This window comes from Chlorogloeopsis sp. ULAP01 (assembly GCF_030381805.1).
In the GTDB taxonomy this organism is placed as follows: Bacteria; Cyanobacteriota; Cyanobacteriia; order Cyanobacteriales; family Nostocaceae; genus Chlorogloeopsis.
In genome coordinates this window covers 1-57,671 of record NZ_JAUDRH010000008.1, presented here as the reverse complement: position 1 = coordinate 57,671, position 57,671 = coordinate 1, and the positions used below count along the sequence as shown (strand labels likewise).

Sequence of the window (57,671 nt, the reverse complement as noted above, 5' to 3'; positions counted from 1 at the left end):
CAAAGTTTTTCAGGACTTCTGGTTGCGTAGGAATGGGATCGTACAAAGGCAAATTTTGAGAAGCGGCATATAAAGCTTGATAAGTTTTTTCATCTCTGTTCAACCGGGCGGTTTCTGTAGCTAATTGAATTGCCCAAGCAAGATTATTTTGCAAACAGAATGCTCCACCTTCATAAGCCCAATCAGCATATAAATCGTAGCCAATCATCGCCGGACAAATTGTTTTTAGGGCTGATGGTTTGGCAGCGGCGGCATATAGTTGAGTCATGCCTTGATAAGAAAAGCCATACATCCCGACTGTGCCATTACTGCCAGGTAAATTGGCAGCCCAATTGACTGTATCTTCACCATCAGCAATTTCGTGGGCAAATAGTTTGAATTCGCCTCCAGAAGTACCGCGCCCGCGTACATCTTGAATCACGACAATATAACCGTGAGATGCGTACCAAGTTGGATGAGCGTAGACAACACTAGAAGCGATCGCCCTGCCATAGGGTTGTCGCATCAACAATACGGGAAATTTTTCATCGGCTTCGGGGCGGTAAATATCTGCATCCAAGCGTACTCCGTCGCGAGTGTACATGGACGTGGTTTGTTTGGGAAGGATTTTGAGCATGGGTATGATGGAAAGATTAATAATTCGACCACAGATGGACACAGATGGACACAGATGAATTAGATAGAATTAATTACGCGGAAGATTATTGGCTGTGCGTATACCGTAAGTAATGTTTTGGGTGCTGGATTTTTGGAAAAGGTGTATGAAAATGCTTTGGCTCATGAATTACGAAAGGCACGGTTCTAGGTAAAACAACAATACAAAATACAAATACTATATGATGGCATTGTGGTGGGAGAATATTTTGTTGACTTGCTGGTAGAAGAATGCGTACTGGTGGGACTTAAAGCGGTTAGAGCTTTAGATGATGATAATTTTGCTCAGTGTTTGAGCTACCTAAAAGCCTCTCAGCTTAGAGTATGTTTGCTCATGAACTTCGGCAATCCTAAAGTAGAAATTAAGAGGTTTATGCGATAAATTAAACCATATATATACACAGATATATCGAGCAAATTACAAATATATCTGTGTTTATCTGTGTTCATCTGTGGTCGAAAATTATTTCATCTTACCTAATCTGTGATTTATCTGTAGTTGTCAACATCTTCAACATGGCATCAAGGCATCTAACCTACCAAGCACCGCCATATCTTCTGCATCTAATTCTACAGGTGTGCCACTACGAATTAACTCAGCAAAATCTTCATTGGGAACCATAATAGTTAAAGTATACAAACGTCCCGAACCAGTATTTTCAATTACATGAGTACCTGTGGCAGGGACTAATAAGCTATCTCCGGCTTTTATCGGCATACTTTTGCCATCACAGCTTGCTCTGCCTTCTCCTTTGAGAACAAAAAACATTTCTACCGCTAATTGATGACGGTTTGGAGGTGTTTTGCCACCAATATCAAAAATTTCTACACAACACGTCAAAGAAGTATTAGCAATTGCTGGATCGAACACTATCGCCAAGCGATTTGTATCATGGGGACTGATGCGATACGCTTGGTAATCTTTGGGAGATTTGACAACAGGAATAACACAAGAATTTATCATATGTTTTTAGTCATTGGTTATTTGTCATTAGTCATTGATCATTAGTTATTAGTTATTAGTCATTAACCACTAACTACTGTACGGGTGGGTTTTGCTGATAATCTTGCCGTTCAAACTGATAACTTATCTTCTAAACCCGCACGGCAGTCGCTACAACCGGGGGAACCCCGGCAACGCGCTGCCTCCCCTACTAACCATTAATTGCCTTTAAAATAGCTTCTGAATGTGTAACAAATCCAAAACACTGCTTGACGTTATATAAAGTTGCTAACCAACAATACTCAGGAGAAGTTGTGGCAGTACAATCTTGGACTAGTATGCAGTCGTATCCTAAAAAGTTAGCATCTTGTAAAGTAGCCATGACACATTGATCGGCATTGACACCAGCAAAAAATAGTGTTGTTCTGCCTATGTTCCTCAGGATACTGTCTAAGGGAGTATCCCAAAAACCGCTCATGCGGTATTTATCGACGCGAATATCCTCTGGTAGTTGTTTTAGCTCGTCTATTACTGCTGCTGCCCAACTACCAGCCATTAGTACCTGAGCACCATTACTAGGTAGCGGATCGCCCAATCCGACGCCTTCGCCTGTGGGGTTGTAGACGTGACGTAACCCTGCATTAATATTGAGTAAGTCAGGGCGATTACCCCAATTTAACCAAATTACGGGAACACCAACTACCCGCAGTTCTGGTAGTAAGTTTTGTAAAGGTTTTATCGGTTGACGTGCCGGGGTAACATCTACACCAATATGCGCTAACCAGCCATCAGGGTGGCAAAAATCGTTTTGCATATCGATGACGAGAATGGCAGCTTTTGCTAAATCAAGGCGCAGGGATTTGGTTTCTGTTGATAAGATAACGGGTTGTGGGTTTAAGGGAGGACGAGTAATATCTGCGATCGCCTGATTGACTGCCCAAGCATTTGGTGGAACTCCTAATTGCCGAAGAGGTAAATTCATACATTGCAACACTCAACACCATGCTTTACTTTTTAGCGTGAATTTCTTCTGTAACGTGTCATTACTTAATTAAGGTTAAAATTGTGAGCTTTACAATTAAGAATGTTTTAATTCCTGTTGAGGATAGTTACGCCACTGTTGATGTACAGGTTGTAAACGGCACTATTACTGCCATTGCACCGAATCTTGATATTGTAGGCAGCCAAATTAACGGTGAAAATAAACTACTACTGCCGGGATTTTTCAACGCCCATACCCACTCATCGGAAATGTGGCAACGGGGGATAATGTCAATGTTGCCCCTAGAATTATGGCTGGCAGAACTTTACGATTTTGCACCTCTAGATCTAGAGAAAGTTTACCTAAGTGCTTTGGGAACGGCAGTAGAAACTCTACTTTCTGGCGGCACAAGCGTCGTAGATCATCTAGTGTTGATTCCCGGCAAAGAGTTGGAAACCATCGCTACAGCAGTTCGTGCTTACCAAGAAGTTGGTGTTCGTGCTTTTGTTGCACCCCTAATTCAAGACGAATCTTTAACTGCTGGCATTCCTTCGGGGGAAACTCAACAAAACCATGAGCCTTATTTTCGCCCGACTCAAGCCACGCTGGCAGTGATTGAAGAGGCGGTAAAGCAATTTCATCGTCCAGAGGAGGGTATTAGTATTTTAGTGGCTCCTACGGGGATTCAACTCTGTTCTGATGCTTTATTTACGGGATGTATTGAGTTAAGCGAAAAGTATAATCTTTGCCGTCATTCCCACTTGTTGGAAACTAAAGCCCAAGAAAAGCTCGCCCAAGAAAAATACGGTTGCACTGCTGTTACCCATCTCAAACGTATCGGTTTTTTAGACTATCGCACCACCCTAGCCCATTGCGTTCACTTGAGCGATCGCGACATTTCCATCCTTAGTGAAACTCAATCTACTGTCGTTCACAACCCCTTAAGCAACCTGCGTTTGGGCAGTGGCATTGCCCCAATTTTAAAATATCGTCAGGCTGGAGTAAACGTGACTTTTGGCTGTGACGGTGCCTCTAGCAACGACTCTCAAGATTTACTAGAAGCAATCAAAATTGGTTCTATCTTACACAACATCACTGACTTAGATTATCAGCACTGGATTACACCCCGACAGGCGGTAGAAATGGCGTCTTTAGGCGGTGCCAAAGGATTGAATATGGCTGATCAACTTGGTTGCCTCAGCGTTGGTAAAAAAGCTGATTTGGTAATGTATGACCTCACCAACTTATCATTGCTACCGCGTACAGATCCAATTGGTTTACTAGTTTTAGGGCGTCCTAGTAATGTAGTTGATAGCGCATGGGTAAATGGCAAACCAATTGTTGTTGATGGGAAAGTCACAACAATTGATGTTGATAATTTGCGGCAAGAATTATTTAACCACAGTCAATGGCATACTCAGCGCCTGTCTCCAACCGTTGCCCAAATTCAACCCCATTATCGTTCTGTGATGGGTTTGTGATTAAAGAGCGATCGCATGATTGTAGTGGAGGCGATCGCTGTGTATTTTCATTAATTTACTCTAGTAAACTTGTAAAGAGTTGCATTTTATGCAGGGTTGAGGAGCAGACAGAGGCTGGGTTGCTCCCTTTTTGCTTCCTAAGTCTACTCCCGCGTACGGGTATCTTCCCAAACACGCCTTCCAAGGTTGGAGAGATTGGACGGATTCGTACAACTGTCAATTGCTGCCCCTGTATTTCCGTTCGGTGTATTTGTAAGACGATTTGAAAGTCCATTGTTTGGACCGCCGTTGTACCAGTGCCATACGATACGCCCTATTTTTCGTGGCACAGCAACGTTGTACATGGAATTCATTGCAGAAGTCACATCAATTCCATTATTTGTAACACCGAACTCTCCGATGATTAATGGTACGTTTTGAGACAGCACCCGGTCTACATAATTTGCCAGTTTAGCGTCTCCAAAATTCCACAAGTCCCATATATGGATGCTAAAGACTATGTTCTTATAGCCCTTGCCATCAAAATTAAGGATGTTTGCTGCGTCAGAGAGAATCGCACTGTTTTCGGTTGGTACGAAGGATGCATTCCAGGTATTGCCTTCCTGCCCCCACGCGATTCCATCGACGACAATCACATTTTTTGCTCCCGCGTCATCGCGAATTGCTTTGATGACTGCCTGGTTTACACCGAGCCATTTGCTGCGATCCTCAGCGTCATAGGTATTATCTCCCGGCTCGTTCATCACATTAAACCACACATAGGGATTATCTTTGTATCTGTTGGCAAGATCTCTGTGCCAGTTGATTAGCGCCGTCAGATCTTCCCCTTCGTAGAATCTCCCAGTCCTGTCATGGGCCTCGAACATAACCACAATCCCACGGCTTGTAAATTCCCGTACAATTTTATTGATGTCATTATTGCTTGTATACTGACGCCATGGCGTTTCCCCCAAGAATAGCAAGCTGTTGACTCGCACGAGGTTGAAATTCCAACATGAGCTTCCGATCGCATTAACATCTCGCGTTATGTCAATAGGCCATACCCAGTTAGGCCCTTGTACGTTTACTCCTTTGATAACAAATTCTTTACCTTCTGGATCGTAAATTTTGCTACCTACAGTTTTGAAATGCATCTGTGCCAAAGCCCGCCCATCTCCAATGGCTATCAGCGATAAAAGCGATGCAACTTGTGCTACCTGAAAGCAAAACAAAGCAACTTTTGACTTAAATCTTGAAATGTTCACGACATTTATCCTCCATGCAAGGCATCCAGCCGTGAGATTTCTCCCGAAAGATATGTGCGGTGAATCAAGAGCGCCCGGCACTTTTTCGGTTCCGCTTTCGCTCCCATACAAAGTTGCGCTGATAGCAGATTTGAATTGGCTTCAGCGTAGGTATTTATAGGGACGCAAAGCTCGCTGCCACTACAGTGCAGTGGAACCAACAATCTTTATAGTCGTGAAATTCCTTTAGTACTACTAGTGCCCAGAAGTAAACCCAGAGTAAGAATCACTTCTGAGCGTCTGCTGTCCTAATTATTACCAAAGAATTGCAACTTGATATTGAGTCGGGAGAAACTGTAGAGCCAGATGCCTTTTTTAGTGTTTCTTAAAAAAAAGGCATATTCTTCACCCGCCCCCATATGCTAAAATACCGCAAATAGGGGTTGAGTCGTGAGGCAGCATTAGACTTCAACAGTTTGGTTTTTACAACGGCCAAGTCTTTTCAAAACCAATACTGAGCTACTAACGACTCACCTAATTTTTTCACTGCACAAATCTACTCCTTTGATAAATCTCACCTCCTGAGTCTGTGAGTGAATAAAATTTGACTACGTATTTACAGTGGTTAAGTTAACACCTTTGGACTGTTTTTCAAAGTCATATGCAACCTAATGATGAGTTAGGAGAGATTGTAGAGCCAGATACCTTTTTAGGGTAAAGCGGTTTTTAAATAATGCTTGAAGGTGCGATCGCATTTCCAAAGGATAGGTTTTTGATTTAAAGAGCGATCGCATGATTGTAGTGGAGGCGATCGCGGTGTATTTTTTACTCAACCCAAGCCCAAATGCAGTTTCAATGCAGCATCAACTAATACCATCAACTCTTCGCTGAAACTACCTACAACATCACCAGTAATTCGTTGTTTGGAAATTGTTCTCACCTGCTGTGCTTGCACTTTTGAAGGCTTGGGTAAACCGCTATCATCTAGATTGAGCAAGACCTCGAAAGGATAAACACGGTTAACATTAGAAGTCAGTAGTAAAATTGTCACCGTAGTAGCAGCACGATTATTCGCATCATTACTGACTATTAGCACTGGATAACGTTTATCCATTGCAGAACCTACCGCAGGGCTGAGATCTGCGTAGTAAATATCACCACGTTTCATTTATCAATCCATCTGCAACTGTTACATCCCAATCGCTGTCAATCTCAGCAGATGCTTGACGGTAAGCTTCTTCTAGTTCTCGATTTCGCAACAATTCTAATGCTTCTTCGATGACTTGCGAACGAGATTTACATCTTTTACTTAGCTTGTAATTTTCAATAAACTCCACTAATGATGGTGGTAAGGAAATGGATAGTTTTTCGACCTTCATATTCCTACCATATAGTAGTAATAAAATTCTCACTTGTATAATAGCTTATACCATTTCTATTTTTTGATAATACAAATACGTCGGTAAAACGCCCATCTGTACGTCCCTACAAGAAGTCAAATGTGTATCAGGATTTTTGTGAAACACTATTTAGTAAAGACGTAAAGCCCAAATCCTCACCCAGTTATATTAGACACTTCTCTCCTTAAGATTGAGATGAGGTTCTCAGATCAGGCAAAGTTTAGAGAAAATTTGAGTTAATTTTTGCAAGCGGATGCATTAACAATACAAGTCTATGTATTAACATTGCAGGTCGATGCATTAATATTGCAGGCTGATGCATTAACAATACAAGTCGATGTATTAACATTGCAGGTCGATGCATTAACAATACAAGTCGATGCATTAACATTGCAGGTCGATGCATTAACAATACAAGTCTATGTATTAACATTGCAAGCCAAAACCTCGTAGAGATGCGATATATCGCGTCTCTACACCCGGATTCATACCGCGATTCAGCAACGCTGCAAAACAGTTAATCACGGGAAAATCCCACAACCAAACATGAAAAATTTTTTTCTGTTGTCTAGCCTCTAGTTCCGTTCCCTGTCCCCTTCTTTCAACACAGCACTAATTGACGAGTTCCAAAATCATCCCCGTCGCCAAATTTTGATATTTCCGCCATTATCTCCAGCAGCAAGCCAACCTCCATCGGGACTAAAGGCAACAGAACTGACGCAGTCGAAATGATTGAGGGTGTAAATTTCTCTACCTGTTGCCACTTCCCATAGTTTGATAGTTTGGTCGAAACTACCACTAGCTAAAATTTGTCCATCACTACTGAAGGTGACGGAGCTAATATAAGAGGAATGACCAGTAAGAGTGCGAAGTTCTCTACCTGTTGCAACTTCCCACAGTTTGATAGTGTAGTCATCACTATAACTACCACTAGCTAAAATTCGCCCATCGCTACTAAATGTGACAGAATTAACAACTGAGGAATGACCAGTCAGGGTGCGAATTTCTCTACCTGTTTGCACATCCCACAGTTTGATAGTGCCGTCGTCTCTACCAACAACCAAAATTTGTCCATCGCTATTGAAGGCAAGGGAACTCCCTGAGTCCAAAAAATGAGCGCTGAGAGTGCGAATTTCTTTACCTGTTGCCACTTCCCACACTTTTATAGTGTTTTCTGTTTCTTCACTACCAATAGCCAGAATCTGCCCATCGCTACTGAAGGCGACGGAATAAACAGAATAGGAATGACTAGTGAGGGTGCGAATTTCTCTACCTGTTGCTACTTCCCACAGTTTGATAGTTTTGTCCCAACTACCAGTAGCAAGAATTTGCCCATCACCACTGAAGGCGACGGATTGAACACAGCCGAAATGACCAGTAAAGCTGCGGATTTCTTTGCCTGTTGCTACTTCCCACAGTTTAATAGTGTTGTCCCATCTATTACTAACTAAAGTTCGTCCATTACTACTAAAGGTGATGGAGTTAACGTGTTGGGAATGACCAGTTAGAGTACGAATTTCTCTACCTGTTGCTATTTCCCACAGCTTTATAGTTTCGTTTTCACTACCACTAGCCAGCATTTGCCCATTATGACTGAAGGCGATGGAATTAATGCGGCTGGAATTGCCAGTGAGGGTACGAATTTCTCTAACTTTTATCTTTTGCAGCCAGTTAGTTGTCAGTTCCCACAATTTAATGGTTCCGTCCCAACTACCACTAGCGAGCATTCGCCCATCATTACTGAAGGCGATGGAATTAACGTTTTGGGAATGACCAGTTAGAGTAAAAATTTCTCTACCTGTTGATACTTCCCACAGTTTTATAGCATGGTCATGACCACTACTAGCTATAATTTGCCCATCACTACTGAAGGCAAAAGCACAACGCCATTCGGTATCATCATAGATGGTGCTAATTTTTTTACCTGTTGTCAGTTTCCATAGGTCGATATTCCCATAAAATGGCAGACGACTAGCTAAAATTTGCCCATCATTACTAAAGAATAGAACGAAATCAATTAAGTCGTTATTACCAGTGAGGGTGCGAATTTCTCTACCTGTATGTATATCCCATAATTTAATAGTTTTGTCATCACTACCACTGGCTAGAGTTAGCCCATCGCTACTAAATGTAACAGAGTTAACATCTGAGGAATGACCTGTGAGAGTGCGAATGTCTTTACCTGTTGCGACTTCCCACAGTTTGATGTTGTTGTCATCACCACCACTAGCCAGAATTTGCCCATCACTACTAAAGGCTACAGATTTAACTGAGTAGGAATCAACCGTTAGGGTGCGGATAAGTTGACCTGTACTTAGTGATAACAAGTGAATAATCCTACCTGCAACACTTGCTATAATACCTCCCTTGGGACTAAGGGCTGTTGTTCCAGAAATCCCCAAAATATTGTGAATGCATTCCCAAGATGGGGGTGTGTAGGGAGGAGATGTTACTGGTTGTGTTGGTGGTATGGGACTTGCACCCAACAAATGCAACCATTCCTGCACTGACTGAGGACGAAATTTGTAATTTAGCGCCATCCCTTTCATAATTGCCTTATTCACCCTATCGCTAACGCTGGAATTCAAATCTTTTGGTGGTTGTAGGGTAAAGTTTTGCAGTCTGGCGGGTGCTGGCATGGGTAACTGTCCAGTCAGCAAAGAATACAGTGTTGCAGCTAAGGCGTAAACATCAATATATTCTCCTCGTTCGGCATCGGGGACATACTGCTCAGGGGGCGCATAACCAGGGGTAAGATTTTGTGTATGTTGTTGGACTCCACCGGGAATAAATTGTCTGGCAATACCAAAGTCAATTAGTACTGCTTCTTGTTTCCCCGTGCGTATCATGATATTGCTCGGCTTTAAATCCCGATGCAGCAAACCTTTTTCGTGAACTACAGTCAATGCGTTGCCAATTTGCCGAATGTATAGTAGTGCGTCTGTTTCTGGTAAAGCGCCTACTGTAGTTATTTGCTCACTTAAATCCTCACCTTCAATGTATTCCATCGCCATACATGGCAAATTCACCTCATCAAAGACGTTTTCTACCTGCACTATATGAGGATGGCGACACAAAGCCAGTCGCAATGCTTCATCCCGGAAGTCTTGGCGTAATTTGTCTTGCTTGGTTATCCAGGCGGGATGATTTAGGATTTGTTCTCTGAGGGTTTTAATTACTCGCAATTCACCACGTTTGTTTTTGGCGAGGTAAGTAATCCCAATTCCCCCTTCGCCAAGCTTTCTTTCGATAAAATAGCGATCGCCAAACAACGACTGTCCTGGATTCCACACCATAAGTAATAATCTTGAGATTGTGGTGTTTATTTTTGGATAGTAACAGACAGTCGTTTAGCAACCAATAAATTAGCTTGAAAATAGGGTTGGGGGAACTCTTAACAGGGAGATGCTTAAACTTTCAGGCTCCTACAAACTGAATCGGAGCTATGTAGAGATTGCCAAAAGTCGAGAATTTGTTCTGCGACAAGCTTTGGATGGAAGAAGTGGAAAAAATGACGTCCTTTTTGACATTCCCAAAGGCGATCGCCCTCCATCAAAAACGGTTGCCATCCTTGCAGGGCGTCGGGTTCTACAATGATATCGTCTCGGCTACCACAAACCATTAAGGGTACAGGAACTGGAGAGGGAGGCACACTTAAGCGTTTAAATAAAGAATGAGGTGAGAGCGAGCAATCTAAGTCTTGCTCCAACAGCCTCTCTAGACGCTGAATGGTTTGTTCATTCTGATAGCCAAATAGGTTATACACCATTGTATTGAGAATCTTTTGCCGACTCAAGTAGGGGCAATGGCTATAGTAATGAGCTTGCCAGTCAGTAGCTGCATCAGCACCCACAGCTAATAGAGTTAAAGATTTAACTTTTTCTGGATATTGACGAGTATATAGTAGCCCTAATAATCCTCCCGTACTATGTCCAATCAGATGCACAGGTTGATTGCTAGATTGCAGATAATCATGTAACAGTTGGATCGCAACATCTAAGGAACTTGCTTCATCTTGAGTTTGAGTATATTCCCACCGGGCAATAGATACATGATGTGATAATTCACATAATAGTGGTTGAGCAAAGCACAATAGACTAGAGCTTGTATTTAACCAAATTACGTCTGGATGTTGAGACATTATATTTTTCCTGCAAGTAATTAGAGTTGCGATTTTGTGAAAGCTGCTAAAAGGTTATTGATAAAGTAATTCTTGAGTAGTTAAGTAGGGGAGGTAAAAAAACGGTCAGATGTTCTGCCCACCGAACTTCAGAGCCTCGCGGAGCGAGGAGCTAACGCACTTCGGCGGTAGACGCAAAGCGGCTTCTGTTAAGTAGCCGCCGCTCTGAGTTCTCGTTTAATTACCCTTGTGTTACGGCTATGCAAGAATTTGAGATTTTAAGAGGATGAGAATTAGCCGTAACGCACCACAATTACGCGGTGCATTACGCGTTGCTTTAACGCACCCTACGAATCATTAATACTAACGGCTAACAGCTAACGATGATTATTTAATAACTCATCAATTAACGATTGACAATTAACTATTAACCATTAACTATTAACTACAAACCAAATTCTTTTTTCAGTTGAGCCACCCAGGCTTTAATACGCTCGTCAGTTAAGTCAGATTGATTATCTTCATCAAGAGCTAAACCGACAAATTTACCATTCTTCAATGCTTTGGATTCGTTGAAATCATAGCCATCTTTAGACCAATATCCAACTGTAGTGCCACCAAGTTCGGTAATTTTCTCTTCCAAAATACCCATTGCATCTTGAAAGTTGTCGGCATAGCCAACTTGGTCACCTGTCCCAAAATAAGCTACTTTTTTACCATTAAAATCAATGTTATCTAGCTCTGGAAAATAACCTTCCCAGTCGCTTTGTAGTTCGCCAATATTCCAGGTAGGACATCCAATAATTAGATATTGATAGTCTTCAAAATCACTATCGTCTACATCTATGATGTTATGCAATGTCACTACATTTTCACCACCAAATTCTTTCTGAATTATCTCTGCTACAGATTCTGTTTTACCTGTAGTAGTTCCAAAAAATAGACCAATCTGTGACATATTTTGCTCCAATTGAATGTTTAATTCATCTTTGTAAAGACGTAGGATTCTACGCCTTCACATAACTAAATCAAGTTCGTAGCGAAGCGCACTCAGGCGATCGCACCAAACACAGCAAGACTAGTCAATAGCAAATAAGCAAAGATTGCTCCACCAATGCCACCAATCAAAAAGCCCTCAGTAAATTGACTCCATCCTTCCGTAGAATTAATAGCTTGTGGCACGCTGGGAACTGTTGCCACCGTTGCTGGTGGTAGATTTTCTAACTGTCTTTCAAAGCTAGTAGTGCCGTAAATCGAAAAACCAATGGTGACGATGACAATTAAACTGCCTGTGGCAATTAAACCAACCAAGTTACCCACATCAGAATTGCGTAATGAGGCTAATGTAGCAAAAGGCCCAACCAACCAGTAACCATGAGCCATGCCAATTTCCAATCCCCGTGCCAGAGGAGATATACCAGGGCGATAAATTGGCAAATATTTCAGAAACTTCAGCGTCAAATCTTCTGAATTGACTGCACTTGCCTGATTACCCATTGGGCGATTTACTTGCGGTGACTGAACCATGTCGCCATTTTTAAAATCAAATCCGGCTTCAATAGCACGGGCGCGCAGTGCGTGCCAAATATGACCTAACAGGAATATCAGCGCTAAAACAAAATGGAAAGTGACTAACCAACCACGAACGGAAACTACACCATCAGAAGTTGCGATCGCGTTAACTGGGCCATAGAAAACTTCCGGATAGACGGTGTTATTTTTTAACGCAAAGTATGCTGCCAAGAAGCCCATGTATGCAACAGCACCAATGCTGTAAGACAGATATGCTTCCCCTGAGTAAATCAAAACTCGGCGCGCCCAGGCAAATGGTTTAGTCAAAATGTGGAAAATGCCACCGCCAATTAACATTAAACCAACCCAGATATGACCGCCGACAACATCTTCCAGGTTATCTACGGCTGCCATTCCATCTGCTCCCCAAACGCCAAATAGGTAGCCAAAGATGCGGAATGGGTTGAGCGTTGGATGATTGATTACCCTAACATCTCCACCGCCAGCTAACCAAGGATCAAACACCCCACCCCAAAACATCGCCTTAGCAACCAGAAGCCAAGCACCCAAACCTAAAATTGTCAGGTGAATGCCCAAGATTGTTGTCATCTTGTCTTTGTCTTTCCAGTCATAGCCAAAAAAGCCAGCCAAGGTAGGATTATCTTCTAGCACCTCTGGCCCCAATAGGGAGTGGTAAATACCACCCGCTGCTAGAATAACCGAGGGTATCAGATGCAAAACGCTGATCACAAAGTAGGGATAGGTGCTAATAACTTGCCCACCAGCACCGACACCAAAACCGAGAGTTGCTAGATGAGGCAGTAAGATTAATCCTTGCTCATACATCGGCAGATTGGGATTGAAGCGCGATAGCTCAAACAGCGTCATTCCCCCAGCCCATAACAAAATCAATCCAGCATGGGCAACATGAGCGCCCAACAATTTGCCAGATAGATTGGTGAGACGAAAGTTACCAGCCCACCAACCAACATCAGGTATTTGTTGCTTGTATGGGCTATCTGTGATTACTGCTGTCATTTTTGGTACTCCTTGAGAATAGTTTGCAGTTTTTTTGGGGTTGTACTTGAAGGAGTTTGCAAATCATTAGCATTAAAAGTATTTCAGCTAATAGGTTGGGGAATTACTGCCTCTTGACTCACCCTACCTTTGCGAAAATCGAACCCACGCGCCCGTAAGGCGTGCCAAATATGACCTTGGAGAAAGAAGAAAGCTAACCAAAAGTGGGCATTAGCTAACCAAGTTCGGGAAGTTACAAGGTCAGGATCGGGTGATGAAAAGTACGGCACGATATTCTGTCTCACCACCAGCGCCGGGCCATAAAAAACTTCGGGATAAACAGTGGTGTTGACTGAGACGAAAAGAGTGGCGATAAAGCCCATTAGTGCCAAAGCACCCAGACTATAGGAGAGGTAAGCTTCTCCTGACCAAACAAATAGTGGATGCGTCCAAGCAAAAGGCTTAGTCAAAATGTGGAAAAATCCACCGAAAATCAACATTGCCCCCACCCAAATGTGACCACCAACCACATCTTCAAGGTTGTCAACGCCAGCAATCCAGAATTTACCAATCCCGCCAAATAAATAGCCAAAGATGACAGCTGGGTTTAGTGTCGGATTTGTAATTATCCGCACATCTTCAACATTTGGATCGTATAAACCACCGAAGTACATTGCTTTGGCGACTAGCAAGAATGCACCACAACCCAGTAAAAATAGGTGAATACCAAGAATTGTGGTCATTTTGCCCGTATCTTTCCAGTCGTAGCCAAAGAAAGGAAATCTGCCTTCTAGGGTTTCTGGAGCGCGTAGGGAGTGAAAAATGCCTCCAAAGCCTAGAAAGGCTGAGGAAATCAGATGCAAAGCTCCGATGACGAAATAAGGATAAGTATCGACAACTGCACCAGAAGCACCTACACCCCAACCTTCAGCAGCTAGGTGAGGTAGTAAGATTAAGCCTTGCTCGTACATGGGTGCGGCTGGATTAAAATGGGCTAGCTCAAATAAAGTCATAGCTCCTGCCCAAAAAACGATCAAGCCAGCATGAGCAACGTGAGCGCCTAGTAATTTACCCGATAAGTTAGTAAGCCTGGCATTGCCAGCCCACCAAGGCGAGTCGGCAAGGTCTTGTTCTACCGACAGAGGACTTGTAGAGATTGTCATTATACACCTGCCTCAAATAGTTGAGAATAATATTCAACAACTCTAGAAAAGAGCTTACACTAAAAACTAAATAATTGAAATATAATCTCATTAATTTATTGAGAGAAAATGAAAAACCCCTTCTAGACAAAGCACAGAAGGGGTTGGTGGCTGGAATCTTAGGTTACTTTACGAGGCAACTTCTGCTAAAAGTTCTTCAACACCTACAATTTCCGGATCACCAAGAATTTCTTCCTTGGTATGGAAAGTGAAGTAACGCTGATCTCCTTGTATGTTCCATGTCTGTTGCAGTAACGAATGCGGATATGTGCCGTGATGGAGTTGGGAAAGTATAGGCGGCCATTTTTGGCTAAGTTTGTTACATTCACCAACATAAAGTTTTAAATTACCAATATGCGCGATCGCGTAGATGCCAGAACTCATAATCGTTTATCAATAATCATTACTATCCGTTCGTTGCTAGCTGTGCAAGAGCGAAAGGTAATTATGTCTTGCACAGCTAGCTGCGAATCTAGCACATAAAGAAAATGAGGCAATTGCTATCTCTGCTAACTAGATGCTACCTAAATCCTTACGGATAAACTAATGATTTTGCCTGGTTCTGTTGAAAAGTATCAAAAACTAACTGATAGTGTTCCCAGAACTGTAAACGGTGCTTGAGGAAAAATTAGATAGCCATTGGTGTCATAGTATCTGGTATTAAAGATGTTTTTGAAGTTGATTGCTGCTTGCCAATTATCGCGTCGATAGGCAATTGCCGCATCAGTTCTCACATAGGAAGGAATGGTGAAAGGATCGCTTTGGTTGGCAATGCGATCGCCGACATAAAATAATCCTGCACTCAATGCTAAACCTTGTAAACTTCCTTTTTGAAATTCGTAAGTCGTCCACAAACTTGCACCATTATAGGCTGCATTTTCTAATCTTGTACCTGTGGGAATGCTATTATCTTCACTAACAAATGCATCGTTGAGATAGCCAGAAGCAATTATTTTCCAACCTGGTGTAATTTCTCCAACTATATCCAGTTCAATTCCTCGGCTTTTCACTTCTCCAACTGCAATTGAAAAATTATCGTCGTTGGGGTCTACGGTGGCTACGTTAGTTTTGGTAATATCGTAAGCAGCCAAAGTTGTAGAAAGCTTACCGTCAAATAATTCTGCTTTGACACCGATTTCATATTGTGTACCCCGTGTCGGCTCTAAGGGTTCGCCGTCGGCGGTAGCATTATTATTATTAGGTACAAAAGAAGTACTATAACTGGCATACAAAGAAATCGGTTTGATTAGCTGGTAAACTATGCCAACTCTTGGAGAAAAAGCCTCGTCATAGAACTTGGATGTTTCTGATGGGCTGTCATTGACAATATCAGGAATAAAGGTACTTTTGAAGTTGACAAAATCATATCTACCACCTAATAGTAATTTAAAATTTGGTATTAATGCGATTTGGTCTTGCAAATAAACCCCGATAGTATCTGTTTGCGATTCATATTCTTCTACACTTTCAAAAAAATCCGGACGTGGAAAACCATAAACAGGATTAAAAATATCCAAAGATGGAAAATTAGTTGTTTGCGATTGAGCATAGTTAAACGTATTTCTGCTCAAATCTAGACCTAAAACTAACTGATGCTCGATAGAACCTGTTTTAAATTTACTAATTAAATCGGTTTGCAATGTTAAGTCTTTGCTGGGACGAGCGGGACTAATAACATAATCTCGTAGTAAAGAACGACCATCTGCTTCAAAGTCATCACTAGGATTAACATATTCTGCATCTGGGGATAGTAATTGATAGGTGAAATTACTTTTTAATTGGAGATTCTGATTAAAGTTGTGGTCTAGTAACAGATTTAAGCGATGTCCTTCATATTTGAATCTATCATTTTTATCACCCAAATTTCGACTAATGGGTAAATCGAAGAGAAAATCTTGTGGTCGTAAACCACGGTCAAATGCTCTGTCGGTATTCACATATTCATATTCCACCCCTACCGTCGTCGCATCACCAAAATTAAATGTAAGAGCCGGGGTTATAGAAAATACTTCACTATCAATAAAATCGCGAAAACTTCCTGCACTTTCATAGGCAACGTTCAAACGATATAACAAGCTTTTATCTGGTGTAAGTGGCCCGGAAATATCAATTGCTGGACGGAAATAATCATAACTACCTGCTGTAAACTCTGCTGCATAATAGGGATTAATCAAGGGTTTTTTCGTGACAAGATTAACAATACCACCTGGTTCAAATTGTCCGTATAAAACTGAAGCTGGCCCCTTGAGAACTTCTACTTGTTCAATATTACTACCATCAATGAAGAAGTTTTGGGTTTTTGTACCATTGCGTAAAAGATTGTAGTCAGTAAAACCTCGGATAGTAAAGACATCATAAGAACCGCTAAATTCTGTCCGAGGTGATACACTAGAAACGTTACGCACTGCATCAGAAATACGAGTAATTCTTTGTTCTTGAATTACCTCTTTTGGTACTATTTGAATAGATTGAGGAATATCCCGTAAAGGTGTATCTGTTCTCGTTGCGCTTGATGTTTCAGGTACAAGATAACTGTCTTGCTCGCCGGTGACAACTAATTCAATTGGTTCTTGCTCTTCTACATTTTCTGCTTGGGGGCTTTCGCTGGGTTGAGGTTCACTTTCTGGTTGTGGTTGGGTTGCAGTTGTTGCAGATGTTACCTCAAAAATTAAACCTTCATCATCATCAAATAATTCCACTTTGGGTAAGGTTGTCTCACCAGCTACAGTTAATGTAATACTATTTGCATCGCTATTTTTCACTTCTACAGCAGTAATTCCAGTCAGGGGTTTTTCTTGTCGAAATGTATTACTTTTTTCTAAACGCAATTGAGCATTTTTAATATCGATAATTACATTATTTCCTTCATTGCGGCTGACTGTTTGGAGTTTTTCTCCTTTTTGAGTGTCGAGAATTATATCAATTCCATTTTGGGATTCTTGAATACGAATTCCTGTAATGATAATGGGAGATTGAGAAGGATTTGATGATTGAACAAGCCATTCTTCAATGGTTTTTGCAAATTGGATAAATTCACTCTTATTCAATATTTTTGATGCAGAGTTATTTTGGGTAATCTCAGCGTTTACAGAAGTTGTAAAAATGACTGAAAATGCACTCATAATCAAGCACAAGTATTGGAGTTTGTACTGCATAATTTCCTTTTTTATTTGCGTTAGTTGAAATAATTTTGATGGTGAGTAAAAGATTAACTTTGAATTAATTAGTCTCCATGAAGTAATTTCACGTTTTCAACATCATGGTCTGGCAAAATATCTTCGATATTTCGCAGGAGAGGGATAGCGTAACTAACCAAGCAAATCAACACGACAATGAAGGAAAATAGAGCAAATTGTAATGCCATTCCACTGCCAGGTTCGGAACCAAAGATATTACTCAATACGGGAGTGAAAAAATTAGGTGATTGCATGGCAGGTTCAAAGACAAAATCTGATAAAGGCCCAGCAATCAAAAGTCCCAGAGGTGAAATGATTCCAGTAATAAAGGAACTAGCTGCAAATACTCTTCCTTGGAAAGACAGTGGTACTTTTGACATCCAAATTGCATCTTCGCAACTGTTAGCAGTAGGTTTGAACAGTCCCGCAGCGAAAAAAGCCACCATCCACATCCAAGGAGTACGAAGCAATCCCAACAACATTTCCAAACTAAAGATAATTGCTCTCCCCCATAACAAACCTCTAATTCGTCGTTTTGGCCCTCCCCAAACACCCAATCCAATTGCACCAATTAATCCACCTAGTGTTAATGCCGAAGAAACATAACCTAGAACTTTTGTGTCGCTATTCGTTCGAGCTAAAACTACAGGTTCTAGTAATGCTGCATTGTCAAAGAAAATATAACTGAATGTGAAAACTTGCAATATTAATAGACTGGGATGTTGGAGCAAATAGCGGAATCCAAAAGTCAATTCTTGCCAAATTTTGTGTAAAGAAATTATTGCTGTTATGCTTTCTGTGCTTTCTTTTTGTTCGGGTATCGGTTGGGGAACAGGAACAATTATTAGTGAAGCGATCGCAATCATAAATGTGATTAAATCGAAGATTAAAATACCCGATAAACCAATCATGGGATATAGTACTCCAGCTAAAGCAGGAGCAAAAACACCAGAACCAAAATCTTTAATCGAACCCATTGCTCCAACTCGCACATAATCTTGTTTTTGAACCATTAATGCTGTTGAAGCAAAAAAAGCCAATCCTTGAATATCACTAAATAATCCACTAATTGCTCCTATTAAAAAAAGATGCCAAATCGCTAAATGATTAGTTAGTAGTAGAGTTAGAATTAAAATTGTCGAACAACCTGCGATCGCATCTCCCAGCATCATTAAATATTTGCGATTTGCGCGATCGACTAATACACCAGCAAAAATAGAGGCGCCTAAAACGGGTACTTCTCGAAAAAAGGCAAGCAAAGAAATAGCAGTTGCTTCTCCTGTATGTTGCCAAATCCAAATCAGCAAAGCAAAGTGACTAATCTGTGAACCAATTAGGGATGCAACTTGACCAATCCAGATAATTGTATAGTTGTGTAAGCGCTGATTCTGGGGTGAAATCACAATTAGTTTTTGATATATAGAGTAGAAAAGAAAACAGAAACCGTATAAATCTCAAGGTGTAATTATTATGTATTTTGAATTTATTCGTTAACTAAATACTTAAACAAATCGTCGAGAATGCGATTTGCTCCACCAACATTGCGTTGAGCCACCCAAACCATATAGTTGACTGTATAAACTCGATTATTTTTGACAGCATCTAATTTTGACCATAATGGGTGTTGCTGAAGTTGTGAAAGAGTTGAATCTAATTGCTTAGTTTCAGGTTTAGTATTAACTGCAAAAATTACATCTCCATCAATCAAATCGAGTCGTTCAATCGAAATATTGATCCCCCAGTTATCATTAGTTATTGTTGGTGCTAATGTTGTCTGTGCAGGAGGGCGCTTTAATCCTGCTTCTGCAATTATTGCACCCATAAATGAATTACTTAGGTAAATATGGGCTGGCTTTCCCGCACCATAACGAATTGTGGAGACAAGAGAAACTGTTTTCGTTTTGAGACAATGGTGCATTCGCTGCCGAAATTCTTTTATCCTTGCGTTATATGCTTGCAAAATTGCTTCTGCTTCCTGAGTTTTATTTAAAGCCAGAGCATATAATCGTAAATCTTCTTTCCATTCTTTTTCGTTACCTGGAGCCAGAATTGTCGGTGCAATTTGGGTTAATTGTTTATAAATACCACTACTATATTCCAGCCCAATAATTAAATCGGGATTCAAACGAGCAATTTCTTCGAGATTGGGTTGGCTATTATTACCAATACTAATAATTCCCTGAGTCATCTCTTCTGGTAGGGAAAGTTCGCTAAAATCAGGAGCTGCTATTGGCTTTATACCCAACGCCAAAACTCCATCTAGGGGATTGGTATCAAGGACAATAATCCGTTGGGGATGGTGTGGAACGCAAGTTTTATCCACTGCATGTTGAATCATACGACAATTAGCGATGAGGGCTGAATTTGGGAAAGATTGACGACAAGCAGAGATAAGGGAAATTGCGATCGCAGCCACCAAATAGTAAATAATATGTTTGATTTTGTAATTTGAGCCAAACATTTTGAATTGAAATTTTGAGTTTATTTTTTCTAATCCTCAGCTAACCTCTTTCTCATATCTCATATGAGCAATGCGTTCATCTGGTTTAAATAGAGGGCAGTTACTACACTTGATATGTACTGGAGGTATCAAAGTCAGTAAACAGTATGTTTTACGGATGATTATTTCATCTGATAAGTCTGGTTCGTGCAATTTTTCCCGATATATTAAGTTGTAGATAGAATTGGGTTTACCAAAAATAATCGAACTATCGGAACGCTCAAATAAAACTGTATAATCTACCTGGATTGCTTATTGATTTGCGTATCCATCTAATTCCTCGAATATTCCATAAGCAGTATTAACCGCATTCCCCCAAAGTGTTTTTTGAGATACCTTAGTTAAGCTATGTAGACGATTAATAATTGCTAAAAAATGATTTTGAAATAAACCAGTAAATACAGCTTGATGTAAATCATTCACATTATTTACTAATTTAGCTGGATAATTATCAGGAATTGGTATTGGACATTGCTGTGGATAAATTACAGTCTTACTGTTTTTCATAATTTTGTTTATTGTTGGATTAAAGACTTAAATAAATCATCAATAACTCTATTAGCAGCCAGAATATTGCGAGACCTCCAGGTATTATGATCGACAATATATGTATGGTTTTGCTGCACCACCTTTAATTGTTTCCATAAAGGACTTTGTTGAAGTTTTTTCAAGATTCTATTTGCGTTATCATCACCATTAGAAAATAGAAAAAGTACATCTCCATCTATCCAATTAATCATCTCTTCACTAATTCCAATTTGATATTCGTGTTCTGGCGCAATATCTTGTTTTGGTGGACGACTCAACCCAAAATCCTCTAAAATTGAGCCAGAAAAAGAATTTTTCAGATCAGAAGTAATCAACGAGGAGCCTTCTCCCCAAAGATAAGCAAGGGAAACTTGGAAGTTTTCTAACTTACTTCCCATCGCTGTCTTAAATTTTTGAATTCGCTGGTTATAATCTGCCAATAATTTTTTTGCTACTTGAGCTTTATTTAATACTTCAGCTATTAATAGTAAGTGTTTTTCCCAACTTCCCGCCTGATCAAATGGAATTAATATTGTTGGGGCAATCTGTGATAGGGTATCGTAGTTAGATGAGTAGTCAAAACCCAAAATCAAGTCAGGTTTAGCTAACATAATTTTTTCGATGCTCGGTTGCTCTTGAGTACCAATAGATTGCAATTTCGACGGGAATTTATCAATATCAATTTTTCCTTGCAAAAATACGGGAATTTCAATTCCAGAGGCTGTGTAATCAAAAACCGCTCCCACTGGTTCAACACCAAGCGCGATCGCATTGGCTAGAACAACATCATCTAATACAACAACTCGCTGTGGATTCAGGGGAACACAGCTTTCTCCCATTGCATATTTAATGGTTTTACATTCAGAAGTAATAAATGAAGAAGAACTTACAGCAAGCTGAGAAAATTTATTATTACATCCATAGACTAATCCACAGGTAATGACTACTAAAAAAAATAACTTCAGCCAGCGCTCTAAACCCCATAACCTTAATCTCACGCCATTTCCTAGATAATTAATAAAATTCCTTCTCTAGTTCATCCAACTTCTCTACAGCTAGAAATTCTAGCTATATGTGAGAATCTTTAGCAGAAAGTTTATAGCAAATTACAACTCTTTGGAAGATTCTTCGCTTCTTCCAAACGGAATTTTTCTTATTCGAGACGGAATTTCTAAACTACTTTGCGACGACTTGCAGCCAAATATGTACCGGGATTGGTGCCAAACTTCTTGCGAAAAGCTGTATGGAAGGAAGTGGAACTGACATAACCAACAGCACGAGCAACTTCTTGAACACTCATTGTTTGTGCTTCCAGTAACTGTCTGGCTCGATGCATCCGATAATCGTGAAGATAACCAAAAACCGTTGTTCCAAACACTTGGCGAAATCCTCGCTTTAAAGTGCAGTCATTCATCCCTACTTTTCGGGCTAATTCTAACAGCGAAGGGGGGTGTTGGGCATTTTGAAGTAAAATATCCTTGGCTTGGTGAATGCGATCAATGTCATCCAATTGCAGCTTAACTGGCAATTTTGATTTTTGCGGTTCCGCCGTTACTAAATCGAGGTACAGTGCCAAAATTTCTAAAGATTTACTCTCTAAATAAAGCTGCTTTGTCAAACCTTGGTACGGACAATTGAGAATTTGCTCCAAGACAAGTTGCATAGTTGGAGTCGTGTTTTGCAGCAATGAAAAAGGTACACTTTCGTCACCATTTAGCATCCGTTGCAAATCAAGCGGTAACAAATCAAAGCGATTCTCCTCAACAGAGGCTGTGCCAACGCCCACCAAAGCTTTGAAAAACTCCGGCTCAAGATGAATATCAACTTCCAATCGGCGCTCGCCAGCAATATCTAAACTTTCGCCAGCAGGCATAAACAGCCCAGCAACATAATGCTTTCCAGGAGTTACGTAAGAGTTATTACAAAACTTAAAAGTGGATGACAGATTAAAAACCCACTCCAAACAATCTTCTTGATATGATTGCCTATCTACTGTAATTACATCTTCATTAAAAATATAGTTATGAAGGGTTAAATGAATACCATTACGCAGTCCAATATTTCGTTTATAACCCTGAGCGAGTTGGGTAGGGCATGGCATAATTTCATCTGAATTGTCCGATAAGTCTGCGCTTTGCGTATGCTGCCAACTTTCTTCCCAAAGCTCGCTCCAATTTGCAGATGAAAGGATAATAGTCATTCTTTAAAGTTATTTTGATTAAATTTGGATTTGAGATTTTAAACTAGTTGTAATAGATGAAAAATTATATCATTAAATGATTTAAAAATTAAATGCAACCAATTATAGATACTATCGATAAACTTTAAGTATCCAATATTAAGCCTGTATAATTTATACCTTATTGACAGACGCGATCGCTTGTTGGGGAGAAAAGCCAACACAAGCTGTTCAGAGTTTTTCTCCCTACCTAGAGCACCTCAACCACTTGGGCGTTTGCGAAATAATCCTGTCATACTCAAACCAGTAATTAACAATCCCAATAATCCCAAACCACTCAAAAGCGGATAGATTGCTTGTAAATGGAAGATTTGTAAAGTATGAATATTGAGAATAAATGTAGCTAATTCAATTTGGTGCAACCATTCATCAGCGATAGTGTAGCCCATACCTGTGAGCGCAGAAAGAAACAAAGGCAGACATAAAGCGATCGCTATCTGGCGATGGTAGCGCCGAAATGTACGATTCATAAGAAAATTCCTTAATTTTGATGCTCTAATTTATCAGGATCAGTGATTTATCTTTAATTGATGATTACTATTTCTGGCTCTCAAATTACTACAAAAATTTACGAAAATTCTAATTTACTAATCTACCGAGGATATCGAGAGTTAGATTGTCTCCCAGTAGCTCTCAAAGTTCTCAGACAGGATTCTCCTACCCCACCAAACTAGTACGGTATAAGCAAGAATATAAATCACTCATGGATTAAATTTAGAAGGATTGTTAAAGCTTACAGTCTAGAAAAAAACCGCAATAGTTTAGTTATAGTTTTTGAAGATTTTGGTGGCGAGTCTTTACGAAAATTGATGACTGTTTAACAAAAAGTACAAAGCCTTACATTTATATAATATATAAATTAGTTCTGATTTCACTTTTAACGGACTAAGCACTGGATAGAAACTATAAATTTTAGACAAATATTGAATATCCATATTCTTTTACATATCTAAAAAAACATTAAAACTTAGAAAATGATGTGAATTTATTATCAATAATCATCTATAGTTAATGAATTAATTACTATATCTAACTTCAAAAACTGTTAAATTTTTAAATTATATTATATAAAATCTTCAATAATTGATGTTCATTACTTTCTTCTAAGGAGTTTTTATGCTATTTTTTCTAAAGCTTTTCTTATAAATTTCTTATATTATAGTTATTTTTTGTAACTAAACTTCAAACTTGTGGATTTTATAATTTTTACCATGCTGTTATTAACTGACAGATTTTGCAAAGTCACAATTACTATCTAAAAAAACCAAATCTAGGATCAGAAATTTAACAAGTTTAGCTTTAACAACAGTGATTAAATAATCAATATGACGTGTCGTTTAATCCTCAAAATAAATCAGCCATTTGGGGCAGTTATTACTGCTATTTTTGTCGCATTACTAATTATCATTACTCCCTTATGTAGTTTTTCTCAAACTCCTTCCGAATTACCTATAAACGGAGTACCTGTTGAGCTAGGGAATAAAACACTATTTTTCATTCAAGACAAGTTATTTTCACCTTCTATTGAGCGGCGTGCAAAAGTAATCTCATCCAGTATTCAGCAATTAGCAGATTATGATGCTATTCCCACTGATGCGTTGAAAACTAGGGAAGTTGAATCTGAAGCAGTCACAATCATTCATGCTCAAAGTATTCCCATTATGTCTGTTTCAGATGCGGATGCTAAAGCTGTTAAGCAAACTCGACAAGCACTTGCCAATCAATACTTACAAATTATCAAAAATGCAATTGATGAGTATCGAGAAAAACGCAGTGCTAGCTACTTAACTCGTGCTGGAGTTTTAGCAGTAGCCAGTACAATTTTATTAACTGCAATCTTGCTGGTTTTATGGAACATTATGCCTCAATTCTATCATTGGTTAGATGTCCAGCAAGACAGATTGATTCCTAATCTTCGCGTCCAAAATCTTGAACTGTTATCGTCTCAACAAATTTCTGCGCTAGTGCAAGGTTTTACGAAAATCATTCACTTTGCTGTTGTATTAAGTCTGCTCTACTTTTATCTGTCTTTTGTCTTGAGTCTATTTCCTCAGACAAGTCAATTAGGAGCAAGTTTGTTTTTTCATCTTCAAAATACGTTGACAGCAGTTTGGAATGGATTTTTAGCATATATACCAAAATTGCTGACTATAGGTTTAATTGCCTTGTTAACTCACTATATTCTGGGCTTTTTAAAATTTATTTTTGCCAATATTGAACGAGGCACACTCTCCATCCAAGGGTTTTATCCAGAATGGGCAAGACCAACTTACCACCTATTGAGCTTTATTGTGATCGCTTTTGTGATCGCTATTGTCTTTCCTTACTTGCCTGGTTCCAATTCTCCAGCTTTTCAAGCTATTTCTATTGTAATTGGAGCGTTGATTTCACTTGGTTCTTCAGGTGCGATCGCAAATGCTGTTGCAGGCTTTTCGTTAGTTTACACCCGTGCATTTCAAGTTGGCGATCGCATCGAGATTGGTGATTTAATGGGCTTCGTGGAGGAAAAACAACTGCTGGTGACTCGGATTCGTACTTTGAACAATGTGTTGGTGTCTATTCCCAACTCTACTCTATTATCAAGTAACATTATTAACTACAATACGCTCCTCAAAGACCAGCAAACCCCAATAATTGTCCACACAACAGTTTCTTTAGGCTACGACACACCTTGGCGTTATGCCCATGAAACTCTAATTGCAGCAGCTGTTGCAACTACTGATATTCTGTCTCAACCTCCTCCTTTTGTCTGGCAAACTGCATTGAATGATTTCTATATCAGCTACGAACTTAAAGCTTACACAAACGATCCAACCAAAATAGAATCAATTTATTCAGAATTACACCAAAATATTCAAGATAAGTGTAACGAAGCAAACATCGAAATTTGCTCACCCCATTACTCTGCCATTCGTGACGGAAATCAAACTACTATCCCCAGTGAGTATCTATCTGGTGACTATGCTGCTCCTGGCTTTCGAGTCAATTCACCCTCAACGAATTCTCAATCTTCGCCGACGGATTGAGTCTTTGATTAGAACGATTCGATACAAACGCTACCACAATTGACTTATACTCGCTCTAGCAGTTTCTACTGCTAAATTTGTGAAAAAACCAGTCTTACTTGAGCGATCGCTTCTTGCAGTCGTTATCATTCCTGTTGGGTAGACTATGAATCAGCTATTCAATTTAGTCTGGTAATTACAACTATTGCCCGCAATATGGAATTACTGATATCTTGCACCTCACCCGTAACCCGCCAGAGAATTAATTCTCTAGCTAATAGCACAAGTCAGTTAAAACTGACTCAAAGACTGTTCAAGTCAGATTTATCTGACTTCATCTCTTATACTATTTCACGAAAAGGCTGATATGGATCTACCCCACCGCCTACGGCACCTCCCCTTACTAAGGGGAGGTTGGGAGGGGTTGAATATGAATCACTCAAAAAGTGAAATGGTATTAGCCTTTAAAATTTATTTCTTAAGAGGTTAGCCATTTTCATTGCAACTATTAAAGATTGCTTAATTCCAAATAAAATCAATCTAAGCATTAGTGGTATCTTCATGAATGATCCTATTTTTGCTCCCCAACCACCCAATATTCAAGTTGAACTTGCCAAAGAACGTAACCGGGCTGCTGCTGAACGTACTCTCATGGCATGGATTCGTACTAACCTTTCCCTAATTGGCTTTGGCTTTGGTATTGATAGAGTGGTAGCTGCTATTCAGAACTTTCAAGCAGTTCAAGATCTCAATCCAGTGCATCTTTCTCGTATTTTAGGACTTGCTTTCATTGCTTTGGGTACATATGCAATGGTTTTTGCAGCAATAGAACATCAGCAAGAACTTCATCGCATTCAGCGCCAAGAAGAATATTTCTACATTCCCCGCCGTTCTCTAGGATTGACGGTGGCGATCGCACTCGTTTGCATTGGCATGTTTGCCTTTGTCGGGATTTTGGTAAAGGCAATATTTTAACCATCTAAAGGCTCACCATGAATACTAGCCCTTCTCCAAAACCGACTATCACTACTACTGAATTGGCGAAACAGCGTAATCGCGCTGCTGCTGAACGGACGTTGACAAGCTGGATTCAGAATTGCTTATCTCTAATTGCTTTTGGGATTGCATTTGATCGTATTTTTGCAGCACTGAATCAAACGTTTCCTAAGCAAAATACCCAAATTAATTCACAATGGACTAGTATTATTGGCTTGAGCGCGATCGCCTTCGGTATTTTTTTACTAGTGCTAGCCATTGTTGGATACTTAATTAACGTAAAATCACTAAATCAAGAAGATTATTTGTATAGAAAATATCGCTTATTCTATCCACTGACGATCCTTGTTGGTTCAGTGATTATATTGGGTTTGCTAGCATTCTTTGCTATTTACTTTGTTATTTCTATGACTTAGCTTATATTTCCAAATGCAACTTGCCAAAAATATTATCTAATTTCCTAACCTATTTGCGGAATTTGGTTTCTAGTTTTTGTAATACCTACTTGGCGATCGCAACTCGAATTAATAGCGGTAGCCTAATTCTCAATTTTATAAAAATTTAGAATAGGAGTCACAAATATGGTTACACAACAACTACAAAAAATAAATGGTGTTGATATCAATAGTATACATGAATTGGTCAATAGCGTTTCCCAAGATCCTGCTAAAGGAATTTTAAAATTTCAAATATCTACTACTTGGATAGATGGCCCTAGATCCTCTACAAAAATAGAAGGATGGGAATTTGGGGGACAAAAATTAGTGAAGAACTTCACTATTAATATTGATGAACCGAAGGAGTTATTCGGAACTAATACTGCACCCAATCCTCAAGAAATGTTGATGGCAGCGTTTAATGCTTGCGTATTAGCCACCTATGTTTCTCTATGTTCTCTGCAAGGTATAAAACTAGAAAAACTCGAAATTGCAACCGAAGGGGAATTAGACTTGCGTGGTTTCTTCCGTCTTGATGAAACTGTTAAACCTGGTTACGAAAAGCTTAACTACACCATACATATTAAAGGTGACGCAACTCCAGAGCAGTTTCAAGAAATTCATCAAGCAGTAATGGCAGTCTCTCCTAATTTCTGGAACATGGCTAATCAAATCAAGATACAGCCACAATTACAAGTTTTGTAGGGTGTATTGTCGTGTAGTGCAACGCACCCTTCGGGCTACAGCAGTCGCTTGCGGAACTGTCTGTTGGAAACCCTACCAAGAGCGCTGCCTCACCATCCTTAATTTTCGGTGCGTTAGGATTTTCGTCCATAACGCACCCTACCAAGGCTACACCACAAGATTCATATTTATAAGAAAATTTATGCTCGCATACAACTACACATACGAATCTACGCTTAAAGATGCTTATAAAGTTAATTGGCGTGTGGAAGATTTGATTGGCAACGATAAACGCCTTGATTTTACTAAACCTTTTCTACCAGATGCATTGGCTGGTGTTAAAGCAATAACGTGCCTTAACCAACAAGAAAAACTGATTCTCAATCAAATTCGAGGAAACAGCTATTTACATCTATTTGGAGTTGTAGAAGAATTTATCCTTCCTTTGGTAATCGATCATGTTCAACAGACAGGATATGAAGATATGCAAGCAACACAAGCGTTCTTGCATTTTGCTGAAGAGGAGAGCAAACACATCCGTCTGTTTAGAAGATTTGCTGAGGAATTTGAACTCGGATTTGGGACTAAATGTAATTGTATCGGCCCTGCCAAAGAAATTGCTGAGGCTGTTCTCAAACACAGTCAGTTGGGTGTTGCTCTAGTAACGTTACACATTGAATGGATGACACAACATCATTATCTAGACAGTGTGAGAAATAATCAAGCTGAAGCTCTCGATCCGCAATTCTGTAGCTTGCTCAGACACCACTGGATGGAGGAAGCACAACACGCCAGACTCGACACCCTCATGGTAAAACATATTGCTCAAGAGCTTGACTTCAAGGGTATTGAGACAGGAATTAATGATTATGTGGCGATAGTTAATCTGCTTGATGGCGGATTAAAAGCACAAGTTCAATTAGATATTGAGAGTCTGTCTCTAGCTACCGGAAGAATCCTCAACAAGCCAGAAAGACAACAAATTCAAGCAGCGCAAGAAAAATTCTATCGATGGACATTTATCGGTTCAGGAATGACTCACCCAAATTTTGTTCAGGTAGTAGGTGAATTGAGTAAGTCGGGACAGATGATGATTGCACAGATAGCACAAGAAGCGTCTACTCTGTAACCCTAATGTTTGCATCTCATACCATTTCACTTTTTGAGTGATTCATATTCAACCCCTCCCAACCTCCCCTTAGTAAGGTGAGGTGCCGTAGGCGGTGGGGTACATCCATATCAGCCTTTTCGTGAAATAGTATCACATAATAATTACACCAAACTTAGTATGCCTTGCCGCCAATCTTAAAAAGTGCTTACTTTACTTCTGCCGTCAGAAACTTGAAGGGTTCGGCAGGTTTGAACTGCGCTGCTGTATTACCGGCAAAGACAGCACCATTTGTCAGCGTTAGCTTCTTCGTCGGCTTCCCTTCGGCAAAATCCATGTCGGATAGGTTTACCCAGAATACATTCGGGCTGCGAGTGGATTCAAAGAAATAGCGCTTGTTTTTGTGATCTGATACCGTGCGCCAGAGCGTTGAGGAAATGTTAGGTTGTCCGGGAATCGAAATACCTAACGGCACCGACGCATTGCGAATCACAGAAAAGGCAGCCGCGATCGCTTCATTAATATTGGACGTTTTTGGGATCGCGTTGATATAGAACGAAGCGCGGACAAATCTATCTGCTGCACGATTGGTGCCTGGCAGCATAGTGGTTCCGCCAATCTGCTCCCAGTACTTATTGAGGGCAATCTGTTGATCGTACACTGGTGAGTTGGTCATGACCTGATACTCACGACTATGATGGATGTTGAGCTTGCCGCCAACGTATTCAAAAATAGCCGAGTCGCCCGTGGCATCGGAAATCGACAAATGTAACTGTCCGGGTTTACCATCCGGTGTCATCGTCGGAACTACATAGAAAGGTTCCTTGCGCAAATCCTTCACCGCCTCTGCAACAGTGGCATAATTGTCAAGCACGTACTGCGTCCATGCAGAAACCGACAGGGGTTTGCGCTTGTCATTGGCTGTGGGTTTGACGTACTCTGATTCAGCTAGATAGAGTAGGTTTGCCACTAATCCTTTCTCATTCATGCCATCGGCTGTACCAGCGTCGAAGCCAGCTGCCACTACACTGCCATATTTAGAAGTCCAGCGAATCGAGTTTGCTCCAGCGGCACCATCACGCTTCATGCCGCGCGGGAAAGCCCAGAGGTTTGTACCCATGTCGCTTGCCCAATCCATGCTGCGTGCGGTAACTATTGTACTTTGCGGGCCGAGATAGACAACTCGCGTGCAGGCGTGCAACGCTTCCATTGGCATCAGCCCAGCTATCAGAGTAACCAGAGCGCCACAAAGTACTTGGCCGATCGTGATTTTCTTCATTGTGGGTTCACCATTGACCGTATGTGGGATGAGCGACGAAATTTTATATTGGAATTAAACTTTTCGTCACCACCCAATAGGTATAAAATTGGTGGTTAAAGCGATCGCTCTCAAATTTCTTTGGATCAAGATAAGATTATTTTTTTGCGGGTGAGATTCTATCAACTCGCTGATTGAGTCCACGCAGTTGTTCGTTCAATTCTCTCTGCCGTTGGATTAAAACTTCAAAATCTTTTTTCGTCGCCAAGTTCTCTCGATGCGGGGGAAGAAGTTTATCCACTTGATTTAAGCAAGCATTTAGTCCCGCAGCAAATTCATAGCGAGTAACCGGGCGGGAGCCGCGATATGTACCATCAGAATATCCAGACAGGCAACCTGTTTGAAGAGTAGCATCACCCTCGTTATTTGGTGTTTGTGACAGTGTTCTTGCTGGATAGAAAATTGTTGCCAGCGCTAAAGTGGTTACCAGAGCGGCAGAATTGATGTAGGTTGGGAGCAGTGTAAATTTGGACATTGTTGGAGAACTGCCAAGCCATTTATTTTTACCATAGCTTAATCAATATCCCACTTTGTTTGTGTTGCCCCAGATTTATAGTCATTCCGCTCAGAACTGAAGTTCTAGGCTAATAGTCTTAAGTCCACTCAAGTGGACTGAAATTTTTCAGGACTTACGCAAAAATCGCCCACAAGCTTAATTTATCGTAGACGCGAAGCGGTGAGCCAGTCCGGTGGTGAACCAGCACTGCGGGAGGGTTTCCCTCCGCAGGTGACTGGTGAAAGGGTTCCCCGGCATAAAGGAGCCAGCGCGTTGGGCGGCTTTGCCGACTTGTAGACGCCCGTCAGGGCGGCTTCCCGGAGGGTAGCGACTGGCGTCGTGAACTGGCGAACCCGAAGGGTACCGCTAAGTCGCCAAGAACGCCAAGAAATCGTAGAGTCTGCGTAATACCAAATTGGCACGCGGGAGTCTTATTTAAAATTTCTAGAATCGTCTATTAGTCAATGGTTTTAATCCAAAATCAAAAATCCACGCATTGGTATAAGTCCTATTTTTGTTGAGTCTACTTCAGTAGACTTTAGCTGTAAGCCAGAGAATTGATTCTCTGGCGCTATAGCAACGAAGCGAGAGATTTATAAAGATGTCGGTAATGAGAAGACTTCTAGTCTGAGGGCAATCTTTTAACGGATAATATAAAAAGCGCTTCACAGTTCTTAAAGATTTATATTGTCTAACACAATGGCAAGAGATTTACGCGGATTTATTAAACTTCTGGAAGAAAAGGGGCAATTGCGGCGAATTACAGCATCCGTCGATCCAAATTTAGAAATTGCCGAAATTTCTAACCGAATGCTGCAAAAAGGTGGCCCGGCCTTACTATTTGAAAATGTCAAAGGTTCATCTATACCTATGGCAATTAACCTGATGGGAACGGTGGAGAGGATCTGCTGGGCGATGAATATGCAGCATCCCCAGGAGTTGGAGGAACTAGGGAAGAAGTTGGCGCTGCTCCAGCAACCAAAACCACCAAAGAAAATTTCCCAGGCGATTGATTTTGGTAAGGTGCTGTTTGACGTGCTGAAAGCGAAACCAGGGCGGGATTTTTTCCCTGCTTGTCAGCAAGTGGTGATTCAAGGTGAAGATTTAGATTTGAATAAGTTGCCTTTGATACGACCATATCATGGTGATGCTGGCAAGATTATCACGCTAGGTTTAGTAATTACAAAGGATTGCGAGACAGGAACGCCAAATGTAGGTGTGTATCGCTTACAACTACAATCTCAAAATACGATGACTGTTCACTGGTTATCGGTGCGGGGTGGAGCAAGGCATTTACGTAAAGCAGCCGAACGTGGCAAAAAATTAGAAGTAGCGATCGCCCTCGGTGTAGATCCTTTAATTATCATGGCTGCGGCGACACCAATTCCGGTAGATTTATCAGAATGGCTATTTGCTGGACTTTATGGTGGTTCCGGCGTGCAGCTAGCAAAGTGCAAAACCGTAGATTTAGAAGTTCCGGCAGACTCAGAAATCGTTCTCGAAGGAACAATTACCCCAACAGAAGTATTGCCAGACGGGCCATTTGGCGACCATATGGGATATTACGGCGGTGTAGAAGATTCGCCCTTGATTCGCTTTCACTGCATCACACAGCGCAAAGATCCGATTTATTTAACCACATTTAGCGGACGCCCACCCAAAGAAGAAGCAATGATGGCGATCGCTCTCAATCGGATCTACACTCCCATTTTGCGACAACAAGTTTCAGAAATCGTCGATTTCTTCTTGCCAATGGAAGCTTTGAGTTATAAAGCAGCAATTATCTCTATTGATAAAGCCTATCCAGGGCAAGCGCGACGGGCGGCTTTGGCATTTTGGAGTGCATTACCGCAGTTTACCTACACCAAGTTTGTGATTGTAGTAGACAAAGATATTAATATCAGAGATCCGCGTCAAGTAGTGTGGGCAATTAGTTCTAAAGTCGATCCCACACGGGACGTATTTATTCTGCCAAACACCCCCTTTGATAGTTTAGATTTTGCCAGTGAGAAAATTGGTTTGGGCGGACGGATGGGAATTGATGCCACCACCAAGATTCCACCAGAAACCGAACATGAATGGGGTGCGCCCTTAGAGTCAGATCCGCAAGTAGCACAGATGGTTGAGAAAAGATGGGCGGAATATGGATTAGCTGATTTGCAGTTAGGAGAAGTCGATCCGAATTTGTTTGGGTATGATGTGAGGTAAAATCAGACACCAGCCTTAGCGCTGGTGTCAAAAATAATGGAGAAGTTTTGTGACAAATCGAGCATCCAAGCTATTAGTGGGATTGATATTTAGTTGTGTAAGTGTGCTTGTTAATACTGGCATAGGTGATGGCAGTGTCTTAGCAAAAACAATCAAACAACAAAAGTGCAATGTTTACGCCTACATTATTCATCAAGATCCGCAAGGGTTAAAGGTGCGGAGTGGTGCAAGCCCTACTCACAAAATTTTGGGAAAAATACCCACCTATGAGACAGTCCAAATCATCGCTATTTTGGGAAAATGGGTGCAAATCACTAATGCAAGTGGGGGTTTTAAAGGAACGGGATGGATTTATTTGCCAACCTTAGGCGTATCAGCGCGGGGTTATGGTACTGAAGGCGTGGATCTTTACGCTAGTAGCGATCGCAAAAGCAAGAAATTGGGAAGAGTTCCGGCAAATGTTAATGTCAAATTGTTAGGCTGTCGGGGACAATGGGCGCACGTAGAGTATCGAGGTATCAAGGGTTGGTTGGCAAGGGAGGATCAATGTGGTGCTGCGCTGACTAGTTGTTCCTAAAATACCACTCTTACCTCTAAACCCTTTGCGCTAACTCTGCGCCCCTTTGCGTTTAAAAACGCTACGATTTTACGCAAAGCAGGTAAGAGAAGTAGGAACATAAGCATTAGTTACTACTATCGAAATTCTTTCTCCTAGCAATAAACGTCAGGGCAAAGGACGACAGATGTATGAGGAAAAGCGCGAACAAGTATTAGGAAGTCGCATGAACTTAGTTGAAATTGATTTGCTACGGAAAGGCGAACCAATGCCGTTTTTTGATAATGGAATTGTCAGTCATTATCGGATTTTAGTTTGTCGAGGCGATAAGCGTCCCTATGCTGATTTGTATGCTTTCAATTTACAAGACGTAATTCCAAACTTTCCTCTACCTTTGCGTTCTGGGGATAATGAACCAGTTATAGTGTTGCAGACATTATTAAATGAAGTATATGACGTATCTGGTTATGATTTGGTGGTAGATTACAGTCAAGAGGCAGTGCCAGCGTTGTCAGAACAAGATGCGGTTTGGGCTGATGCACTGTTGCGGGAGAAGAGGTTGAGGTAGTTGAATCGATAAAATTAGATTTAAGATTCAGTATACTCTGAAAGCTCTCTTGATGCTAGATTTACCCAAGTCTGCTGCTGCCAAAATTAAAGGAATTGCTGATAAAGATTCAAAACCTGACAACAGAAATTTAGCACAATCTTTATTGGAGAAAATAAAAAGCTGATTCATGTCTATTTTCCCTAACCATCAAATTCCAACAAATCAAAGCGATTGAATAATTCTGGCGCGATCGCACTTCTCTTCAACTCCTCAAAACTCTGGCATAATCAGACTTTTACTACCCACAAATCTGATGTAAATCCTGCTAATCTCTAACGACGAGTATGACAAAATAACTCTATGAAAAAGGTTATTAGCGAGAAGATATTAAGTAGGTGAACATGATTAAATATAAAATGGCAACTTCTATAAAGCAGATGGAAAAAATCTTTTACCTTCTGCCTTATACTTATCGCAACAACGCAGATTAATCACCCCTTGTGCCATGTCCCTTGCTAGAGATTTTGAGATTCCAGACGATATCGGCGAAGATATTATCATTCCACCCACAGACTTATTGAGTGATGAACCGCCTTTGGAAAGTGATTTGCACCGACAGCAAATGCAGCTGTTGATAGACTCCTTGGAGTGCTTTTGGCAAAACCGCAATAATTTCTACGCTAGCGGTAATTTAACAATCTATTATAATCAAGACCAACTTAAATCGCGGGACTTCCGAGGGTCAGATTTTTTTGTAGTGCTGGGAACTGAACGCAAACCGCGCAAAAGCTGGGTAGTTTGGGGAGAAGGAGGCAAAACTCCGAATGTGATTGTGGAAATACTCTCTGAGAGTACTGCTGATGTAGATAAGGGATTAAAAAAGCAAATTTATCAAGATGTTCTTCAGCACACCAGATTATTTCTGGTTTGATCCAGAAACGTTAGAATTTAATGGGTTCGATATAGTTGATGGACAATACCAACAGTTGGAACCATTACCCCAAGGATGTTGTGGAGTCAGCAGTTGCAGTTGTACTTGGGTATCCACGAATCTAAGCTGCGTTTGTTTGCCGCAGAGGGACAAATTCTTCCTACACCTTTAGAAGTGGCAGAATTTGAACGCCAACAGAAAGAATTAGCCCAACAACGCGCTGATGTTTTGGCTGCACAACTAAGAGCTTTGGGAATAGAACCAGATGTTTAAATGCAACAAAATTATAAAGAATTGTGATTGTCTAAGAAGAATTGTGTTTCTGTGAGATTTGGACTTATTTATATTAATACACTAGATACAACTAGAAACTATTTCCATCGTTCGTGCATCAAGCACGAGGAGGTCCCAAAATGGTTCACACTTACGAGGTGTTTGTTGATATTAAAGAGTTTGCTGACCAGGTAAGCAATACATTTCAACGCGGGACGACACGTTACGAAATCGACGCAGAGACAAAAGAAAAAGCCGATGGTATGGCATTTATCCAGGCTAAAAGTGACCATCCACGAGGCACTGAATATGATGTTAGGGTAACAAGGCTCCTCAGATAAAGCAAAAACTTAATTTATCTTGGGCTACTTAGCGGTATTAGCAAATAGAGAGCGTTTTTTTGCGGTACTCTAAGAAATAGGCAAAAATAATAGTTGAAGCTTGATTTTAGGTATCAATAATTTGTTCTTGAGGCTATCAATTAAAGTTATATCTGCGTGATAGCCAGAATGCTATATATCGGCTTTGTAGTTTTCAATCACTATTATCAAAAGCATTACACTACACTTCACCACACTGCGATCGCGGTGTGGTTTTATATTTGCAATCTGAAGTTAAATTAATTTGATATATTGATAAAATCACCTGGTCATAAAGATTCGCAGAAATATAAATGGACTGGATTAACATACTGCGATCGCTTCAATCTGACTTCATCAAAAGGTTAACATCAGGTTGTCTGCTGCATTGTGAAATAGAAAGTCAGTATAGTGAATTAACAATAATTTCTGGAGAAAGATTAAGAGTACTACGAGAATTTTGCTGGCAGATGGCTGAAAAATATAAACGTGTTTTGCCAGTGCGTGATGTTTTTCTCAACTATCTAAAAGGAAAATTGGGAGAAGAAGTTGTTAAGGAACGCCTAGCTGATTTGATTACGGAAGTAGATTATGAAAAACGATTGGGTGGAGATGGCAAAATTGATTTCACGCTAACTGCTGATTCATCAATTGGCATAGAGGTTAAATCTCGTTATGGTAGCATTGATAGGGTCAGATGGTCAATTAGCTCAGAAGAAGTTGAAAAAAATGCAGTTGTAGTCTGTATTTTAATTCAAGAAGAGGTGAATGAAGCACAACCGGAATATCATTTTCTTGGCTGGTTTTCTTCCCACTCAAATGATTAAGCTCAAGACTGGTAGAATCTCATTTGGGATAGAGCAATTGCTTTATGGTGGTGGTTTACAGTGTTATCTCGAACAGTTACAATCTTCTATAAATTACAATCTATATAAAGAAAAAAATCTTTTTACTGATAAATATAAAATTAGACAAGATCTGGTCTCTAAATCACCTCTTAAAAATTTCATAAAATCTTCCTCTTATTTAATTGCAAATGAATATTTACGTTATCAGGGTGAAGATTTAAATCAGATTTATACAAAATTGGGTGATGAATGCTGCGACAAAGGACAGTATGAGGCAGCAATTAGTCATTACAACGAAGCATTGCAACTTAACCCTAATCATGCCGAGACATATTACAAACGTGGATTGGCACGTTATCAGTTAGGAGACTACGAAGGAGCAATTCCTGACTATACTCAGGCAATCATGATTAATCCTAATTATATGAAAGCTTATAACGAAAGCGCATTGGCACGCTACCAGCTAGGAGATTATGAAGGAGCGATCGCCGATTACACGCAAGCAATTAGAATTAATCCTAATAGCGCTGATGTATATAGAAACCGTGCTGATGTGCGTTATTTTATCGGAGATCATCAAGGAGCGATTGAGGATTACACTCAAGCAAGAAGAATTTATCCCCATGATGATTCTACAAATTCCCAAAATCATAACTTTCATGCTCCCATAGCAAACCATAGCAAATTATCAAGGAGTAGTTGAAGTTTTTGATGAAACTGAGATTCTTGGCAATGACGGCGATGCTTATAAAAAGCGTGGTAATTTTCGCGCTCACTTGGGAGACTACGAAGGAGCGATCGCTGATTACACCCAAGCAATAAATATTAACTACAAAGATGCTGATGCTTATTTCAATCGTGGCAATGCTCGCTACGATGCAGGAGATGATGAGGGAGCGATCACCGATTACACACAGGCAATAAATATTAACTACAAAGATGCTGATGCTTATTTCAATCGCGGCAATGCTCTTTATAATTTAGGAAATAAACAAGCAGCGATTGAGAATTTTCAGCAAGCAGCAGAAATTTATCGTCGAGAAGGGAATTTAGCAGGACAAAAAAAGCACGCGAAATAATTTTAGATTTAGAAATTGAAGAATCATTAGATGTTTTAAAATTTTAAAGACTTATCATGTAGGCTGACGCAAAGAGATGTTAATGATAAGTAGAGAGGTGCCATGGCACCTCTCTACAGATTCAAAAAATACTAAGTAGAACAAGGTAAATAATTAAAGGTTTGTAGTAAGGACTTTAGTCCTTACTACGAGCTGGATGCCAACATTTTTACATTACTTCACATAGTTTAGTTTTTTTCAAGTCGTTCTAGTTAGCAATGGCAATTTGGTATGAGAAGTCGAGGATCTGACAGGGTAATTTTACAATTATCGAATTCACAACTTGTAATAACTTGGGTGACAAAATGACACAAGACGATCGCTACACACTTGCCACTGGAGAATTAGGCGCGTATCGGCTGGAAATTCTAAATAGAATTCATATGCTCCATACTGAATTCCTCCTTGGAAGAGTCGGATTAAGGCAAGGAATGCAGGTAGCTGATATTGGTTGCGGCACTGGAAATGTCTCCAACTGGTTTGCTCGGCAAGTTGGTTCTAGTGGTTTAGTATTCGGCGTAGATAGTAGCTCTGCACAGTTACAACAGGCACGCCGCAATGCAGAAGCTCTCGGTTTGAATAACATCAAATTATTTGAAGCCAGTGCCTACAAAACTGGATTACCTAATAACTCTTTTGATTTAGTTTACTGCCGTTTCTTGCTAATGCACCTAAATCGTCCGGCTGATGCAGTTAATGAAATGCGATCGCTTCTGAAACCAAATGGAGTGCTTGTGTGCGAAGAAGCAGACTTCAGTTGTGTTTTCTGCGATCCGCCTTCTCCTGCTTATGATCACTGTTTCAAGCTTTTTTTAAGCATCAGCGATATTCGCCATCAGAACTTTCGTATGGGAGTTAGGCTATACCGAATTTTTCAAGAAGTTGGGTTGACTGTATCAGAAGTCAATATGTATCAACCCACCGTTATATCTGGGGATAACAAGCGTTTAGTTGATTTGTTACTGTCAGAGGCAGCTGATGCTTTGCTCGAAGCTGGGCTGACAACACGGGAGGAGATTGACAAGATGCTTACCGAAATTAGAATGTTAGCTGCTGATGAAAACACAGTATTTGGTATCCCTCGCGTCACACAGATTTGGGCGCGGAAATCACAGTTGTAGTTAACGTCTTTGTAATAATCGCATCCCAACTGCACCAATCGCCAATCCTACACCATGCGCCCAGTAGTTAACGCTATGCGGGTTGACACCACCAGGAATATTTAAACTACCAATGCCATAAGATAACTGTTGTACAAACCACCAAAATAGATAGTAAATTGCTGGTATCTGAATAGGTATAAATATAACGAGGAGTGGCAACACAGTGTCAATTTTCACTTTGGGAAACTTGAAGATATAAGCACCTAAAATTGATGCGATCGCGCCATTTGCTCCAATCAGTGGTACTGTCAAGCTAGGATTAACAAGAATTTGGATTACCTGTGTGAGAATGCCACCAATTAAGTAAAGTCCTAAAAATTTGAGTTGTCCGAGGATATTGTTTAAGTTTTTGCCAAAAACCCATAAAAATATCAGATTTGCTAAAATTTGGCTAAAACTACCGTGGAGAAACATTGCTGATAGCAGTGAATGAAAACGTGAGAGTACAAATAATCCAGCAGCGAAGTTACCAGCTTTTACATATGCGATCGGCTCACTTATCTGTGCTGGAATCAAACCCCAACTGTTAATTAAATTTTCTAATTCACCACTAATTTCTAGCTTCAGTTCCCATAAAAATAAAGCAATGTTAATACCAACGAGGCAGTAAACAGTAATTGGTTTTCTACGTGTAAAAATAAAAATGTTATCGCTAATAGGAATCATTGGAATTAGTCAATAGTCATCTGTCATTTGTCATTTGTTAGTAGGTGAGCCAGCGCGCCCTAGCGGCTTCCCGGAGGGTAGCCGCTAGCTAACGCAACGCCTGACGGCGAACGCGTCTAGTGCCGACTTGTAGCACAGCCGCGTGCGGGTTTTTTGGGTATCTTGAGGTTAAAACCGACAATCTATCTTCTAAACCTGCCCGTACAGTGTTTAATAGTTAATTGTCTCCCCGGCTCCCACTCTTTCTCTCCCCCACTCTCTCCTTGAACTGTGGCAAGATCGGAATCAGATTGTAATCTATTCAACTAGAAAAACCAGATGCTGGGAAACATACTTGTTGGACGATACCAAATTCTTAAGCACTTGGGAGGAGGAGGATTTGGTGAAACTTATGTTGCATGTGACACTCAATTACCTGGTAATCCTCAATGTGTTGTGAAGAAGCTTAAACTCCAAACAACAGATCCAGTCGCATTGCAAACAGCCAGACGTTTATTTGATACGGAAGCTCAAGTTCTGTATAAATTAGGGACGCATGAGCAAATCCCCCAGCTTTTGGCATTCTTTGAAGAAAAGGAAGAATTTTATCTTGTCCAGGAATTCATTGAAGGTCATGATCTTAGTCAAGAGATAACACCAGGTAAAACTTTTAGTCAAGACCAAGTAATATCTCTTCTGCAAGAAATTTTGCAAATCTTAGATTTTGTTCATCGACAAAAGGTAATCCACCGCGATGTTAACCCCTATAACTTACTTAGACGCAAGCAGGATGGCAAGTTATTTTTAATTGATTTTGGTGCAGTTAAAGAAATTACAACCCAGGTAGTTAGCCTCAATGGTAAAACCAAATTTACTGTTGCGATCGGTACTCCTGGGTATATTCCTGGCGAACAAGCTCAAGGCAATCCTAAATACAGCAGTGACATCTATGCAGTCGGGATCATTGGCATTCAAGCTCTCACTGGTTTATCTCCCGAACAACTAGAAAAAGATACGGAGACAAATGAAATTATTTGGCAAAATCAAGCCCAAGTCAGCCATGAACTTGCAAATTTTATAGATAAAATGGTGCGCTATGACTTTCGCCAACGCTACCCTTCGGCAACGGAAGCTTTACAAGCTTTGAAAGATTTGCGTAACCCCATTTCTCAAACACTTACATTACATACTCGCCCATTCAATCAAAATCTAAACCAAATTAAGAAACGCAAAAAAAATATATTTATCAAAATTTTGACAACAGGATTTTTAGTGGGATTAGTTACAGCAGGAATTATATACGCTATTTATACTATCAATTCTGTCAACTCTACAGAATTATATAAGCAAGCAAATACATTTTATGATTTACAGCGCTATCAAGATGCTTTATTAACTTATGAAAAAGCAGTTAAAATTAGACCAGATTATGCCGAAGCTTGGAATGGGCAAGGCAAAGCACTATTTAAGTTGAAAGAATATAAAGCTGCACTGACTGCTTATGACAAAGCTATTCAACTTCAGCCAAATTATTTAGAAGCTTGGATAGGTAGGGGTTTTGTCTTAAAGAATTTACAGCGTAACCAAGAAGCAATCGCCTCTTTTGATAAAGCTTTGGAATTCGATCATAAATCTCCACAAGTCTGGAATGCGAAAGGAGAAGTTTTCAGTAATTTAAAGCAATATGATGAAGCAATTCAAGCTTATGAGGAAGCAATTAATTTGAATAAAGAAAACGACGAAGCTTGGTATAATAAGGCTTTAGCACTTCATAATTTAAAAAGATACGAAGATGCAATCGCTGCATACGACAAAGTTTTAGAAATTAAACCCAGCTATGCAGAAGCATGGTACAACCGGGGCAATGCCTTGGTAAATTTGCGACGCTATCAAGATGCATTTATAGCTTATGAAAAAGCGGTACAATCCCAGCCGACTTATACTCAAGCAGGGTTATCTAGGAGCAATATCCTAATAAATTTACAACGCTACCCTGAAGCTTTGGAATCATTTAACCAAGTAATTAAATATAGTCCTAACAACTTTGAAGCATGGTATGGTAGGGGTTGGTCACTACATCAAATGCAACGCTATGAGGAAGCTATTGAGTCTTATAGTCAGGCGATTGAATTAAAACGCAATGACTATCTTGTATGGTATAACCGAGGAAACTCACTCTATAATTTACAAAAATACGAAGAAGCGATCGCCTCATACAACCGAGCAGCACGCTACAAACCAAATCACCATGAAAGTTGGTTTTCTAAAGGTAATGCCTTATTGAATTTACAACGCTACCCTGAAGCGATCGCCTCTTATAATCAAGCAATTAAACTCAAGCCAGACTATCAACAAGCAATCCAAGCACGCGATCACGCCCAAAGTCTATTGCCACGCGAAAAACAAAATACATTTATTCTGCCAAAACCTATACGTTAGCCATAGCAAAAGAAGGTGCTGCGACACAACACCTTCCTTCTTTGATATGAAACCTACCCCTTCTGCGCTGTTAATAAGCATCCTCAACCTCTAGTTGAGCCACTGTCACAGCATTAAAAGCAAAAGCTGCAACTAAGGGAATCGGACATTTCAGCCAATAGGTGACAAAAGCCGCAATCATGGTTGCTATTACTGCGGTGAACGACCAATAACGCTCTTCTACAGTTAATCCCTTTTCTGCTTTAATTACTCTGAGAACTTGCATGGGAATCGGCTCCGGCATTACCGCCCCTGGAGGAAAAGCCCAGTAACTATTACAGCGCTCAATAAATAAATCTGTCCAACCATTTTCCTGGCACCATTCTTCTATCCATGCATCACAATAATGTTTCATATTCATGTTGCCAATTCGATTTAGAAGGTTCCGCATATTTTTTTGAGGGTGAATTAATGTAAATCTGCTCGTTTGAAATCTAGAAATTTAGGGTTAATTGTTAAGCTTTGTTAAGGTGAAAATATATCTGTGAATAACTCTTGAATAGCCTTTTTCTTATTTAACAGACTAACAGCATTTTGATTATTCTCGCAGCGAATGAAAATAAACTTTACTTAGGAGATATTAGATAAATATTTTGCAACAAATTAGAGAGTCAATACTCTCAAACCTCTTAGGGCAAACATGGAAAATACAGATGCAACAAAGTTTATGTGAACGGTTAAAGGTTCGGATTACCGTAAATTGGAAGCATTATCTAAGGATAAGTAGACTATAGAAAAATAAAAATAAATATTTCTTTACTTTTTACCAGGCAATAACTTCAACATATTTGATGTTTTCAAATAAATGTGAAATACGCCTCATGTAATGCTGCTAATCTGCTGTGCATTGTTAAGCAAAATTCAAAAGATTGTCCTATCTAGTTCTTGGGAATCAGTATTTTATGTTTAATTATATCTATTTACATAACCTTAGGCATAATTGCTCCGTTGCACTCTACTTTTAACCGCTTATTAAATAAATATACAGATACACTCAAGCAAGTTTAACCCTGCTATAGAAGGATATTTTAGAGAAACAGAGCAAAGGCTTTGGTGCGTTACTAGCCTATTAATCAATGTTTTTAATCCAAAATCATGCCACTTGCACTCAACGCGCTTAACCCGCAAGGGCGCGCTGGCTCACCACCGCACTGGCTCACCACCGCACTGGCTCCGCAAGGGCGCAGTGGCTCCAAAATCCACGCATTGGTATAAGTCTTCTATCTCTAATCTCCATCTCCATATGTCATGGGAAAACCCGCAAGTTTCTACAAGAAGCTCACAGGTTCATCCTAAAGTGAGGGTATTGTTAGTTTAATACCACATCAAAAGACTTTAGTATAGTTTTTGACAAAAAATTTATAGTAGCGATCGCAACTATCTCAAATCAACAATGATCTTTTGTTTGTTCTGTTAGTTCTGGTACTGGATCGTAACCACCAGGATGAAACGGATGGCAGCGTGAGATACGTCTAATTGCTAACCACGAACCACGCCATACCCCAAATCTTTCGATTGCTTTAAGGGCATACGCAGAACAAGTAGGTTGAAAGCGACACGTCGGAAGAAACATGGGTGAGATAAAAGTTCGGTAGAACCGAATTAACCAAATCAATAATATTTTCATAAAGTTACGCTTTTCTAATAAATTGAGATTAAAGGTCGAAATTTTCTAGTTGTATCTTTAACAGTTACTGATTTTGTTTTCCTCTAATTTAGAGTCAATCCCTCCGTGGCTACAACTTGCCAGTGTTGCCGTTTGGTTATCCCTGGTGAATTTGAGTGCTTGGGGAGTTCATCGTTTTTTCAAAGCAGATCCAGAGATTGTGAGGAAGATAGTGCATATTGGCACAGGTAACGTTATTTTGCTAGCCTGGTGGCTAAATATTCCGGCGATCGCAGGCATTACAGCTTCGATTGTAGCGAGTAGCGTTACCTTATTGTCTTACCGCTTTCCCATTCTTCCCGGTATTAATAGTGTAGGTCGCCAGAGCTTTGGAACTTTCTTTTATGCTGTAAGTATAGGTATTTTAATTGCTTGGTTTTGGCACATACAACAACCTCATTATGCCGCACTAGGTATTGTGGTGATGGCATGGGGAGATGGATTGGCTGCACTGATTGGACAACGATTTGGTAAACATAAGTATAAAGTCTTTGGAGGGCAAAAAAGCTGGGAAGGCTCCTTCACAATGGCTGTGGTTAGTTATTTGATTATTAGTTTAATTTTACTTAGCGTCCAAGGTAGCGTCTGGCAAACTTGGGTTATCTCTCTAGTCGTAGCTCTTGTTGCTACTGGTTTAGAAACTTTTTCTTTTTTGGGTATTGATAATTTGACAGTTCCATTGGGTAGCGCAGCCCTGGCTTTTTTACTAACCCAGTTAATGGCTAGTTAAGACGCGATCACTATCTATCTGTGGTAGTAGTAGTTTCTGCGGTAGTTACCATTGTAATAGTAGGGGTAACCAACTCCGTGGCGGTAAACTCTGCGGTAACGGGCGCGTCGATAATAGTGGTTATTCGGGCAATTACGATAATAAACCCCTTGGTAATATGGTCTATGGTGGTACCGCCTGTAGTGATGTCGTCTATAGTAGTGCGGTCTGTAGTAATGCCGTCTGTAGTAATGCCTTCTATAGTGGCGCGGTCTGTAGTGGTATCGTCTGTAATAGCGTCGTCTGTAGTGTCGCCGATGGTGACTAATTTGGTAACTATTTTCGTCTACTGTCTGTTTGATTTCTCCCGGATTAGCTTGTTGATCCCAAACGATGGGATTAACTAAACCTTGATGTGCCTGTAGCTGAGTAGAGGATTGAGTCGGAACTTCATCTTTTACAGATCTCGTTACAGATGCGGCGGCTACCTCTAATCCCAGGCTCAGTGGTAATACTAAAGCACTAACCACGAACTTCCAAAACATGAATTGGCGCTCCTAATTTCTCGTTTTTTGGCTTTAATGAGGCAATTCTTTCAATACTTATTCATTTCTCTACAATTTTGAAGATTTGCCTTGTTATTTTTGGAGCTTTACGCAGTTCATAGCCAATGCTAGAACATGGCTAGTTTTAGATTCCACCTGTACTGTAAGAAAACAATTACCATGAAGCGGATCTGCAAGAGAGTTCTCAGCGATCGCTTATTTGTTTTCTACAAAACTTTAATTATTTGTTAAGCTTTTACATAAGTTTACATTTACTGAGTAAAAACTATTAAATAGTTAAAGTTAAAGATTTCTGGATGGCTTTTCTACCCTTATCTCAACCACTGCTGCGCGAAAAACAACAACAGTTAGATTTTCAAGATTTACAAGGTCTATTACGTATAGACTGGAAAATCGGTAGACTTAGTTTATGGTCTGGTTTTTATACCCGTATTGATCAGGTATTTATCCTTTGGGGTATTGCCAGTGCTGGAATTTTTATCACAGCTCAATTTTTACCAATCAGCTGGTATACACAAGCCATTTTCTGGACAATTCTTACTTTAGCCAGCACCATCATTATGATTTTTTTAACATGGTTTTGGGTAAGTGTAGAAAAGCTACGTTGGCTGTTGTATTGCTGGGTGATTTTGATGTTTGGAGGCGTTGCCCTAACTGATTTGGGCATTTTTTTTGGCTGGGTTGAAGTATTAATGCGCTTGTGTCCTTTGTGGTTAATATTAAGTGCTATTGGCTACTTATGTACAGCGTTGGCAGTGCGATCGCAAACATTTTTAGTGATGGCTGTAATTCATTTGGCTGGTGTTGCTGTTTTACCCTACTGCGGCGGTTGGCAGTTTCTAACTACTGGTATTGTTATGGCAAGTAGTTTATTAATATTGGCTGAATGGCAGTGGGATATGCGCCCGCCAACTGATTACGATGTGTTAACACTAGAGCAAAAACAATTTAATCAACAACAGTATCAATATCGCAATTTATAGAGATATCTCTTAAAAGGGGATAGGGAACAAGGAACACAAGAGGACAAGGAGAAGGGGGGATGGGGAGACAAGGGGAAGGAAGATGACTCATATTTACTCACCTTGTGACTGTGTTTCCTTTTCCCTTTGTCCTTATGTATCTTTGTCCCCTTCTATTTCCTTCTGCCCTCTGCCTTATTTCTTCAGAGACTTCACTTCAACAGGTTGACGCGTGTTCTTAGTTGAATGTAAAAAACATAACATAATTATGCCGCAAGATTTAGTATAAACTAACTAAAACCAATGCTAAAGGCAGAGTAGCAATACGACGTTGCTGACTTATAGATAAAAAATGAATACGACATTTTTCAAGCTTAAAAGCTTAAATTTTCTTAAAAATCAGCAACGATCAAATGAACTTCTTTAATAATTCTGTACCGCCACTACGTCGCAAACAAGCAACTCTAGACATTCACGATCTAGAAGGATCTTGGCAAATTGACTGGCGAATTGGCAAGGTAAAAATTTATTCGACTTACTATACCCGTTTAGATAGAGCTTTTATACTTTGGGCTTTATTACTTGTACCCATGTTTGCAACAGCCCAGTTTCTACCTGTGAGTTGGGATTTACAAGCTACTGTGTGGTCAATCATCAGTATTATTGGTACTGTAATCATGGTGATTTTGACTCAATACTGGGTTCAGCGCAGACGAGTTAACTGGGTGTTGTATTGCTGGGTAGTGCTAATGCTGCTCGGAGTGATATTAACTGATTTGGGCGTTTTCTTTGGTTGGACAAAAGTATTATTAAACCTATGTCCTTTATGGTTAGGTTTAAGCGCTCTAGGATATTTTTGTACTGGTTTAGGCGTGCGATCGCGTACCCTAATTGTCACGAGCATTATTCATTTTTTGGGAATTTTCTTCTTACCTTTTTTTAGTGAATGGCAATTTATTTATACAGGTACTTTAATGGTGTTGTGCTTGCTGATTTTGGCAGAATTTGAATGGGATCATCAGTAATACCAATGCGTGAATTTTGGATTTGAGATTACGACTATTGATTAATAGGCTAGTCCAGAATTTTGAAACAAGACTCCTTGCGCTAATTTAGTATAGTTTACTATTGATTTTTTACTCGTCACTTTTGCGTCACTTTTATTAGTAATAATCAAAGAAAAACTTTATAGAATATTTATTAACTACATCTGCAAGTGTCATAGCAATAGTCTTATAAAAGTTTTTGCTGGCAGTGATACTCATCTGTTCTGCATCAAAATATAAAAACTGAGGTACTTTATGTTTTATTTACGACGTCGTTCACCAGCGATAAAATTACTAGGTGCAGGACATTCTGGGAAAGTTTTTCTAATTAAAACTCCAGACAAGAGTATTGCTAGAAAAGTATTTTTTGAAGATAAATTAGCTAATTTAGTTCATTATTTTTTCTTTGGTGTTCCTAATCCCTATGTCTGGAATGAAGATATTTTAAACTGTGCTTACTATCGCCGCCAAATTGTTACTAAATTAGTGCCATTTTGGTTTGAGTCTCAACTCAAGGTTTCAAATGCAATTTCCAGAGGATGGAATGAAGAATTTAAAGCATATCAGCTAGATACAGAATTTATTGAAGGAAGACACGTAGCCCTACGCCAACCTTATCAACATCATAGCCAAGAGTTGCAAGAATTAGTCCACTCAATCATGATTCCTTTGCAACAATACTTGATTCAAGCAGGTTTAGATGGCTTAGTATGGCAAGCTGGCAAAGGTAGCCCATCAGCCTTAAATAATTTTTTATTACAAGAAGATGCTTCCGGGGAATATTTTTTTGTTTGGATAGATTTGGAGTCTGGTGTTCCTGCATTATTCCCTTTGAACATTCTAACGTTGTTCTCGTTTTATTTACCCCAATCTTTTAAAAATCGTGGCCCTTTGTTTGATGATGTTGATATTAATAGATTAAAGCAATATATAATTAAAAACCAAATATCTTTAGAAAAAAAACTTGGGAATCAAAAATATCTAGAGGTTTTAGAGCAGATCAATTATTTAGAACATCATCAAAAAAAATGGAAATCTCTGAAAAGATTTCATCGCAGTCTTCAGTATCACCTGAAAAAAGGTCATATTACTCAACAACAAGCTAATTGGTATTCTCGTTATAGATTATGCTGGTACGGACGAGAGTTAATAAGAATATTTTCGCAGTTTATAAAAACATTATTTATCTATCTACCGCAAAAAATATTGAATAAGCTCAAGCAAATTAGATTTAAAAGTTTTTTTCAACAATTTTGGAAGTTTCTTTTCTCTCACCGCTATCGATTAAAGATGGCAAGAATTTATGTAGAAAAAAGAATCAAGAAATGGCAAAAAAGAAAACAGATAACTTCTGAAGCAGCTAATGATTTATCAGCTAATTTGTATAGTGAAAATTCCAGTGCTTATTTAAATGATTTCGGCGTTCATATTGGTATTAAAGGCTTTATTACATTATTTGATTATGTCTTAATACCAATATTGTATTCTTTTGGAGCAATCAATGAAATAATGTCTTTAACCTGGTTAGTTATCGATGGGCCAATATATAGAACTATCTATACTTCTTTTAGAAGTATACAAGCAGTAAGAAAACGTCAAGAAATACCTTGGATTGCATTTTTAGTTGGATTACTTCCTAGTGTTGGTACTCTGGCTTATCCCTGTCAAATGATTTATTCAGCAGCAATCAATCAAGACAAAGTGGCTCAATTTATCGTATATGACTTTTTCACCAGAATCGGAGCCAAAATTCCTGTCTGGGGTGGAAAGGATACCCTCACTGAACACTTTTTTAATGGTTGGGCTGATAAAATTATTCGCTGGCTAGGTGGGCGAAAAAGAAATTTAATATCCCAATATGAAAATAATCATTATTAGTTAGTTAAAGAAAATCGGTGGAGTCAGATTTCTTTTTCCACCGATTTTGATGTTAATTGACTTTATTTTATATCTCATCTACCAATTGGCTGTTCTTTCTTTATAGGGATCGCCACTAAAGGGTTGTACCCCAATGTTAGGATACGCATCATCACTGGGGCCAAAAATCCGTATTGCTGCTTCAGTAATATACTGGGTAAGCCTAGCTAGAAGTTTAGAGATAGCCCTCATAATTTAGACTCCCATTTTTTAAGTGTTTAAAGGGGAATGTCTATACTTTAAGTCTAACGCTTTTGACTTTCTCAAAGTCTCAATATATTTATATCCTCTGCAATATTTTTTGATAGAGTTTTGCAAAGCTTAAATTTGCCAAAAATGCCAAACTTCTCCTTTTGATTCTAATTGTAACAGAGCTAAGTATATCGTCATTGGTAGGGGCGGGTTTTGCTGATTATTTTTCGGCACAAACCGATAATCTATCTTCTAAACCCGCACGGCAGTCGCACTCGACGCGCTTAACCCGACGCCAGGTGCTACAACGCGCTTAACCCGCAAGGGCGCACTGGCTCCGCAAGGGCGCGCTGCCTCCCGTACAGTAGTTAGGTAGAGACGCGATTAATCGCGTCTCTACATTGGTGGTTAATCATTCGTGACTAAGGGAAAACTGAACTATTACTAATTCTGACTATTAAAAATAATTAAATATTGGGCAAAAATTATATTAATATATCTGTAAAAATACCTTATTTCAGCTTATTTCTACGATTGTTGCCTATGAGTTGACATTATTTATGGTAAAAACTACCATAAATAAAAGAAGCATTCTGGAAAAGGCGCGATCGCATGATACGTTTCCCAGGTACGGAAAACCAGGAATTGACACTCTCTGCGGATGACTACAGCCTACTGACCGATTTGTATCAGCTGACAATGGCAGCTTGTTACACGGGTGAAGGTTTAGAGCAACGACGAGCAAGTTTTGAATTGTTTGTCAGGAAATTGCCAGAGGGTTTTGGTTATTTAATTGCGATGGGTTTGACACAGGCGCTGGCATATTTGGAAAAATTCCGCTTCACCTCATCTCAAATCGAGGCTTTACAGGCAACGGGAATTTTTGCTCATGTAAGCGATCGCTTTTGGTCGATTTTGGAATCGGGACGTTTTACCGGGGATGTGTGGGCTGTACCAGAGGGAACAGCAGTCTTTGCGAATCAGCCTTTATTGCGAGTGGAAGCACCTTTGTGGCAAGCGCAGTTAGTGGAAACTTATTTACTTAATACCCTGAACTACCAAACTCTTATTGCCACGCGAGCAGCTAGGATGCGTGATATAGCAGGAGAGCAAGCGCAGCTACTAGAATTTGGCACCAGAAGGGCATTTAGTCCTCAAGCCTCCCTGTGGGCAGCACGGGCAGCCTTGGCAGCAGGTTTTGATGCGACATCAAACGTGTTAGCAGCGCTACAACTAGACGAAAAACCTAGTGGTACGATGGCACACGCTTTGGTTATGGCGCTGGCAGCAACCGAAGGTAGTGAAGACGAAGCATTTGAGGCGTTTCAACGGTATTTCCCTGATGCGCCATTGTTAATAGATACATACGACACTATCGCTGCTGCCGAACGATTAGCTGTAAAGATAAGCTCAGGAAAAATGACATTAGTGGGAGTCAGACTGGATTCTGGGGATTTACTCACTTTGTCAAAACAAGTGCGATCGCTTTTACCAAATGTCTCAATTGTTGCTAGTGGTGATTTAGACGAGCAGGAAATTCAAAGACTAAAAACTGCGGGTGCTGAAATCAATGCCTATGGAGTAGGAACGCGACTGGTAACAGGAAAACCCGTAAACGGAGTTTACAAATTGGTAGAAATTGATGGCATTCCCGTCATGAAAGAGTCGAGCGGAAAAATGACTTATCCAGGGCGCAAGCAGGTATTTCGTTCGTTTATGGGAGAAAAAGTGAAAGCAGATTGTTTGGGATTGGCAGATGAAAATCCTCTAGGAGAACAACCTTTATTGCAATTGTTTATGCAAGCAGGTAAAAGAATCCAAGTACCTGAAACTTTAAGCACTATCCGAGAACGTACAGCTGCTTCAGTAAAAAGTTTACCTGAAGAAACTCGACTTCTAGAGAACCCTGTTTCGGTGCCAATGGCGATTTCCAATCGCTTGCGGGAATTGACAGAGAAAACACATCAAAAACCAGTCTTGGTTAATGGCTAATAGCAATTAACAATTAACAATTAACAACAAAATGAAAATTGCCTTATTTGGAACAAGTGCCGATCCACCAACTGCCGGACATCAAGCTATCATTAAGTGGCTCTCCCACCATTATGATCGCGTTGTGGTATGGTCAGCAGATAATCCCTTTAAATCTCACCAAACACCACTAGAGCATCGGGTGGCAATGTTACAACTATTAATTGCCAACATAGATTCGCCACGGCACAATATTAGCTTGGAACAACAACTAAGTAGTTTGAGAACGCTGGAAACAGTGGAAAAAGCAAAAGAACGTTGGGGAGAAAATACAGAGTTTACTTTGGTAGTCGGTTCAGATTTATTAACTCAGCTACCTCGTTGGTATCAGGTTGAAGATTTGTTGCAACAAGTACAACTTCTGGTAGTACCGCGACCAGGATATGTGATAGACCAATCTAGCTTAGAGACACTAGAAAACCTGGGAGCAAAAATAGCGATCGCTGAGTTAACAGGCCCACCAGTATCCTCAACAGCGTATCGTGAAAGTGGAGATCCCGAAGCTCTCACACCCTCTGTAATTGACTATATTCACCAACAGCATTTGTACAAATGCCAGGACGCATCCCAAAAAAGCTTGCAGATTCGCTAAATCAACAACCTTTGGCAGATTTTAAGGTCGGCGTTGATAACGTAATTTTTTCTGTAGATACTGCCCAAAATCGGCTGTTAGTACTATTAGTAATGCGACAGCAAGAACCTTTTTTAAATTATTGGGGACTTCCCGGTACTTTAGTGCGTCAAGGCGAGTCGCTAGAAGATGCGGCATATCGCATCATGGCTGAAAAAATCAGGGTTAAAAATCTTTATTTAGAACAACTGTATACCTTTGGCGGGCCAAAACGCGATCCGCGCGAAGCAACAGATAGTTATGGAGTGCGTTATCTCAGCGTCAGTTACTTTGCCTTAGTACGATTTGAAGAAGCCGAATTAATTGCTGATAAAGTAGCTGGTATTGCTTGGTATCCAGTCAAGCAGGTACCGCAATTGGCTTTCGATCATAACGAGATCCTGGCTTATGGACACAGACGTTTAAGAAATAAATTGGAGTACAGTCCGGTGGCTTTTGAAGTCTTACCAGAAACATTTACTTTGAATGATTTATATCAGTTGTACACTACAGTTTTAGGAGAAAATTTTTCCGATTATTCTAATTTTAGAGCACGTCTACTCAAGTTAGGTTTTTTGTGCGATACCGGAATCAAAGTGTCACGAGGAGCAGGGCGTCCAGCAACATTATATAAATTCAATGCTGAAGCTTTTGCCCCTTTTAAGGATAAACCTTTGGTATTTATTTAACTAACTTTGCAACAAACATAATTACAGATATAACTGATTATTAATCTGTAATTTTCCAAAAATTAATTATTTGTTATATCCGCTATCCAATCGCTGCTAATCTCAAATCGAAACACCCAAGCCTGAACTGGAAAATGAAAATAGCGATCGCTCAACTGAATCCTACTATTGGTGACTTACCCAAAAACGCCCAAAAAATCTTAGAAGCAGCACAACAAGCAGTAACAGAAGGCACGCGTTTGTTGTTGACACCAGAACTGTCTTTATGTGGTTATCCTCCACGGGATTTATTATTAAATCCTAGTTTTGTAGAGGCAATGACTATTACCTTGCAACAGTTAGCAACAGATTTGCCGCCCCATTTAGCTGTTTTGGTTGGAACTGTAGAAGAAAATACTCAAGCCCACATCACCGGCGGTAAAAACCTATTCAATAGTATTGCCTGGTTAGAAGCAGGCAAAGTACAACAAGTTTTCCACAAGCGGCTTTTACCTACTTACGATGTTTTTGACGAACGCCGTTATTTTGAACCAGGCTTGCAAGCAAATTATTTTACCTTAGATGGTATCAACATCGGTGTCACAGTTTGCGAAGACTTGTGGAATGATGAGGAATTTTGGGGTAAACGTAGTTACACTGCCAATCCAATTGCTGATCTAGCAATTTTAGGCGTAGATTTTATCGTCAATTTGTCTGCCTCCCCCTACACTGTCAGCAAACAACGATTTCGCGAAACAATGCTCAGTCATAGTGCGATGCGTTTTCAGCAACCAATTATTTATACTAACCAAGTGGGTGGCAATGATGACTTGATTTTTGATGGCAGAAGCTTTGCTTTAAATTGCCAAGGTGAGATTATTTGTCGCGCCCACGGTTTTCAACCCGACTTGGTAATCATCGATTTTGATCAAGAGGAGCGAGATCTACAGCTAAGTTCTGTTGCACCTAACTACGAATGTGAAGAAGAAGAAATTTGGCAAGCTTTAGTGTTGGGCGTACAGGATTACGTTCGCAAAAGTGGCTTTTCTAAAGTAGTTCTAGGTTTGAGCGGTGGGGTTGATTCCTCACTTGTAGCAGCGATCGCCACAGCAGCACTTGGTAAAGATAATGTCTTTGGTGTACTCATGCCTTCACCCTACAGTTCCCAGCATTCTATTCAAGATGCTTTGGCTTTGGCAGAGAATCTCGGCATCAGCACTACAACCCTGCCAATCGGGAACTTAATGCAAGCATATGACAAATCCTTAGCAGATTTGTTTGCCAATACCGAGTTTGGACTGGCTGAGGAAAATATTCAATCCCGGATTCGGGGTAATTTGTTGATGGCAATTTCTAACAAATTTGGCAATCTTCTTTTATCTACTGGCAACAAATCAGAAATGGCAGTCGGTTACTGTACTCTCTACGGCGATATGAACGGTGGGTTAGCAGTGATTGCCGATGTTCCCAAAACCCGTGTTTATGAAATTTGCCATTGGTTAAATCGCAATGGCGAAATCATTCCCCAAAATGTCTTGACTAAACCACCTAGTGCCGAACTCAAACCCAATCAAGTTGATCAAGATTCTTTGCCCCCTTACGATGTCTTAGATGACATATTGCAGCGCCTGATCGAAAATCACCAATCACCTGCTCAAATTGTTGCCAACGGTCACGATCCTGTAGTAGTAGATAGAGTGATTCAAATGGTAGCCCGTGCAGAATTCAAACGGCGACAAGCACCTCCTGGCTTAAAAATCACTGATCGCGCTTTTGGTACTGGTTGGCGGATGCCTATTGCTAGTAACTGGTTAACTGTCAAAAATACTTTCAGGCGATTCGTAAAAAGTTAAGTAATATTAAGTAACTATTTCCTCGCAAGCGTTGTATGTTGTCCATGATTAGCTAACTTAAAAATAGGGTTGGGGGAACTTTTAACAGGGAATATAGAAGAGATTATTTCATAGCAAGGGCTGTGTTGAAGATAGGGGCGCTTGGGTTTTGCTTTCTGGCAATATTTATGAAACTCTTATTGCCAGCATTACATTATATTCATTAATATATTGAAATTATTCTTAAAGTAATTTGATACAGTGCCAATAGTCAATATCCAACAGTAAACAAGCTCGTGATGATATGAGCGGCAGAAACTAACGGCAGTAAGATATGTGGCTATGCTATAACAATTAATAGGGTAGCTATTTGAGCTACTATGTGGAAGTAAATGGCTCTACAACCATAAAAATTTGCCCTAAATTCAAGATTTGAGCCTTTTTACTTTGACGCTATCAACAAAGGTTGAGATTTCATCCTGCTGGTGTGTGTAGAAATCCAACAAAACAACTGACAAACAGCAACTAACTTCTTACTTATGCAAAGATTTAACGTTTGTCAATTTTAAATCTTGAATTGACATTTTTCTTTCGTCTTTTCATTGGAATTTCCCATGAATCACACTACCATTCAGGAACCGCTTACAGAAGACCAATGGTTTATTGACAGTTCTCAACTGCGGCAATTTGTTACCGTAGTTCATGAGATCAACTCTCGCACAAATTACGATCGCGCTGAAACTCTCAGTCTGCTTGAACCTTATTTTAAGCAACTGCTGACAACACAAAATTGGCTACCGGAACGTTTTGTTCAACCGAATCCTGATAGCAGAATGGGTGGTGGTATTGGGCAATGGCTACTTTATCGTTCCAAGGATCGTTCGTTAAGTGTATTTAGTTTAGTAATCCCTCCTAATTCAACCACTCCTGTCTATGATCATTTGGCTTGGGGATTAGTTGGTTTGTATAAAGGCAAACAAGAAGAAACTGTTTACCGCCGCGTGGATCGAGGCGATGTAGAAGGATATGCCCAACTAGAAGTAATTGGAGTGCGACAACTGAAAGTTGGTGATATCTACAAACTTTTACCCCCAGATGATGATATCCATGCAGTAAAAACAACAACAGTATTTGCTCCTTCAGTATCTATTCACGTCCTTGGAAATGATACTGGCTGCATTTGGCGACATCAATTTCACCCAGAAAAAGAAAGCGTGCATTCTTTTCGCTCTGGATATTCCAACATATTCTGCAATTAAGTATAAGTAGTCTGCCTCCATATACGTAGTAGGAGCTTTCGGAGTCGCCGGCTTCGCTTTATTGTGGCGACAGCCATGCACTCTGGAAGGATATCGGCATACTTGATGCAGATATTACACTCATACTTTGACATAATAAATTATAGCAACTGCATCACAGCAAAATCATAATTCAATGCAAGTGTGCAGTATAGGTAGAGAATAGAATGAGTATTGTAAAAGCCCTATCTCTAGCAGGTTTTTATTTCTGAAGTCATTTTTAAAGTAGATATATTTTTGATAACAGTATGTTAGATAAACTAACTCCAGAACAAGAGACTTTAATTTTATTCTATCGGGAAAAGTGGAGAAAAATAGCACTTTCAACCGAGCGAATCAATCAACAACAAGCTACTAAGGCAGTAAAAGAAATTTATAAATTATGCAATCTTGATGAGCCAGAAGTTAGCTTTTGTGAAAGTCCTTATGAAGCGATGAATAAGACTTTGCCAAAGCTGGAACGCTTAATTATTCAACCACTAAACTGGAATTTTTTGCAGTTGCGTTTAGGTATTTCAAAATTCTTTTCAGCACAAAAAGAAAATCAGATAGATAATTTAGCTCTGAGACATCCTAGTGATATCCATACCCATATTCAAACAACATTGTATTTTCAATTCATTTCACAAATGAAATATATAAGTCAGCAATTACAAATAGACTTAGCAGATGGTATCGAGTTACAAATAGACACTAATCTTACAGAATTATATCGTCAATTAACAGAGGAATTGGAAGAAAAATATGATAGTAATTTTATTCCTGCTGCTAGCTTTTGTAGTTACTGTAGTTGGTTAGATTTTTGGACTTCTGCATTAAATTACAAAGGTGATCAAAAACTTTTACCAATCTTTCAATTAGTAGCACAGTCTTGCGGTTGGATATTCCCTTACCAAAGGGTAGCAGTAGTGTGTGATCGCCCCACAAAAATCAGCTTCGATGAACAAAACCGCCTCCACGCCGAAGGTGAACCCGCCATACAGTTTGCAGACGGATACAGCCTTTACGCCCATCATGGTGTCACCTTACCAGAAAAATACGGCAAGCTACATCCACATCAATGGCAGCCTTCGTGGTTGTTAACAGAAAAAAATGCGGAACTCAGGCGTGTGTTAATTCAGGGTATTGGCTACGCTCGTATTATCCAACAATTGCAGGCAGTAGAGCTAGATTCCTATCAAGAATATACATTATTAAAAATAGAAAAAGAAATTGATTTCGAGCCAATTTATTTATTAAAAATGACTTGTCCCAGTACGGGATTTATTCATGTATTGCGCGTACCACCGGATGTAAAATCGGCGCGAGAAGCCATAGTTTGGGTGAATTGGGGCATTGCACCTGAAGAATTTACGGCGCAAACTTGAAATCTATGTTTTATAGATGGTAAGAAACGCATTTCTGTTGCTGTTATAGATGTATTTTTACAATTAAATAGCTATAGGTTGACAGCACCCGAAGCCGAGACTGTAGTGATGATAATTGTGGATACAGCCAAAATTGGTGGAAACAAATGCAATTAATTTTATATAGCAAGCCGGGATGCCATTTGTGTGAGGGTTTGCAAGAAAAGCTAGAAGAAATTATACAAATGCAAAATTTTGCGTCTGTACAGTTAGAAATTCGGGATATTACCACTCGTGAAGATTGGTTTGGTGCTTATCAATATGAAGTTCCTGTTTTATTTGTACTAAAACAGGATGACAAACAGGAGAAGATGCAACCTATACCCCGCCCTTCTCCCCGTGTAACAGTGCAGCAGCTAGAAAAAATACTGCAAAAGTATCTATAAGCTATTTGTAGAAACAAGAAATATAGTGCAGAATAAAGCGCAAGAAACTAAGGGCTAGAATCTGGAGGTTAGAGGTGACAAGCAGACATGGGAACAAGGAGGTGAGGAAGTTAAGCTCATCCCCCGACTGAAGTCTGGGGGATTTCGCGGGCATCGGGAATTGGGAATTGGGCATTGGCCAATGCATGAATGCCCTTTGCCCCTTGCCCCAAGACGACGGACGACGGTTCTG

General features: G+C 39.9%; 52 protein-coding genes and 4 pseudogenes (1 of these 56 running past the window's edge). 27 read left to right on the top strand and 29 right to left on the bottom strand.

Annotated elements, in window-relative coordinates; translation table 11 throughout:
• Positions 1-583, bottom strand: partial view of a CocE/NonD family hydrolase gene (locus tag QUB80_RS17065; RefSeq protein ID WP_289790719.1) — the 5' end (the start) only. 1,019 nt of this gene lie to the left of the window's left edge; only the first 583 of its 1,602 coding nucleotides appear in the window; its start codon is at positions 581-583; its stop codon lies beyond the left edge, outside the window.
• A 150-nt stretch (positions 584-733) separates the two neighbouring features.
• On the opposite strand from QUB80_RS17065, the pseudogene QUB80_RS17060 reads away from it, so the two are divergent.
• A pseudogene (locus tag QUB80_RS17060) lies at positions 734-1,036 on the top strand (GxxExxY protein).
• A gap of 129 nt (positions 1,037-1,165) precedes the next feature.
• Here the strand turns inward: QUB80_RS17060 and QUB80_RS17055 are convergent.
• Positions 1,166-1,618, bottom strand: a complete 453-nt coding sequence (locus tag QUB80_RS17055) for a cupin domain-containing protein (protein WP_289790718.1) — start codon at positions 1,616-1,618, stop codon at positions 1,166-1,168.
• A gap of 190 nt (positions 1,619-1,808) precedes the next feature.
• Positions 1,809-2,579, bottom strand: coding sequence for a cysteine hydrolase family protein (locus QUB80_RS17050; protein ID WP_289790717.1), 771 nt, complete (start codon positions 2,577-2,579; stop codon positions 1,809-1,811).
• An 83-nt stretch (positions 2,580-2,662) separates the two neighbouring features.
• Here QUB80_RS17050 and QUB80_RS17045 point away from each other — a divergent pair, with 83 nt between their 5' ends.
• Positions 2,663-4,060 carry an amidohydrolase gene (locus tag QUB80_RS17045; RefSeq protein WP_289790716.1) on the top strand — a complete coding sequence of 466 codons (1,398 nt, stop codon included), beginning with the start codon at positions 2,663-2,665 and terminating at the stop codon, positions 4,058-4,060.
• A 143-nt stretch (positions 4,061-4,203) separates the two neighbouring features.
• Here QUB80_RS17045 and QUB80_RS17040 read toward each other — a convergent pair whose 3' ends face one another.
• The 4 genes from QUB80_RS17040 to QUB80_RS17025 all read right to left on the bottom strand — a co-directional run bounded on the left by QUB80_RS17040 (position 4,204) and on the right by QUB80_RS17025 (position 6,662).
• Complete coding sequence (locus QUB80_RS17040; protein WP_289790715.1) at positions 4,204-5,304, bottom strand: glycoside hydrolase family 5 protein; 1,101 nt, start codon at positions 5,302-5,304, stop codon at positions 4,204-4,206.
• A gap of 647 nt (positions 5,305-5,951) precedes the next feature.
• Positions 5,952-6,116 carry a hypothetical protein gene (locus QUB80_RS17035; RefSeq protein WP_289790714.1) on the bottom strand — a complete coding sequence of 55 codons (165 nt, stop codon included), beginning with the start codon at positions 6,114-6,116 and terminating at the stop codon, positions 5,952-5,954.
• Positions 6,113-6,451, bottom strand: a complete 339-nt coding sequence (locus QUB80_RS17030; RefSeq protein ID WP_289790713.1) for a type II toxin-antitoxin system PemK/MazF family toxin — start codon at positions 6,449-6,451, stop codon at positions 6,113-6,115. The genes QUB80_RS17035 and QUB80_RS17030 overlap by 4 nt, the downstream gene beginning before the upstream one ends.
• Positions 6,438-6,662, bottom strand: coding sequence for a ribbon-helix-helix domain-containing protein (locus tag QUB80_RS17025; protein ID WP_289790712.1), 225 nt, complete (start codon positions 6,660-6,662; stop codon positions 6,438-6,440). Before QUB80_RS17025 ends, QUB80_RS17030 begins: the two co-directional genes overlap by 14 nt.
• 264 nt (positions 6,663-6,926) lie before the next feature.
• On the opposite strand from QUB80_RS17025, the gene QUB80_RS17020 reads away from it, so the two are divergent.
• Positions 6,927-7,136, top strand: coding sequence for a hypothetical protein (locus QUB80_RS17020; protein ID WP_289790711.1), 210 nt, complete (start codon positions 6,927-6,929; stop codon positions 7,134-7,136).
• Between the two features lie 179 nt (positions 7,137-7,315).
• Here QUB80_RS17020 and QUB80_RS17015 read toward each other — a convergent pair whose 3' ends face one another.
• The 13 genes from QUB80_RS17015 to QUB80_RS16955 form a co-directional block, all read right to left on the bottom strand.
• Entirely contained in the window at positions 7,316-9,979 is a 2,664-nt protein-coding gene (locus QUB80_RS17015) for a WD40 domain-containing protein (protein WP_289790710.1), read from the bottom strand.
• A 113-nt stretch (positions 9,980-10,092) separates the two neighbouring features.
• On the bottom strand, positions 10,093-10,824 hold the full coding sequence (locus QUB80_RS17010; protein ID WP_289790709.1) for an alpha/beta fold hydrolase: 732 nt from the start codon (positions 10,822-10,824) through the stop codon (positions 10,093-10,095).
• 424 nt (positions 10,825-11,248) lie between these two features.
• Positions 11,249-11,761 (bottom strand): flavodoxin FldA, encoded by a 513-nt coding sequence (fldA, locus tag QUB80_RS17005; RefSeq protein WP_289790708.1) that lies wholly within the window; start codon positions 11,759-11,761, stop codon positions 11,249-11,251.
• A gap of 92 nt (positions 11,762-11,853) precedes the next feature.
• Positions 11,854-13,353: a chlorophyll a/b binding light-harvesting protein gene (locus QUB80_RS17000; RefSeq protein ID WP_289790707.1), complete on the bottom strand. Its 1,500-nt coding sequence runs from the start codon at positions 13,351-13,353 to the stop codon at positions 11,854-11,856.
• An 83-nt stretch (positions 13,354-13,436) separates the two neighbouring features.
• Positions 13,437-14,495 (bottom strand): chlorophyll a/b binding light-harvesting protein, encoded by a 1,059-nt coding sequence (locus QUB80_RS16995; RefSeq protein WP_289790706.1) that lies wholly within the window; start codon positions 14,493-14,495, stop codon positions 13,437-13,439.
• A 168-nt stretch (positions 14,496-14,663) separates the two neighbouring features.
• Complete coding sequence (locus QUB80_RS16990) at positions 14,664-14,918, bottom strand: GIY-YIG nuclease family protein (RefSeq protein ID WP_289790705.1); 255 nt, start codon at positions 14,916-14,918, stop codon at positions 14,664-14,666.
• 191 nt (positions 14,919-15,109) lie between these two features.
• Positions 15,110-17,656 (bottom strand): TonB-dependent siderophore receptor, encoded by a 2,547-nt coding sequence (locus QUB80_RS16985; RefSeq protein WP_289790704.1) that lies wholly within the window; start codon positions 17,654-17,656, stop codon positions 15,110-15,112.
• Between the two features lie 101 nt (positions 17,657-17,757).
• Positions 17,758-19,113, bottom strand: a complete 1,356-nt coding sequence (locus tag QUB80_RS16980; protein WP_289790703.1) for an MFS transporter — start codon at positions 19,111-19,113, stop codon at positions 17,758-17,760.
• An 80-nt stretch (positions 19,114-19,193) separates the two neighbouring features.
• Positions 19,194-20,171: an iron-siderophore ABC transporter substrate-binding protein gene (locus QUB80_RS16975; protein WP_289790702.1), complete on the bottom strand. Its 978-nt coding sequence runs from the start codon at positions 20,169-20,171 to the stop codon at positions 19,194-19,196.
• 291 nt (positions 20,172-20,462) lie between these two features.
• Entirely contained in the window at positions 20,463-20,717 is a 255-nt protein-coding gene (locus QUB80_RS16970; protein ID WP_289790701.1) for a ferric iron reductase, read from the bottom strand.
• A gap of 8 nt (positions 20,718-20,725) precedes the next feature.
• Positions 20,726-21,736, bottom strand: a complete 1,011-nt coding sequence (locus QUB80_RS16965; RefSeq protein WP_289790700.1) for an ABC transporter substrate-binding protein — start codon at positions 21,734-21,736, stop codon at positions 20,726-20,728.
• A 173-nt stretch (positions 21,737-21,909) separates the two neighbouring features.
• Positions 21,910-22,938, bottom strand: a complete 1,029-nt coding sequence (locus tag QUB80_RS16960; RefSeq protein WP_289790699.1) for a helix-turn-helix transcriptional regulator — start codon at positions 22,936-22,938, stop codon at positions 21,910-21,912.
• Positions 22,939-23,177: 239 nt separating this feature from the next.
• A complete protein-coding gene (locus tag QUB80_RS16955; RefSeq protein ID WP_289790698.1) occupies positions 23,178-23,447 on the bottom strand; it encodes a peptidase in 270 nt (89 codons plus the stop codon).
• An 855-nt stretch (positions 23,448-24,302) separates the two neighbouring features.
• On the opposite strand from QUB80_RS16955, the gene QUB80_RS16950 reads away from it, so the two are divergent.
• The 5 genes from QUB80_RS16950 (at position 24,303) to QUB80_RS16930 (ending at position 29,228) form a co-directional block, all read left to right on the top strand.
• On the top strand, positions 24,303-26,003 hold the full coding sequence (locus QUB80_RS16950; protein WP_289790697.1) for a mechanosensitive ion channel family protein: 1,701 nt from the start codon (positions 24,303-24,305) through the stop codon (positions 26,001-26,003).
• A 540-nt stretch (positions 26,004-26,543) separates the two neighbouring features.
• Positions 26,544-26,957, top strand: a complete 414-nt coding sequence (locus QUB80_RS16945; protein ID WP_289790696.1) for a YidH family protein — start codon at positions 26,544-26,546, stop codon at positions 26,955-26,957.
• A gap of 17 nt (positions 26,958-26,974) precedes the next feature.
• A complete protein-coding gene (locus tag QUB80_RS16940) occupies positions 26,975-27,394 on the top strand; it encodes a YidH family protein (protein WP_289790695.1) in 420 nt (139 codons plus the stop codon).
• A gap of 165 nt (positions 27,395-27,559) precedes the next feature.
• Complete coding sequence (locus QUB80_RS16935) at positions 27,560-28,120, top strand: OsmC family protein (RefSeq protein WP_289790694.1); 561 nt, start codon at positions 27,560-27,562, stop codon at positions 28,118-28,120.
• Between the two features lie 181 nt (positions 28,121-28,301).
• Positions 28,302-29,228 (top strand): hypothetical protein, encoded by a 927-nt coding sequence (locus QUB80_RS16930; protein WP_289790693.1) that lies wholly within the window; start codon positions 28,302-28,304, stop codon positions 29,226-29,228.
• 187 nt (positions 29,229-29,415) lie between these two features.
• Here QUB80_RS16930 and QUB80_RS16925 read toward each other — a convergent pair whose 3' ends face one another.
• The 3 genes from QUB80_RS16925 to QUB80_RS16915 all read right to left on the bottom strand — a co-directional run bounded on the left by QUB80_RS16925 (position 29,416) and on the right by QUB80_RS16915 (position 31,443).
• Positions 29,416-30,486, bottom strand: coding sequence for a linear amide C-N hydrolase (locus tag QUB80_RS16925; RefSeq protein ID WP_289790692.1), 1,071 nt, complete (start codon positions 30,484-30,486; stop codon positions 29,416-29,418).
• A 136-nt stretch (positions 30,487-30,622) separates the two neighbouring features.
• On the bottom strand, positions 30,623-31,000 hold the full coding sequence (locus tag QUB80_RS16920) for an S-layer homology domain-containing protein (protein WP_289790691.1): 378 nt from the start codon (positions 30,998-31,000) through the stop codon (positions 30,623-30,625).
• 182 nt (positions 31,001-31,182) lie between these two features.
• Complete coding sequence (locus tag QUB80_RS16915; protein WP_289790690.1) at positions 31,183-31,443, bottom strand: hypothetical protein; 261 nt, start codon at positions 31,441-31,443, stop codon at positions 31,183-31,185.
• 277 nt (positions 31,444-31,720) lie between these two features.
• Here QUB80_RS16915 and QUB80_RS16910 point away from each other — a divergent pair, with 277 nt between their 5' ends.
• From QUB80_RS16910 to QUB80_RS16900, 3 genes and pseudogenes are all read left to right on the top strand, one after another.
• Positions 31,721-33,229: a UbiD family decarboxylase gene (locus QUB80_RS16910; protein ID WP_289790689.1), complete on the top strand. Its 1,509-nt coding sequence runs from the start codon at positions 31,721-31,723 to the stop codon at positions 33,227-33,229.
• A gap of 49 nt (positions 33,230-33,278) precedes the next feature.
• Positions 33,279-33,806, top strand: a complete 528-nt coding sequence (locus QUB80_RS16905) for an SH3 domain-containing protein (RefSeq protein ID WP_289790688.1) — start codon at positions 33,279-33,281, stop codon at positions 33,804-33,806.
• A gap of 79 nt (positions 33,807-33,885) precedes the next feature.
• A pseudogene (locus tag QUB80_RS16900) lies at positions 33,886-34,353 on the top strand (DUF4058 family protein); the annotation flags it as partial.
• Between the two features lie 27 nt (positions 34,354-34,380).
• Here the strand turns inward: QUB80_RS16900 and QUB80_RS16895 are convergent.
• Complete coding sequence (locus QUB80_RS16895; RefSeq protein WP_289790687.1) at positions 34,381-34,524, bottom strand: hypothetical protein; 144 nt, start codon at positions 34,522-34,524, stop codon at positions 34,381-34,383.
• A 316-nt stretch (positions 34,525-34,840) separates the two neighbouring features.
• Between QUB80_RS16895 and QUB80_RS16890 the strand changes: the two are divergent.
• The 4 genes and pseudogenes from QUB80_RS16890 (at position 34,841) to QUB80_RS16875 (ending at position 38,985) form a co-directional block, all read left to right on the top strand.
• Positions 34,841-35,539 (top strand): annotated as a pseudogene (locus QUB80_RS16890) (Uma2 family endonuclease).
• A gap of 140 nt (positions 35,540-35,679) precedes the next feature.
• Positions 35,680-35,880, top strand: coding sequence for a hypothetical protein (locus tag QUB80_RS16885; RefSeq protein ID WP_289790686.1), 201 nt, complete (start codon positions 35,680-35,682; stop codon positions 35,878-35,880).
• Between the two features lie 332 nt (positions 35,881-36,212).
• Positions 36,213-37,872, top strand: a pseudogene (locus QUB80_RS16880) (tetratricopeptide repeat protein).
• 297 nt (positions 37,873-38,169) lie between these two features.
• Positions 38,170-38,985: a class I SAM-dependent methyltransferase gene (locus QUB80_RS16875; protein WP_289790685.1), complete on the top strand. Its 816-nt coding sequence runs from the start codon at positions 38,170-38,172 to the stop codon at positions 38,983-38,985.
• Here QUB80_RS16875 and QUB80_RS16870 read toward each other — a convergent pair whose 3' ends face one another.
• Positions 38,986-39,693 carry a rhomboid family intramembrane serine protease gene (locus QUB80_RS16870; protein WP_289790684.1) on the bottom strand — a complete coding sequence of 236 codons (708 nt, stop codon included), beginning with the start codon at positions 39,691-39,693 and terminating at the stop codon, positions 38,986-38,988.
• 318 nt (positions 39,694-40,011) lie between these two features.
• Between QUB80_RS16870 and QUB80_RS16865 the strand changes: the two genes are divergently transcribed.
• Complete coding sequence (locus tag QUB80_RS16865) at positions 40,012-42,111, top strand: serine/threonine-protein kinase (protein ID WP_289790683.1); 2,100 nt, start codon at positions 40,012-40,014, stop codon at positions 42,109-42,111.
• A gap of 70 nt (positions 42,112-42,181) precedes the next feature.
• Here QUB80_RS16865 and QUB80_RS16860 read toward each other — a convergent pair whose 3' ends face one another.
• Both QUB80_RS16860 and yidD read right to left on the bottom strand, forming a co-directional pair.
• Positions 42,182-42,505, bottom strand: coding sequence for a slr1957 family protein (locus QUB80_RS16860; protein ID WP_289790682.1), 324 nt, complete (start codon positions 42,503-42,505; stop codon positions 42,182-42,184).
• A gap of 1,032 nt (positions 42,506-43,537) precedes the next feature.
• Positions 43,538-43,777 carry a membrane protein insertion efficiency factor YidD gene (gene yidD, locus QUB80_RS16855; protein ID WP_289790681.1) on the bottom strand — a complete coding sequence of 80 codons (240 nt, stop codon included), beginning with the start codon at positions 43,775-43,777 and terminating at the stop codon, positions 43,538-43,540.
• A gap of 73 nt (positions 43,778-43,850) precedes the next feature.
• On the opposite strand from yidD, the gene QUB80_RS16850 reads away from it, so the two are divergent.
• The gene (locus QUB80_RS16850) at positions 43,851-44,546 is read left to right on the top strand and encodes a diacylglycerol/polyprenol kinase family protein (RefSeq protein WP_502875303.1); all 696 of its coding nucleotides are present in this window, start codon (positions 43,851-43,853) and stop codon (positions 44,544-44,546) included.
• 14 nt (positions 44,547-44,560) lie between these two features.
• Here QUB80_RS16850 and QUB80_RS16845 read toward each other — a convergent pair whose 3' ends face one another.
• Positions 44,561-45,070: a hypothetical protein gene (locus tag QUB80_RS16845; RefSeq protein ID WP_289790680.1), complete on the bottom strand. Its 510-nt coding sequence runs from the start codon at positions 45,068-45,070 to the stop codon at positions 44,561-44,563.
• Between the two features lie 317 nt (positions 45,071-45,387).
• Between QUB80_RS16845 and QUB80_RS16840 the strand changes: the two genes are divergently transcribed.
• From QUB80_RS16840 to QUB80_RS16830, 3 genes are all read left to right on the top strand, one after another.
• Positions 45,388-46,074 (top strand): hypothetical protein, encoded by a 687-nt coding sequence (locus QUB80_RS16840; protein WP_289790679.1) that lies wholly within the window; start codon positions 45,388-45,390, stop codon positions 46,072-46,074.
• A 392-nt stretch (positions 46,075-46,466) separates the two neighbouring features.
• Positions 46,467-47,078, top strand: a complete 612-nt coding sequence (locus tag QUB80_RS16835) for a hypothetical protein (RefSeq protein ID WP_289790678.1) — start codon at positions 46,467-46,469, stop codon at positions 47,076-47,078.
• A 276-nt stretch (positions 47,079-47,354) separates the two neighbouring features.
• A complete protein-coding gene (locus QUB80_RS16830; RefSeq protein ID WP_289790677.1) occupies positions 47,355-48,977 on the top strand; it encodes a hypothetical protein in 1,623 nt (540 codons plus the stop codon).
• A 78-nt stretch (positions 48,978-49,055) separates the two neighbouring features.
• Here the strand turns inward: QUB80_RS16830 and QUB80_RS16825 are convergent, their stop codons facing one another.
• Entirely contained in the window at positions 49,056-49,208 is a 153-nt protein-coding gene (locus tag QUB80_RS16825; protein ID WP_289790676.1) for a hypothetical protein, read from the bottom strand.
• Between the two features lie 612 nt (positions 49,209-49,820).
• Between QUB80_RS16825 and QUB80_RS16820 the strand changes: the two genes are divergently transcribed.
• From QUB80_RS16820 to QUB80_RS16790, 7 genes are all read left to right on the top strand, one after another.
• Complete coding sequence (locus QUB80_RS16820) at positions 49,821-51,200, top strand: nicotinate phosphoribosyltransferase (protein WP_289790675.1); 1,380 nt, start codon at positions 49,821-49,823, stop codon at positions 51,198-51,200.
• A gap of 31 nt (positions 51,201-51,231) precedes the next feature.
• Positions 51,232-51,831: a nicotinate-nucleotide adenylyltransferase gene (locus QUB80_RS16815; protein WP_289790674.1), complete on the top strand. Its 600-nt coding sequence runs from the start codon at positions 51,232-51,234 to the stop codon at positions 51,829-51,831.
• Positions 51,792-52,538, top strand: coding sequence for an NUDIX hydrolase (locus QUB80_RS16810; RefSeq protein WP_289790673.1), 747 nt, complete (start codon positions 51,792-51,794; stop codon positions 52,536-52,538). The genes QUB80_RS16815 and QUB80_RS16810 overlap by 40 nt, the downstream gene beginning before the upstream one ends.
• A 134-nt stretch (positions 52,539-52,672) precedes the next feature.
• Entirely contained in the window at positions 52,673-54,370 is a 1,698-nt protein-coding gene (locus tag QUB80_RS16805) for an NAD+ synthase (protein ID WP_289790672.1), read from the top strand.
• A gap of 593 nt (positions 54,371-54,963) precedes the next feature.
• A complete protein-coding gene (locus QUB80_RS16800) occupies positions 54,964-55,608 on the top strand; it encodes a cysteine dioxygenase family protein (protein WP_289790671.1) in 645 nt (214 codons plus the stop codon).
• A 287-nt stretch (positions 55,609-55,895) separates the two neighbouring features.
• Complete coding sequence (locus QUB80_RS16795) at positions 55,896-57,014, top strand: DUF6745 domain-containing protein (RefSeq protein ID WP_289790670.1); 1,119 nt, start codon at positions 55,896-55,898, stop codon at positions 57,012-57,014.
• A 146-nt stretch (positions 57,015-57,160) separates the two neighbouring features.
• Complete coding sequence (locus QUB80_RS16790) at positions 57,161-57,439, top strand: glutaredoxin family protein (protein WP_289790669.1); 279 nt, start codon at positions 57,161-57,163, stop codon at positions 57,437-57,439.
• Positions 57,440-57,671: the final 232 nt, after the last annotated feature.

Coding starts and splice junctions, on each gene's coding strand:
- QUB80_RS17055 (WP_289790718.1), bottom strand. CDS start 1,618: ATGATAAATTCTTGTGTTATTCCTGTTGTCAAATCTCCCAAAGATTAC.
- QUB80_RS17050 (WP_289790717.1), bottom strand. CDS start 2,579: ATGAATTTACCTCTTCGGCAATTAGGAGTTCCACCAAATGCTTGGGCA.
- QUB80_RS17030 (WP_289790713.1), bottom strand. CDS start 6,451: ATGAAACGTGGTGATATTTACTACGCAGATCTCAGCCCTGCGGTAGGT.
- QUB80_RS17025 (WP_289790712.1), bottom strand. CDS start 6,662: ATGAAGGTCGAAAAACTATCCATTTCCTTACCACCATCATTAGTGGAG.
- QUB80_RS17015 (WP_289790710.1), bottom strand. CDS start 9,979: ATGGTGTGGAATCCAGGACAGTCGTTGTTTGGCGATCGCTATTTTATC.
- QUB80_RS17010 (WP_289790709.1), bottom strand. CDS start 10,824: ATGTCTCAACATCCAGACGTAATTTGGTTAAATACAAGCTCTAGTCTA.
- fldA (WP_289790708.1), bottom strand. CDS start 11,761: ATGTCACAGATTGGTCTATTTTTTGGAACTACTACAGGTAAAACAGAA.
- QUB80_RS17000 (WP_289790707.1), bottom strand. CDS start 13,353: ATGACAGCAGTAATCACAGATAGCCCATACAAGCAACAAATACCTGAT.
- QUB80_RS16995 (WP_289790706.1), bottom strand. CDS start 14,495: ATGACAATCTCTACAAGTCCTCTGTCGGTAGAACAAGACCTTGCCGAC.
- QUB80_RS16990 (WP_289790705.1), bottom strand. CDS start 14,918: ATGAGTTCTGGCATCTACGCGATCGCGCATATTGGTAATTTAAAACTT.
- QUB80_RS16985 (WP_289790704.1), bottom strand. CDS start 17,656: ATGAGTGCATTTTCAGTCATTTTTACAACTTCTGTAAACGCTGAGATT.
- QUB80_RS16975 (WP_289790702.1), bottom strand. CDS start 20,171: ATGTTTGGCTCAAATTACAAAATCAAACATATTATTTACTATTTGGTG.
- QUB80_RS16970 (WP_289790701.1), bottom strand. CDS start 20,717: ATGAAAAACAGTAAGACTGTAATTTATCCACAGCAATGTCCAATACCA.
- QUB80_RS16960 (WP_289790699.1), bottom strand. CDS start 22,938: ATGACTATTATCCTTTCATCTGCAAATTGGAGCGAGCTTTGGGAAGAA.
- QUB80_RS16955 (WP_289790698.1), bottom strand. CDS start 23,447: ATGAATCGTACATTTCGGCGCTACCATCGCCAGATAGCGATCGCTTTA.
- QUB80_RS16950 (WP_289790697.1), top strand. CDS start 24,303: ATGACGTGTCGTTTAATCCTCAAAATAAATCAGCCATTTGGGGCAGTT.
- QUB80_RS16945 (WP_289790696.1), top strand. CDS start 26,544: ATGAATGATCCTATTTTTGCTCCCCAACCACCCAATATTCAAGTTGAA.
- QUB80_RS16940 (WP_289790695.1), top strand. CDS start 26,975: ATGAATACTAGCCCTTCTCCAAAACCGACTATCACTACTACTGAATTG.
- QUB80_RS16935 (WP_289790694.1), top strand. CDS start 27,560: ATGGTTACACAACAACTACAAAAAATAAATGGTGTTGATATCAATAGT.
- QUB80_RS16930 (WP_289790693.1), top strand. CDS start 28,302: ATGCTCGCATACAACTACACATACGAATCTACGCTTAAAGATGCTTAT.
- QUB80_RS16925 (WP_289790692.1), bottom strand. CDS start 30,486: ATGAAGAAAATCACGATCGGCCAAGTACTTTGTGGCGCTCTGGTTACT.
- QUB80_RS16920 (WP_289790691.1), bottom strand. CDS start 31,000: ATGTCCAAATTTACACTGCTCCCAACCTACATCAATTCTGCCGCTCTG.
- QUB80_RS16910 (WP_289790689.1), top strand. CDS start 31,721: ATGGCAAGAGATTTACGCGGATTTATTAAACTTCTGGAAGAAAAGGGG.
- QUB80_RS16895 (WP_289790687.1), bottom strand. CDS start 34,524: ATGAATCAGCTTTTTATTTTCTCCAATAAAGATTGTGCTAAATTTCTG.
- QUB80_RS16885 (WP_289790686.1), top strand. CDS start 35,680: ATGGTTCACACTTACGAGGTGTTTGTTGATATTAAAGAGTTTGCTGAC.
- QUB80_RS16875 (WP_289790685.1), top strand. CDS start 38,170: ATGACACAAGACGATCGCTACACACTTGCCACTGGAGAATTAGGCGCG.
- QUB80_RS16870 (WP_289790684.1), bottom strand. CDS start 39,693: ATGATTCCTATTAGCGATAACATTTTTATTTTTACACGTAGAAAACCA.
- QUB80_RS16865 (WP_289790683.1), top strand. CDS start 40,012: ATGCTGGGAAACATACTTGTTGGACGATACCAAATTCTTAAGCACTTG.
- QUB80_RS16860 (WP_289790682.1), bottom strand. CDS start 42,505: ATGAAACATTATTGTGATGCATGGATAGAAGAATGGTGCCAGGAAAAT.
- yidD (WP_289790681.1), bottom strand. CDS start 43,777: ATGAAAATATTATTGATTTGGTTAATTCGGTTCTACCGAACTTTTATC.
- QUB80_RS16845 (WP_289790680.1), bottom strand. CDS start 45,070: ATGTTTTGGAAGTTCGTGGTTAGTGCTTTAGTATTACCACTGAGCCTG.
- QUB80_RS16840 (WP_289790679.1), top strand. CDS start 45,388: ATGGCTTTTCTACCCTTATCTCAACCACTGCTGCGCGAAAAACAACAA.
- QUB80_RS16835 (WP_289790678.1), top strand. CDS start 46,467: ATGAACTTCTTTAATAATTCTGTACCGCCACTACGTCGCAAACAAGCA.
- QUB80_RS16830 (WP_289790677.1), top strand. CDS start 47,355: ATGTTTTATTTACGACGTCGTTCACCAGCGATAAAATTACTAGGTGCA.
- QUB80_RS16825 (WP_289790676.1), bottom strand. CDS start 49,208: ATGAGGGCTATCTCTAAACTTCTAGCTAGGCTTACCCAGTATATTACT.
- QUB80_RS16820 (WP_289790675.1), top strand. CDS start 49,821: ATGATACGTTTCCCAGGTACGGAAAACCAGGAATTGACACTCTCTGCG.
- QUB80_RS16815 (WP_289790674.1), top strand. CDS start 51,232: ATGAAAATTGCCTTATTTGGAACAAGTGCCGATCCACCAACTGCCGGA.
- QUB80_RS16810 (WP_289790673.1), top strand. CDS start 51,792: ATGCCAGGACGCATCCCAAAAAAGCTTGCAGATTCGCTAAATCAACAA.
- QUB80_RS16805 (WP_289790672.1), top strand. CDS start 52,673: ATGAAAATAGCGATCGCTCAACTGAATCCTACTATTGGTGACTTACCC.
- QUB80_RS16800 (WP_289790671.1), top strand. CDS start 54,964: ATGAATCACACTACCATTCAGGAACCGCTTACAGAAGACCAATGGTTT.
- QUB80_RS16795 (WP_289790670.1), top strand. CDS start 55,896: ATGTTAGATAAACTAACTCCAGAACAAGAGACTTTAATTTTATTCTAT.
- QUB80_RS16790 (WP_289790669.1), top strand. CDS start 57,161: ATGCAATTAATTTTATATAGCAAGCCGGGATGCCATTTGTGTGAGGGT.